This window comes from Myxococcota bacterium (assembly GCA_035498015.1).
Lineage (GTDB): Bacteria > Myxococcota_A > UBA9160 > SZUA-336 > SZUA-336 > VGRW01.
The window spans coordinates 1-43801 of the sequence record DATKAO010000233.1 but is presented as its reverse complement, the minus strand read 5'-3'; the positions used below and the strand labels follow the sequence as shown (position 1 = coordinate 43801).

The window sequence follows — 43801 nt, the reverse complement described above, 5'->3', positions numbered from 1 at the left end:
ACGAGTGGGATCGCAGCCGGCGAAATTCCGACGACGATCGCCCGACCCATCACTGACTGACCGGATGATCAGCGGTCACACGGGCGTTTCGTCGGGCGACGAAACCGACGACCCGAGAAGCGACGGGTCCTGCGACGTTTCGGTCGCAGGACCCGTTGCAACACTCGCTGGATTTTCTCTCCGACCGCGGGGAAGCGATGGACACTCAGCTTCTGCACTCGCTGTCGACTACAAGCTGCTGATGCTCCGCCCCGAACCTTCGGTAGGCTGGCTCAGATCTCCCCGCTCGCTCCGCCACCGACGGGCGGATTCTATTTTTCGTCGAGCAGCGCTGTCAATCTGCTTGCAGCGCGGCCACGAGCTCCACGTGGTGAGTCTGCGGCAGCGCGTCGAGCAGCACGAGCCGCGCGATGCGAAAGCGTTCCCCGATGCGCACGAGATCGCGCGCCAGCGTCGAGGGATCGCACGAGACGTACACCACGCGCCGTGCACTCGAAGCTCCGATCGCCTCCGCGACCGACGCGTGACAGCCGGTGCGCGGCGGGTTGAGCAGCACGAGCTCGGGCCGCGCCGCCGCCAAGTGACTCGGCGCCCAGCGCTCCGCGGCTTCGGCCACGAGCTCGGCCGTGCTGTTGCGCGCGGCGCTGCGCGCGGCTTCGGGCGAGCGCTCGACCGCGACCACGCGCGCGAATTGGCGAGTGAGTCGCCGGGTGTAGAAGCCGGCTCCGCAGTAGAGCTCGACCGCGCGTTCGCCCGAGCCACACAGCTCGAGCACGCACTCGAGCCAGCGCGCCCAGAGCGCGCGGTTGGCCTGGAAGAAGGCGCCAGGCTCGACGTCGAGCTCGGCATCGCCGCCCGCCAGGCCGCGGATCTCGCGCTCGCCCGCGCCGCGCGGGCGCTCGGCGCGCAGCTCGGCGAGGGCCGCCTGGGTGTCGGGGTCGAGCACGGCGCAGGTCTCGACGTCGACCACCTCGTGCGAGGCGCGCGCGCGGAACCCGACCCGGCCCTCCGACCAGGCGACCCGCGCCCGTGCGCGGTAGCCCAGCGCCCGCGGCGCCGGAATGCGCTCGATCACGGGCAGATCGGCGCGCCGGCCGATGCGCAGCAGCGCCTCGCGCGCGATCGCCGCACGCGCGTCGAGCTGCTCCGCCTCGGTCAGGTGCAGCCACGAGCAGCCGCCGCAGCGCGCGTAGTACGGGCAGGGCGGATCGCGTCGCCCCGGGCCGGGCGCCAGCACCGACTCGATCTCGGCACGCGCAAAGCGCGGCGCCACGTGCGTGATGCGCGCGCGCACGCGATCGCCGGGCGCGGAGCGCGGCACGAACACGGCGAGCCCGTCGGCGCGCGCGACGCCGTCGCCGCCAGCGGCCAGGCGCTCGATCGCGAGCTCGAGCTCGGCGCCGACGTCCAGCGTCAAGGCACGGGGCGGATCACTCGGCTGGTCGAGCCGACGCGGAGCTCCACGGCGCCGGGGTCGATGCGGTAGACGAGCACGCCCGCCACGGTGTCGCCCTCGTGCGCCTCGGTCACGTTCTGCTGCTCGAAGCGCAAGCTCACACTCCGACGCTCCTTCACCGGATGCCAGCGAATGCTCTCGACCCGCACCGGCGGGAAGGCGGCCGGCTGGGCTGCCGCGTACGAGTCACTCGTCGGATCGGGCTCGCCGGCGCGAGTCACTTCGCGCGGCGCGGGCTTGGCGGCGGCCTTGGGGGCCGCGGGCTTGGGCGCCGCCTTGGCCTTCGGCTTCGGCGCCGGCTTGGGCGCCGCGGCGGGCGGCGGAGTCGCGGCCGCGACCTGCGCGGGCGGCGCGGCCGGCTCGGGCGCAGGTGGCGGAGGCGGGGCTGCCGCCGCAGCGGCGGCCTCGGCGGCGGCACGCTCCTGCGCGGCCAGGGTCTCGGCCTGCTGGCGCGCGGCGGCGGCGGCGGCCGCTTGCTGCGCGGCCGCCTGCGCCTGGATCTGTGCGAGCCGGGCGCGCTCGGCGTCGGCCTCGGCCTGCCCGCGCGCCTGGGCCACGGCGTTGACCGGTGCCGGCGCGGGCGCAGGCGCGGCCTGCTGCGGAGTCGCCGGCGCGGGAGGAGCCGCGACCGGCGCAGGGGTCGGAGGGGGCGGCGTCGCGGCGGTCGCCTGATCCATGGCCGCGTCGTCGTCGCTCGGAAGGTCGTCGAGACCCGCGTACGGGTCCCCGTTGGCGTCGTCGTCGGCAGTGACTGCCGGAGCCGGCGCAGCGGGCGCGCGCGAGAGCAGCGGCTTGAGCTTCCCGCTCTTGTACAGCCACGCGCCGCCGCCGGCCGCCGCCGCGAGCAGCACGACGGCCAGGCCGAGTGACACCACGCGGCTTCCGCCGCGCCGCCTGCGCCGCGGCTTGGGGATGTCGTCGGTCACCGAGCCGCGCAGGTCGCGCGACTGCGTGGCGCTGCGCTCGCGCTGCAGCTTGCGCAGGGCGTCGAGGATCGTGCTCACGAGTCCTCTCTCGCGGCGTACAGCCGCGGCGTGGTGTAGTCGAGCGCCTGGTACAGCGCGATCATCGTCTCGGGGCCGACCTCACCGGAGGGCGTGAGCGAGGTGGCGGTCTGGAACGCCTTCACGGCCTTCTGCGTGAGCTCGTCGTACTCACCCGTCGCATCGCCCGACTTGAGATAGTGGAGCTCGGTGAGTCGCGCCTGCAGCCAGCGCACCGCCGGTCCCTTCATGCCGGGCGAGAGCGAGGGCAGTGACTCGAAGTTGGTCCACAAGTAGAACACCCGGCCGGTCCACAGCCGCTGCAGCTCGCTGCGGTCGAGCTCGAGCTCGTCGTTCGCCATGCCCAGGTGCGCGCGGCCGGCGTCGTCCATGCCGATCACGGCCACGTAGCGGCGCTCGCCGGCGCGCGGCTCGAGCTCGAGGATCGCGGGCAGGTCGAGCGCGGAGAGCATTTCGGGCGTGCCGTGAGTCGAGAGCACGAGCAGGGGCGCGATCGAGCGCACGGCGTCGGGGAACAGGTTCGGGTCGAGCTCGCCGCCGACCGGCTGCCGGTAGCCCCAGGCGCCGAGCAGCGCTTCGAGCGCGTCGGCCGCGCTCGCGTTGGTCGAGAGACCGTCGATGCGCGACGGCAGGGGCGGCGCCAGCGGCACCGGAGCGAGCGAGACACTGGCGGGCGCGACGGGCGGCGCCGCCGGAGCGGGCGGGGCCGCCGCGCGCGTGCGCGGCAGGAACGCGGTGATCAGGAGCCCGATCGCCAGCCCGGCAGCGACCAGCCCCAGCGCCAGACCGCGCCGCAGCCCGGTCGCGTCGCGCCAGCCCCCGAGCTCGGTGGCCGGCAGCTCGCGCGCCGCCTTGCGCACCAGCTTGGCGTCGATCTCGCGCCGGCCTTCGGTGTAGCCCGCGAGCAGCGCGCGGTCGGCGAGCGCGTTGATCAGCCGCGGAATGCCGCGCGAGGCGCGGGTGAGTGCGCGCAGTCCGCCGGCCGTGAAGAGCCGCGGGTCCGCGAGCCCCGCGACGCGCAGCCGGTGCTCGAGATACTCGATGACTTCGGGCCGTGACAGGGGCTTCAGCGACCAGCGCACGGTGATGCGCTGCCGCAGCTGGCGCAGGTCGGAGCGCGACAGGTTCTCTTCGAGCTCCGGCTGACCGATCAGCACGATCTGCAAGAGCTTCGCGCGGTCGGTCTCCAGGTTCGACAACAACCGCACCTGCTCGAGCACCGCCGGGTCGAGGTTCTGCGCTTCGTCGATCACCAAGAGGACGCGCCGGCCCGCGGCGTTCTTCTCCAGGAGGAAGTGATTCAACGCGTCGAGCAGGTCGGTGCGCGTGCGCGCCGCGGTGGGCAGCCCGAACTCGCGGTTGATGGCCGACAGCAGCTCGACCTCGCTCGGGCTCGGGTTGAAGATGTACGCGATCTCGGCGTCGCTCCCGATCCGGTCGAGCAGCGTGCGGCACAGGGTGGTCTTGCCCGTGCCGACCTGGCCGATGACCTCGATGAAGCCCTCGCCCTCTTCGATCCCGTACAGCAGGTGGGCGAGCGCCTCGCGGTGCGAAGCCGACAGGAACAGGTATCGGGGATCGGGCGCGAGCGAGAACGGCTTCTCGCGCAATCCGTAGAACCCCGTGTACATCAAGGCCCCTCGCTCAGCCGCCCCGTCCGCCGGCTGGTGGGGCAGGGTGATATTCTGCGCCGCGTATGTCCAACACAATCCGTGGCCGGGGTGCCGGTGGGGCCACGGTCGGCGCCGACGCAGGCGCCACGCTCTGCAAGCTGGTGCTGCCCGCTCCGACGGAGCTTCTGACCGTGAAATTCCCCTCGCGCGACATCTCCGCCGTGCGGGCGTGTCTGCGCGAGTGGCGGCCCGAGCGCGTGATCGCGACCGGCGGCGGCGCGGCGCGCCTGGCGCGCGAGCTCGACGGGGTCGAGGTGCGCACGGTGCCCGAATTCAGCGCGTGGGCGCTCGGAGCGCCGCTGCTCGCGGCGCGCACCGGCCTCGCGCTGCCCGAAAAGTATCTCGTGGCGGCCGTCGGCACGGGCACGTCGGTGCTCCTGCTCGAGCGGGGGAAGGCGCGGCGCATCGGCGGCAGCGCGCTGGGCGGCGGCACGCTGATGGGGCTCGCCAAGCTCCTGCTGGGCGTCGACTCGTTCGACCAGGTGTGTGCGCTCGCCGCGCGCGGCGACCGGCGCAAGGTCGATCTCCTGGTGCGCGACATCTACCCCGGCGGCGAGATCGAGCTGCCCGGTGACTTGAACGCGTCGAGCTTCGCCAAGCTCGACTCGCGCGAGCCCAATGACCTGGCTCACGCGCTGATCGGCATGATCGGCGAGAACATCGGCCTGATCTGCGGAAACCTCGCGCGCACGACCGGCGCGACCGCGGTGCTCTACTGCGGCTCGACGCTCCTGCACAACCCCGAGCTGGCGCAGATCCTCACCTGGGTCACTGCGATGCACGGCGCGACGGCGCACTTCCCCGAGCACGGCGCCTTCTGCGGCGCGCTCGGTGCAGTGGCCGCGCTGGACGGCGAGCCCGCGCATCCCGGCTAGGGCGCGTCTTCGCGCCGGCGCTCGACGCGGTGCACGCGGTCGCGCAGCACCTTGAGCTCCTCGCCCGCCTGCTGCAGCCGCTCTTCGAGTGCGAGCCGCGCGCGCACCTCCTGGTCGAGTCTCTGCTCCAGCACGCTGGTCGGGTCGGCGGCGCTGCGCAGCTCGTCGACCGAGATCGCATCTACACCGGGTGGTGTCGGCCGCGGGCGCGGCCGGAACGGCGCTTCGGGCGCCGCCGGGCGCATGCGCCATGCGGCGAAGCCGAGCACGCCGACGGCGGAGAGCACGGCCAGCGTGCCGAGCGCGAGGCCCCACGGGAAGCCGGTGTCGTGCGCCGGCTCGGGCTGCGCCGGCGGCGCGGGCGGCGGCGCAGCCGGTGGAGTCACTTCGGCGGCGGGCGGCGGCTCCGGAGCGGGCGCGGGCTCGGGCTCGGCGGCCAGCTCGGGCGCCGGTGGCGCCGGCTCGGGCGCGGCGGCCTCGGGCGGAGTTTCTGGCGCAGTCGCCTCGGGCGGAGTCTCCGCTCGAGCCTCCGGCTGCGCGGCTTCGGGCGCGGGCTGGCTCGACGCGGCTTCCTTCGGCTCGGGCTCCGGCTCCGCCCCGGGCTCCGGCTCCGGCACCGGCACCGGCGCGTTCTCGGGCGGGCTGAACGACTTCGCGGGCGAGAGCGCAGTGAGTCCGGCCGGCACCTCGAACTTCCCCTCGCCCGGCTCCGCCACGTCGATCACCAGCCGCGTGGGCTTGGCGAGCAGATACGCGCGCAGGCGCCGCTCGCGCGGCTCGAGCTCGAGCTGCGTGCCCACGCGCATGGCGCGCAGCACGATCTTCCCCACCTGCGGCAGCTTGCTCTCGATCACGCGCTCGCGCTGGCCCAGGTCGGCGTCGAGATAGAACTTCTCGGCGCCCGCTTCGGGCCCGCGCTGCCAGGCGATCTCGGCCGAGCCGTCGAGCTCGACCACCACGCGCTGGTAGCCCTCGTGCGCGCCCACGCGCACGTCGCGCACGTGCGGGCGGCTCTGCGCGGGCGCGAACGCCGCGGGCGCGGCGAGCGCGACCGCAGTGACCCACAAAGTCAGCGCACGTCGCATGGTCCCTCTCTCGTAGCCAGGTCATCGCCAGGTCTGGCCAGGGCGCAGCTCCACATCAGGAGTCGGCAAGTGAGCGGTTCAACTATAGTCCAGCGCATGGTGGAGGCAGCCGGTGAGACGGGCGTCGCGGTGATCGGCGCCGGCGTCGTCGGCCTGGCGTGCGCGGCGGCGCTGGCCGCGGCGGGCCGCGACGTGCTCGTGCTCGAGCGCCACGGCGCGATCGCGCGCGAGACCACGTCGCGCAACAGCGGAGTCATCCACGCCGGGCTCTACTACCCGACCGGCTCGCTCAAGGCGGAGCTGTGCGTCGCGGGGCGCGAGGCGCTGTACGCGCGCTGCGCGGCGCGCGACATCGCGCACCGCAACACCGGCAAGCTCGTGGTGGCGAGCGGCGAGCACGAGCTTCCGGCGCTCGAGTCACTGCGCGCGCGGGGCACGGCCAACGGCGTGCCCGGCCTGCGCCTGATCGACGCGCGCGAGCTGCGGACGCTCGAGCCGCGCGTGTCGGCGCGCGCTGCGCTGCTGGTTCCGGTGACCGGCATCGTCGACCCGGAGGAGCTCGCCGCCAGCTACGAGGCGGAGCTCGAGTCGCACGGCGGGCGGGTGCTGCTACACAGCACGGTGTACGCGCTGGAGCGCGACGCGCGCGGCTGGCGCATCGAGCTCGAGTCGCGCGGCGGCGGCCGCGAGACGCTGCGCGCCGGGGCGGTGGTGAACGCGGCGGGCCTGGCCGCCGACCGCATCGCCGAGCTCGCGGGCATCGACCTGGACGCCGCGCGCTACCGCCAGCACCCGTGCAAGGGCGACTACTTCAGCATCGCGCCGGCCGTGGGCAAGCTCGCCGACCGCCTGATCTATCCCGTGCCGCACGGGCCGGGCCTGGGCGTGCACCTGACCGTCGACCTGGGCGGCCGCTTCCGGCTCGGCCCCGACGCCCACTACGTCGACCGGGTCCACTACGACGTCGATGCCGCGAAGTCCGCGGCCTTCGCAGAGATGGCCAGGCGCTTCCTGCCGGAGCTCGACGCCGCCCAGCTCGCGCCCGACTACGCGGGCATGCGCCCCAAGCTCGCCGGCCCCGGCGAGGACTTCCGCGACTTCGTGATCGCCGAGGAGTCGGCGCGCGGGCTGCCGGGGCTGGTGAACCTGGTGGGCATCGAGTCACCCGGCCTCACCTCGGCGGGCGCGATCGCGGCGCGGGTCGCGCGGCTGATATGATCGGAATGTGAGCCTTCGAACTCCCCTGTGCGACATCCTGGGCATCGAGTACCCGATCGTGCTCGCGGGCATGGGCGGCGCCAGCACGCCGAAGCTCGCGGCCGCGGTCTCCAACGCCGGCGGTCTGGGGATCCTGGGCGCCGCGGCCTGCCAGCCCGAAGAGCTGCGGGCCTGGATCGCCGAGACACGCAGCCTGACCGACAAGCCGTTCGGCGTCGACACGCTGCTGCCGGCCTCGGTGCGGCGCGCGAAGACGCTCGAGCCGGGCGCCGGCCCGTCGCCGCTCGAGAAGGTGCCCAAGCTCCAGGCCTTTGCGCGCGAGTTCATGGCCAAGGAGGGACTCACTCTCCCGCACACCGGCGCCGCGCCGAACGCCCCTCCGCGCGAAGGCAACCGCGGCCGCGCGGTGTTCTCGAAGGACTTCTTCGACGCGCAGATGGAGGTGGTGATCCAGGAGCGCGTGCCCGTGTACGCGGCCGGCCTGGGTGACCCCGGACCCTGGCTCGATCGGCTGCACAAGAACGGCACGATCGTGATGGCGGTGGTCGGCGCGGTGAGACACGCGCGCAAGGTCGCCGAGAGTCACGTCGACGTGATCGTGGCGCAGGGTCACGACGCCGGCGGTCACAACTCACCCGTCGGCACGATGGCGCTCATTCCGCAGGTGGTCGACGCGGTCGCGCCGATCCCCGTGCTCGGCGCCGGCGGAATCACCGACGGCCGCGGCGTGGCCGCGGCGATGATGCTCGGCGCGGTCGGTGCCTGGATCGGCTCGGCCTTCCTCGCCACCGACGAGGCGGGCATCCAGGACTTCCAGAAGCAGGCGATCGTGGACAGCGACGAGGAGAACACCGTCGTGTCGCGCTCGGTCACCGGGAAGCCCGCGCGGCTGATCCGCAGCAAGTGGACCCAGGCCTACGCCGACAGCGGCCTCGAGACGCTGCCGATGCCGTTCCAGAGCATGGTCTCCGGCCCGGTGCTCCTGGCGGGCTCGATCGCCCGGCGCGGCGACATCGTGCCCGGCTTCGCCGGCCAGGGCATCGGCATGATCCACAAGGTCCGGCCCGCGCGAGAGGTGCTGCTGGACATCGTGGCCGGCGCGGAACGGGCCTTGGCGGATGCGAAGAGGCTCGTCTAGACTCGGCCCCCCCTATGTACGCCGTGGTCCGCACAGGTGGTAAGCAGGTCCGGGTGTCGCCCGGCGACATCGTCGATCTCGATCTGATCGAGGGCGAGCCGGGCCAGAGCGTCGAGCTCGCCGAGGTGCTGCTCGTCGGGGGCGACGAGATCCGCGTGGGGAATCCCCTGGTCGCGGGCGCGAAGGTGCTGGCGAAGATCGAGGGCGATGCGTCGGGCCCGAAGATCCGCATCTTCAAGTACAAGCGGCGCAAGCGCTATCGCCTGAGCAAGGGCCACCGGCAGCACTACACCCGCGTGCGCATCGAGTCGATCGAGGCGTAGAGGCACGGCATGGCTCACAAAAAGGGACAGGGCAGCACCCGCAACGGCCGCGACAGCAACTCGCAGCGGCGCGGGACCAAGGTCTACGGCGGCGAGACCGTGCGCGCGGGCCAGGTGCTGGTGCGCCAGGTCGGCACCGTGATCCACGCCGGCCGCGGCGTCGGCATGGGCCGCGACTTCACGCTGTTCGCGCTGCGCGACGGCGTCGTGAAGTACTACGACAGCCGCAATCAGAAGCGCGCGTCCATTGTCGACGCCAACGCGTAACTGACCTAGCTCGTTAGAATCCCGGCGGATCATGTCCGCCCCCGACTTCATCGACGAGTGCCGGATCTTCGTGCGCAGCGGCGACGGAGGTCGCGGCTGCTGCTCGTTCCGGCGCGAGAAGTTCGTGCCGCGCGGCGGCCCCGACGGGGGGAACGGCGGCAAAGGTGGCTCGGTCTGGCTGGTCGCGGACCGCCAGCTCGCGACCTTGCTCGACACGCGCCACCGCAAGTTCTTCCGCGCCGGCCGCGGGGCGCACGGCTCGGGCGCACGCAAGGATGGGAAGTGGGGCGACGACGTCGAGCTCCATCTGCCGCTGGGCACCGTGGTGAAGGACGACGCCACGCGCGAGGTGCTGGCCGAGCTGCTCGAGGACGGCCAGCGCTGGCTGGCCGAGGAGGGCGGCCGCGGGGGACGCGGCAACGCCATGTTCGCGACCTCGACCAACCAGGCGCCGCTCACGGTCGAGCCCGGCGAAGAGGGCCAGGAGCGCTGGCTGCGGCTCGAGCTCAAGGTGCTGGCCGACGTGGGGCTGATCGGCTTTCCCAACGCGGGCAAGTCGACCTTGATCTCGCGCGTGTCGGCCGCGCGGCCCAAGGTCGCGAGCTACCCGTTCACCACCCTGCAGCCGCACCTGGGCATGGTGGAAGTGAGTGGCGCGCGCTTCGTGATCGCGGACATCCCCGGTCTGATTCCGGGCGCGCACCGCGGCGCCGGGCTGGGTCACCGCTTCCTGCGCCACGTGGAGCGCACGCGGCTGCTCGTGCATCTGCTCGACCCCGAGCCATCGCTCGCGGGCGGCGACGCGGAGCGCAGCCCCGAGGGCGACTACCTCGCGCTGCGCGCCGAGCTCGCGGCCTACTCCGAGGAGCTGGCCAAGCGCACCGAGATCGTGTGTCTCGCCAAGGCCGACCTCGTGCCCGATGCGGCGGAGCGCGCGCTCTTGGCCGAGCCGCTGACGCGCCGCGGCATCGACGTGCGCTGGATCTCGGCCGCCACCGGCGAGGGCATCGAGTCACTGCTGCAGCTGCTGGGGCGCGAGGTGGGCAAGAAGTGACTCGCGCCGACCTGTCTCGCGCGCGGCGCGTGGTGGTGAAGCTCGGCACGTCGCTGCTCGCGCCGCAGGCCGGGGGCGTGCAGACGCGCCGTTTTTCGTCGGTGGCCCGCCAGGTGGCCGCGGAGATGCGGCGCGGGCACGAGATCGTGGTGGTCTCGTCGGGCGCCGTGGGGCTCGGCACGCGCCGGCTCGGTCTCGCCAAGCGCCCGAGCTCGATCCCGGGCAAGCAGGCCGCCGCGGCGGTGGGTCAGATCGACCTGTGCCGGCGCTTCGAGCGCGCGTTCGCGCGCGAGAAGCTCCTGGTCGGGCAGATCCTGCTCGATCACGCGGGCTTCGTGGACCGCGAGCGCTTCCTGCACGCGCGCAGCACGCTGGCGCAGCTCCTGGCCGACGGCGTGGTGCCGCTGATCAACGAGAACGATTCGGTCGCGACCGAGGAGCTGCGCTTCGGCGACAACGACCAGCTGGCCGCGCAGGTCGTGAACACCTGCGGCGCGGACCTGCTGTTGCTCTTGACCGACATCGACGGTCTGCGCGACGGCGACCCGCGCGCGGGCCGCGCCACGCGCGTGGCCGTGGTCGACGAAGTCACTCCGCGCGTGCTCGCGCTGGCGGGCGGCGAGGGCTCGGCGCTGGCGACCGGCGGCATGCGCTCGAAGCTGCTCGCGGCCCGTTCGGCGGCGCGCTTCGGCGTGCCCACGGTGATCGCCGACGGGCGCAAGCGCGACGTGCTGCGGCGCGTCCTCGCGGGCGACGACGTGGGCACGCTCGTGCGGCCGGCCCAGGACCAGCTCTCGTCGCGCAAGCACTGGATCGCCTTCACCCTGCGGCCGCGCGGCGCGCTGCGGCTCGACGCCGGCGCGGTGCGCGCGCTGCGCGAACGGCGCGCGAGCCTCCTGCCCGCGGGAGTCACCGAAGTGTCGGGGCGCTTCGGCGTGGGCGACCTGGTCGCGTGTCTCGCGCCCAACGGCGACGAGGTCGCGCGCGGCCTGGTCTCGTACGACGCGCGCGAGATCGGGCGAATCCGCGGCCAGAAGACCGCGCAGATCGAGGCCGTGCTGGGCTACTCGAACGGCGACGAGGTGATCCACCGCGACAACCTGATCGTCTTCTGATGCCGAGCGTCGCCCGCTGCGCCGCGATCGTGTTTCTGGTCAGTCTGGCCCTGCTCGACGCCCAGGTGACTGCCACGCGGCTGATCGCGTACCGCTTCTTCTACCACTTCGTGTTCTTCGTGGTGTCGCTGGCGCAGCTCGGCCTGGCCGCGGCCGGCGCGTGGCTGTACGCGTCGCGGCGCACTGACTGGCGGAGCGACGACCTTGTGCGCTGGCTGATCGCGCTCGCGGCGCTGCCGCTGGTGTTTCTCGCCGCCTACGCCTGGCTCGGCCCGGCCCCCAACCTCTCGTTCGGCAAGGTCGACGGGTCGGGGGCCTACGGGTATCTGACGGCGCTCGCGCTGGCCCTGGTGGCGCTGAACTTCTGCGGCGGCATGGCGCTCACGCTCGTGTTCACGCAGCGCCGCAGTGACTTCGGCCGGCTCTACGCCGCCGACCTGGCGGGGGCCGCGTTGGGCTGCGCGGCGTCGGTGAGCGTGATGATGGCGGCCGGGCCGATCCGCGCCTTTCTCGCCGCCGGCCTGGCCGCGCTGGGCGCCGCCGCGCTGGCCGCCGGCTGGCCGCGCGCGCGAGTGAGTGGCGGCGTGTTCGGCGCCGCCGGGGTCGGCGCGGTTCTGCTCGGCGCCGGCATGCTGTTCCCGGCCGTGTTCGACCCCTACGTGAGGCTGCCCGAGAGCGCCAGCCGCATCGCGCGCTTCGAGTGGAACCACCTCGCGCGCACCGACGCCGTGCACGCGGGGCGCTACGTGATCGACGGCGACGCCTCGACCGACGTGCGCGAGGACCTGCTGACCTTCCCGGTGCCCGAGTACACGCTGGTGAAGCGCTCGCCCGACGTGGCGGTGCTGGGCGTCGGCGCCGGCCCGCAGCTGCGCCTGGCGCTGCAGATGGACGCCGCGTCGGTGCTCGCGATCGACATCAACCCCACGATCCTGCGCTGGGACCAGGTCGACGACCGCGACGCCAACCGCCGCATCTTCCTCGACCCGCGAGTCACCGTCGAGCTCGGCGAGGCGCGCCACCTGCTGCGCTCGAGCGACCGCGACTTCGACCTCGTGGTCATGCACGCGATCGACACCTGGACTGCCTCGGCGCAGGGCGCCTACAGCCTGTCGGAGAACTTCCTCTACACGAGCGAGGCCATGCGCGACCTGCTGGGCAAGCTGCGCCCGGGCGGCGTGGTGTCGATCCGCCGCTGGCTGTTCTGGCCGCCGCGCGAGACCCTGCGCCTGTTCACCACCGTGCTCGATGCGCTGCAGCGCTCCGGGGCCGCGCATCCCGAGTCACAGGTCGTGGTGCTGTCTCCCGAGCCGAACTTCCGCAGCTCGGACCTGCACGTGTGGGGCTTCCTATTGTTCTCGAACCAGCCGATCGAGGGCGAGCGCCTGGCGCGGCTCGACGCCTACGTGGCGCGGCAGGGCTGGGCCTACCTGTACCGGCCGGGCTCGGCGCTGGACACGCCGTTCTCGGAGTACGCGCGCAGCGCCGATCGGCGCGCGTTTCTGGCCTCTTACCCGTACATCGTGACTCCCTCGAGTGACTCGAACCCGTTCTTCTTCCAGTTCGCCCTGCCCTGGTCCGCGTGGTCGCTGCAGCCCTCGGTGTCGAGAGCGGTGTACGCGCAGAGCTCGCAGCTCCTGCTCCTGTGTCTCGCGCTGGCGGCCGTGCTCACGCTCGCACTGCTCGGCACGCCGCTCTGGCTGCGCCGCGGCGACGTGCGCGGCGACCGCGCGCTCGCGCCCGCGCTGGTGTATTTCGCAGCGCTGGGCGTGGGCTTCATGGGCTTCGAGCTGCCGGCGATCCAGATCATGACCTTGTTCCTGGGTCACCCCACGTACGCGCTCTCGGTCGTGCTCGCGGGCCTGCTCGCCGGGGCCGGCATCGGCAGCACCTGGATGGGCCGCGCGCCGCTTCGCGCCGGCGCCGTGGCCGTGTTCGCCGTGATCGGCCTGGCGCTCGGCTGCGCGCTCGGCCTCTTGCCCGCGGTCCACGCGCTGATCCAGCTGCCCGCGGCCGCGCGCATGGCGCTCACCGCGGCGAGCGTGGTCGCGCTGGGCGTCCCGCTGGGCATGCCGCTGGCCGGCGGGATCCGCCTGCTCGACCCGGACCGGCCCGAGCTCGTGGCCTGGGCGTGGGCCGCGAACGGCGCCGCCGCGGTCGTGGGCTCGTGTCTGCTCATGATCGTGATGGTCTACGGCGGCAGCAGCGCGGCCTTCGCGATCGCGGCGGGCGCGTACTCACTGGCCGCGGCGGCGCGTCGCTGGCTCGCGCAGTAACTTCCGCGCCGGGAATGCGCGGTCTCACTCTGCTGCTCGGCCTCTTGTGCTGCGGCTGCGGCCTCGGGACCTGGTTCGAGGGCCCGAAGTTCGCGGACGAGCCCGTGCCACCCGACAAGGCGCGGATCGTCATCTACCGGCCCGAGTGGCACTGGATCGCGATCGACCTGCGCATCGGGGTCGACGGCACGATGCTCGCCGACCTGAACGGCGCGACCTACGTGTCGGTGCTGGTCACTCCGCGCCAGCTGCTGCGCAGCTTCAAGCTCACCGCCAAGTTCGAGTCGCTGTGGAAGGTCATCCTCGGCGGCTCCGAGGGCTTCACCCGTCGCGTCGAGGCGCGCCCGGGCGAGACGATCTACTGCGAGTATACCTCGGACGCCAGCAACAGCCTGGTGGAGCAGCGCTGGTTCTACTGCAGCACCGACCCCAAGGAGCACGAGGCGCGGGCGCAATGCCGGCGCACGGGCCCGCAGGGGCTCTGGGACCCCTGAGCTTCGCTCGAAGCGAAGGAATGCCGCTAAGATAGGTAGCCGATGAGCCAGGCCGAGCTGGTCGCCGAGCTGGTGCGCCGCGCGCGGGCCGCTTCCGAGCGGCTGGGCGAGCTGCGCACCGACGTGAAGGACGCCGCCCTGCACGCCGCGGCCGACGCCCTGGAGAGCGCCTGCGCCGAGATCCTGGCCCAGAACCAGAAGGACCTCGACGCCGGGCGGCAGAAGGGCCTGGCGGCGCCCCTGCTCGAGCGGCTCACGCTGAGCCCCGAGCGCGTCTCCGCCATGGCCGCGGGCCTGCGCGAGGTGGCCGCGCTGCCCGATCCGGTGGGCGAGATCACGCGCATGTGGAACCGGCCGAGCGGCCTGCAGGTCGGGCGAATGCGCATTCCGCTGGGCGTGATCCTGGTGATCTACGAGTCGCGGCCCAACGTGACCGCCGACGTCGCGGGCCTGTGTCTCAAGAGCGGCAACGGCGCGATCCTGCGCGGCGGATCGGAAGCGATCCACTCCAATCGCGCGATCGCCGCCGTGGTGCGCAGCGCGATCGCGCGGGCGGGCGTGCCCGAAGACGCGCTCCTGCTCGTGCCCGACACCGAGCGCGCGCTGGTCGACGCGCTGCTGCAGCGCGACGACGCGATCGACCTCGTGATCCCGCGCGGCGGCGAGGCGCTGATCCGTCGCGTCTCGGAGCAGTCACGCATTCCCGTGATCAAACACTACAAAGGCGTGTGCCACGTCTACCTCGACGAGTTCGCCGAGCCCAAGATGGCGAGCGACATCGCGCTGAACTCGAAGCTGCAGCGCGTGTCGGTGTGCAATGCGGCCGAGACCCTGCTCGTGCACGCGGCGCTGGCCGAAACCGTGCTGCCCGACGTGCTGGGCGCGCTGGCCGCGCACGGCGTCGAGCTGCGCGCCTGTGAGCGCACGCGCGCGCACTTCAAGGGCGCGCTGCCCGCGCGCGAGGAGGACTGGTCGACCGAGTGGCTGGGCAAGACCATGTCGGTGCGCACGGTCGACTCACTCGACCAGGCGATCGACCACATCCGCCGCTACGGCTCGAACCACACCGACACGATCGTGACCCAGGACGTGGGTCGCGCGCGCGAGTTCATCCGCCGCGTGAACTCGAGCTCGGTGTTCGCCAACGCGAGCACGCGCTTCTCCGACGGCTTCCAGCTCGGGCTGGGCGCCGAGGTCGGAGTCTCGACCACCAAGATGCACTGGTACGGGCCGATGGGCCTCGAGGGTCTCACGACCCAGAAGTTCATCGCGTTCGGAGAGGGAACGATTCTCGAGTGAAGCTGGGCGTACTCGGCGGCACGTTCAATCCGATCCACCTCGCACACCTGCGGCTGTGCGAAGAGCTGCGCGAGTCACTCGAGCTCGAACGCGTGCTGCTGGTCCCGGCCGGCGAGCCCGCGCTGAAGCACCAGGGCGTGGCGCCCGCCGTGCACCGGCTCGAGATGGCGCGGCGCGCGACCGCCTCGAACCCGCGGCTCGAGGTCGACGACCTCGAGGTGCGCCGCAAGGGTCCGAGCTACACCGTCGAGACGCTGCAGGCGCTGCGCGCCAAACACTCCGCGGCCGAGCTGTGGTTCCTGGTGGGCGCCGACACGCTGCCCGAGCTCGCCTCCTGGCGCGAGCCGGCTCGGCTGTTCACGCTGGCCAACTTCGCCGTGGCGACGCGCCCGGGCTATGCTGCGCCGCTGCGCGAGCTCCTCCCCCGCGCACTGGCCGCGCCGTTCCGCGACGGACCGCGCGGCCTGGTGCACCCGGCCGGAACCGAGCTCCGGGCCGTGCCGTTCACGCCGCTCGAGATCTCGGCCAGCGAGATCCGGCGGCGCGCCGCGCGCGGGGAGTCGATCCGCTACCTCGTCAGCGACGAGGTGCGTGAGTACATCGCGAAACACCACCTGTACGACCACGGAGAAAGTGAGGTCGATTGACGGCGAAGGAAATGGCCCTGGCCCTGGCGACCGCGATCCACGACAAGAAAGGTGAGGAGGTGCGCGTGCTCGATCTGCACGGAGTCTGCAGCTTTGCGGACTACTTCGTACTCGCCACGGGCGGGTCGGATCGGCACGTGCGCGCGCTCGCCGACGCCGCGGTCGACGCCGCGACGCGCGGGGGCGCGAAGGCGCTCGGCGTCGAGGGCAAGTCCGTCGGGCGCTGGGTGCTGGTCGACCTGGGCGAGATCGTCGTCCACGTCTTCAGCGAGGACGCGCGCGAGTATTTCGGTCTCGAGAGACTCTGGGGCGACGCCGAGGAGCTCGCCGTGGTGGCCGCTTCGTGAAAGTGACTGGTCCGGTGGTGCTCGTCGTGCTCGACGGGTACGGGATCGGCGACGGCGGGCCGGGTGACGCCACCCGGCTCGCCCGCGCGCCGTTCTTCGCGGAGCTCGCCGCGCGCTACCCGCACGCCCGGGTCGAGACCTCGGGCGCGGCGGTCGGCCTGCCCGACGGGCAGATGGGCAACTCCGAGGTCGGACACACCACGCTCGGCGCCGGCCGCGTGATCGACATGGACATCGTGCGCATCAAGAAGTCGATCGACGCGGGCGAGCTGGCCGCGAACCCCGCGATGCAGGAGCTGCTCGCCGCCGCCCAGCGCGCCGGTGGCGCGCTGCACTTGCTGGGCCTGGTCTCCGACGGCGGCGTGCACAGCTCGCTCGACCACCTGTACGGGATCCTGCGCCTGTGCGACGAGCGCGGGATCCGCCCGATCGTGCATGCCTTCACCGACGGGCGAGACACTGCGCCGCGCTGCGCCCGGAGCTTCGTCGCGCCGCTCGAGGCGCGCGTGAAGGCACAGGGCGGCTGCATCGCGACCGTGATCGGCCGCTACTTCGCCATGGACCGCGACAAGCGCTGGGACCGCGTGGCGCGAGCCTACCGCGCGATCGTCTCGCGCGAAGGCCTCGATGCGCCCAGCGCCGTGGCCGCAGTGGAGCGCGCGCTCGCGCGCAACGAGGGCGACGAGTTCATCCAGCCCACCGTCGTGGCGGGCGGACCCGCGCTGCGCGACGGCGATGCGGTGCTGTTCTTCAACTTCCGCGCCGACCGCGCGCGCGAGCTCACCAACGCGCTGACGCGCGTGCAGCCCGACCAGCTCGGCGCCGAGGTCGCGACACTACCGCGTGTACGGCCGGGGGCCTTCGCGACGCTCACCGCATACGACGAGACCTTCGGCTTGCCGGTGCTGTTCGGCCCGGTCGACGTGCGGCACGGCTTCGGGGAGCTGGTCGCGGAGACGGGCGCGGCGCAGCTGCGCATCGCCGAGACCGAGAAGTACGCGCACGTGACCTACTTCTTCAACGGCGGGCGCGAGGAGCCGCTCGCCCACGAGGACCGGATCCTGATCCCCTCGCCGCGCGACGTGCCGACCTACGACCTGAAGCCCGAGATGAGCGCGGTGGCCGTGACCGACGCCCTGCTCGAGGCGCTGGCCAAGCGGCCCTATGCGTTCGTGCTGGTGAACTACGCGAACCCCGACATGGTCGGCCACACCGGAGTGATTCCCGCCGGCGTGAAGGCGGTCGAAGTGGTCGACGCGTGTCTCGCGCGCCTGTGCCGCGAGGTGCTGGCGCGCCGGGGGGCGCTCCTGATCACCGCCGACCACGGCAACATCGAGCAGCTGATCGACCCCAAGACCGGCGAGCCGCACACCGCACACACCACCAATCCCGTGCCGCTGTACTGGGTCACCCCCGACCCCGCGGGCAAGCGCCTGCGCGACGGCGGACTCTCCGACCTCGCCCCGAGTCTCTGCACGCTCATGGGCCTACCCGTGCCGCGCGAGATGACGGGCCACAGTCTGCTCGTCGGCGCCGACTGACTCGCTTGCGCGGCCTGCTGCGCGCGCTCCACGAGCTGCTCGTGCCGAGCGTCTGCCCGTCGTGCGACGCGCCGCGCGCACACGGTGAGACCGTCTTGTGCGGCTTCTGCGCGCGCGGCGTGCGCGCGTTGCCGCGGCTGCGCGCCGTGCACACGGCGATCGCCTACGAGGGCACGGGGCTCGAGCTCGTCCGCCGCATGAAGTTCGAGCACCGCCGTGACGCGGGCCTCGTGCTGGGCGCGTGGCTGGCGGCACGCGTGCGCGGGCTCGGCTTCGACGCGATCGTGCCGCTCCCGCGCCACGCGGCGCGCGTGCGCGCCGAAGGCTGCGACCCGGTCCACGCGCTGGCCGTGCGGCTGGCGCGCGACCTGGGCTCGCGCGTGTGCGACGGCGCGCTGTGGCGCGCGCGACTCACGGCGCCGCAGACGGGTCTCTCGCAGCCCGCGCGGCGGCGCAACGTGGCGGGGAGCTTCGCGGCGCGGCCGGGGGCGCTCGCGGGCCTGCGCGTGCTCTTGCTCGACGACGTGGCCACGACCGGCGCCACGCTGGCCGAGGCCGCACGCACCCTGCGGCGCGAGAGCGGCGCCCGCCGCATCCACCTGGCCGCGGTCGCCGGAACGCCGGCCGCTGTGCTATGAACGGCCCCTATGGCGGACTCCATCAAGCTCAAGCAAGCGCTGTCGCTCAAGCACCAGGCCAACCTCGGCGAGGACGTCGAGGAGATCGAGCTCTCGGCGGGCGACGAGCTGGCGGTGCTCCAGGAGTGGGACACCGCCTACCTGGCCAAGACCTCGGACGGCAAGCTCTTCAACGTGAAGAAGGAGCTGGCCGAACCCGCGTGACCAGCTCCGCGAGCGTCTTCACCAGGCGCTCCGGGTTCACGGGCTTCTTGAAGATCACGCCTTCCAGCCCCTCGAGGCGGCTGCGCTTGATCACGTGGTCCTGGTCGTAATAGAAGGCCGTCATCAGCACGACCGGCGTGCCCGGGGCCTCGCGGCGCGCGGCCTGGAACAGCTCGTAGCCGTCCATCTCCGGCATCACCACGTCCGACAGCACCAGGTCGAAGGGCTCGCGCCGCATGCGCTCGATCGCCTCGCGCCCGTTGCCGACCTCGGCCACCGCTGCGCCCTCGGCGCGCAGGATCTCCGCGATCGACTCGCGCACCGCCCCGTCGTCGTCGACCACGAGGATGCGCCGGCCCTCGAGCGAGAGCTTGCGCGGCGGCTGCGCCGACAGGTCGATCATGCGGGCGCGCCCGAGATACTGCTTGCTCGAGTAGCCGCCCTGCTCCGCCATGTCGTGCAGGCGCTGCAGGTGTGACTCGATGCGGCGGATCTCGGCGCGGATCTTCGCGGTGCGCTCGAGCTGCGCCGTCTCGCCGCGCTCGCCGAAGGGCCGCTCGAGCAGCGAGATCTGACTCTCGATCACCGTGAGCGGGTTGTTGATCTCGTGCGAGAGGCCGATCGCCACCTCGCCCAGCACCGCGAGCTGGTCGCGCCGCTTCAGCTCCGAGATGTCCTTGGCGAAGCCGATCGTGCCGACTTCCTTCTCGTGCTCGTCGTAGAGGATGACGCCCGAGATCGCGACATCGAGCTCGTGGCCGTCCTTGGCCACGAACGTGGTCGGGAAGTTCACGACCCGGCCGGGGCCCCCGTGCTCGGGCCCGCGCATGGCCGTCATGACCCGGCGCGCCTCGTCGAGCGACGGATAGAGCGTGGCCACGTAGCGCCCGATGATCTCGAGCCGCGAGTAGCCCAGGTTCTCGCGCGCGCCGTCGTTGTAGTACTGGACGGTTCCGTCTTCGTCGGTGGCCACGACGATGTCGGGAGACGCCTCGATCAGTCGCTCGAGCATCTCCTTGTCCAACGGCATGGCGCGGAGTCTACCTCCGTCCGACGCAGCGCGTCAGGTACGAGGGGTTCCATCCACCTCCAGACGGAGCTTCCCCAGAGCTGCGCGTTCGCTGCGCTTCCAGAGCGCGATCGCGAGCTGGTTCTCGTCGTCGGGCGAGAGCACGCCCCACGGCAGAGAGAAGCGGCGCTGCGGGCCGCGCTCGGGCCAGTAGCGGCCGAGCAGGAAGCCGTTCAGATAGAGGTTCGCCTTGCCGCGGCCCGGGTCGAAGGCGAGCGCGAGCGCGGTGTGCTTGGGGTCGATGCCCTCGAGCCGGAAGCGCGTCTCGTACAGCGCCACGCCTTCGGGCGCGCCCGCCCAGCCGTGCGGCAGCACGACCTCTTCGCCGTGCGCGCGCTCCACGCCGGCGAAGTCGACCACTGGAGTGAGTCCGCGCTCGCCGCGCACCAGGCCCCCGCGGGCACGCCAGCGCACGCGCGTGGCGCCCGTGTCGACCGAGACGATGCCGCGCGGGTTCGCGCCGTCGTCGGCGAACGCCTTGTTGTGACCCAGGCTCTCGACCAGCACCACGATCACGTTCTCGCCCGCCGGGTCGACCGGCGCGCCGCCGAGCGGAATGCGCCGCACGCGCGCGCCGTCGGCGCCCACGCCCAGCGAGTTCTTGAGCTGGTCGCCCGACGCCACGCGCCGGCCGTTGATCCACACCGCAAAGCAGTGGCGCGCGTCGAGCAGGAGCCGGTCGAGGGCGCCGAAGAAGCGGCCGCGGTACCAGGCGAAGCCCCAGTGCAGGCCGAGTGAGTCGAGGTCGATCTCGCCCGTCTCGACCGCGCGCTGCGGGAGCGCGGTCCAGGACGCGTCGTCGTAGCCGGGCGCGAGCTGCGGGCTCGCGTCGCAGAACTGCCACGACTCGAGCCGCGGCAGCATGGGCGGGATCGGCAGGGGCCGCGGCTTCGCCGGCGGCAGCTCGGGGCTCACCGCCACGAGCGCGTTCGTGCGCAGGTCGTAGACGCGGATCTGCGTCTCCCAGGGCGCGAGCTCGCTGCGCTCGGGCTCGGGCGCGGAGACACTCGCCGGCGCCTTCGTCGGATTGCGCAGGAACACGTAGCGCCGGCGCTCTCCGATCCGCGTCGCGACGTGCTGCTGGGATGGCGGGTGACTCGGGTCGAGATCGGTCCGGGCGAGGTCCGCCTCGTGCGTGGCGATGAAGTCGTTCAAGCGGCGCACGGCCTCGTAGCGCGCGTCGGTGGCGCCCGACTCGCCGATCGGCGCACCGTAGTCGTAGCTCGAGTACACGTCGGGGCTCGCGAGATAGCCCCAAGTGACTCCGCCCGCGAACACGTAGTAGTTCCAGAGGGTCGCGCGCGCCGCGAGCGCGGCCTTGGTGGCGCCGTCGATGCCGTCGGGGCCGAGCCGCTCGCGCACCCGGGCGTAGCCCGCGCTGCCCCAGCCGTCGTACCAGCCGGCCTGGAGCTCGGGGTAGAAGACGGGCTCGTTGCGGCGGCCGAGTGAGTCGAGCGCGGCCTCGTCGCCCGCGAATGCGTCGAAGGTGTGCGGGTCGTCGCGCCAGTCGCGCTCGAAGCTCGTGATCGGGTAGCGGTCGAGCGCGACCAGGTCGACGTCGAGCTGCCGGCCGCGCCGTGGATGCACGTCGTTGTGGAAGATCGGCACGGTCACGCCGAGCGCGCGCGCCTCGTGGTGGAGCTCGCGCATGTACGCGTTGTGCTGCCCGCCGTCGGAGCGCCCCGACTCGAAGAACAGCCGCCGCACCCAGCGCGCGCCCGCGACGCGCGTGAGCGTGCGCGCGCCGAACAGGCGGATGGCGAGGTCGGCGAGCGGCGACGAGAGCGCGCCCACGGGCGAGGGCACGCAGAACTCGTTCTCGATCTGGAACAGGAGCAGGTTCGCGCGGCCCGCGATGCGCGGCACGATCGCGCGGAACCAGCCGCGCGCCTGCTCGACGTAGGCGCGCGAGTAGACGAAGCCCTCCCGCGTGCGGCAGCGCGGCACGAGCGTCCGGTCCCGGAGCAGCCACGCCGGCAGGCCGCCGAAGTCGATCTCGGCGCACACGTACGGGCCGGGCCGCGCGATGAGATACAGACCAGCGCGCTCGATCAGGTCGTGCAGGTGGTCCACGTCGCGCAGGCCCGCGAAATCGAGCTCGCCGGGCCGCTCCTCGTGGTAGCTCCACGGGTAGTACACGTCGACCGCGTTCAGCCCGGCGTCCCTGAACTGCGCGATCCGGTCGCGCCACAGCGCCCGCGCGGGCAGGCGGAAGTAGTGCAGCGAGCCTGCGCGCACGATCACGCGCCGCCCGTCGACGCTCACGCTGTGGCGGTCGAGGGCGACGCGCAACCAGCTACTCGTTCGCCGCCAGCCAGCGCTCCGCGTCGAGGGCCGCCATGCAGCCGGTGCCCGCGGCGGTGACCGCCTGGCGATAGACGGGGTCCATCGCGTCGCCGCAGGCGAACACGCCCTCCACGTTGGTGCGCGTGCTGCCGGGCCGGGTCACGAGATAGCCCTGCGGGTTCAGGTCGAGCACGCCTCGGAAGAGGTCGGTGTTGGGCTTGTGACCGATCGCGACGAACAGCGCGCCGACCTGGAGCGTGCTGGTCTTGCCGTCGCGCACGTCGCGCAGCCGCACCGCCGTGAGCGCCTTCTCGTCGCCCAGCACCTCGGCGACCTCGGAGTGCCACACGAAGCGGATCTTGTCGTTGCGCTGCGCGCGGTCGGCCATGATCTTGCTCGCGCGCAGTGAGTCGCGGCGGTGGATCACGATCACCTCGGTCGCGAAGCGGGTCAGGAAGAGCGCCTCCTCCATGGCCGTGTCGCCGCCGCCCACCACCGCGATCGGCTTGCCGCGATAGAGCGCGCCGTCGCAGGTCGCGCAGGCCGACACGCCGCGGTTCACGTACTTCTCCTCCGACGGCAGGCCGATCCACTTCGCGCGCGCGCCGGTCGCCACCACCACCGCGTCGGCCTGGTAGCTCTGTGACTCGGTCTCGAGCGCGAACGGGCGCTTGCCGAAGTCGATCGCCGTGGCGTCCTCGAACAGCACCTTGGCGCCGAAGCGCTCGGCCTGCTTCTGGAACAGCTCGACCAGCTCGGGGCCGGACACTCCCTCGGGGAAGCCCGGGTAGTTCTCGACCTCGGTCGTGATCATGAGCTGCCCGCCGAAAGCGGCGCCCGCGATCACCACCGGCTCGAGCTCCGCGCGCGCGGCATAGATCGCGGCGGTGTAGCCCGCCGGGCCGCTGCCGATGATCGCCAGTCGAACGCGCGTGACGGGCTTCATGCGTCGAAGCGGATGTTGCGCACTTCGTACTCGCGGCGGCCCTTGGGCACGACCACCTGCACCTGGTCTTCGACCCGCTTGCCGATCAGCGCGCGCGCGACGGGGCTGGTGACCGACAGCAGCCCGCGCGAGACGTCGGCCTCGTCCTCGCCCACGATCCGGTAGGTGACCTCGTCGCCGGTGTCGAGGTCCTCGAGCACGACCGTCGTGCCGAAGCGGACCACGTCGGGCGCCGAGCCCCCCGTGTCGACGATCTCCGCGCGCGCCAGGCGGTCCTCGATCTGGCGGATGCGCGCCTCGATCATGCCCTGCTTCTCCTTGGCGGCCTCGTACTCCGCGTTCTCGGAGATGTCGCCGTGCTCGCGCGCGCGGCCGATCGCCTGGGAGATGGCGGGTCTCTCCACCGCCTTCAGGCGGCGCAGCTCCTCGGAGAGCTGCTCGTGACCCGCTCGGGTCATGTGAACTTTCTGACTCAGCGCGCGTCCTCCGCTGACGAGCCCTTCGCCAAGGTAGAGGTGCCCGAAATCGGCTGTCAACGCGCAGCGCGCGTTTCCGCGCTCCGCCTGGCGCTGCTAGACTGCGGCACCTCGTCGAGGAGATTCCACTGTGCCGACGCGCGTTTTTGGACTTCGAGCCGGGCTGGCGGTGGCGCTCTTGTGCGCGCTCGGGGCGGCCGGCTGCGGCGGCAAGAAGCAGGCGGCGCCGATCCCGAACGTGCCCGCCTTCCGCTTCGCCGGGGTGGATCTCGAGTTCGCGCTCGAGCGCATCGTGGGCGAGTCGGGCTGGGTGCTGTGCCTCGACCTGGCGGTGCCCAAGGACAAGACCCCCGACCTCTCGCTGATCCGGGTCGACATGGACCTGCCGGCGGGCACGCTCGACGAGACCCTGCGCCGGTTGCGCGACGCGTTCGGTCTGTACAGCTACTCGCTCGAGGACGGCGTCGTGTACGTGCGCAGCAACGAGCTCACGAAGGACAAGACCGCGCTCGACCAGCCGTTCATGAACGGCGGCAAGTTCCACGGTGAGCTGGCGGAGCTCATCCGCTTCATCATGGTCGAGCACCCGACCGCCTTCATCAATCTGCAACAGATCGCCGGTGGCTTCGCCGGGCCGCCGACCGAGTTCGAGATTCCCAAGGGCGCCTCGGTGAAGGACACGCTGGTCCTGTACTCGCGCGCCGCGAAAGCGGGCTGGCAGATCCGACGCTCCGCCGATTGGACGCGCGACGCGGCCGGCAAGCCCGCGATCATGGGCACCACGATCGAGCCGCGCCCGGCGCGCAAGACCAGCTCGCGCGTGCCGCTCGCGCACAACGTGCTCTCGGCCGTCTCCGCGCTGGCCGACGCGGCGCAGCGCATGAGCCTGCCCTTCGTGGTCTACGACCGCTCGGTGCTGCAGGACACGCGCGGCGCGCTGAACTTCGTGATCAACAAAGACCCGCAGTTTCCGGTCGAGAAGACGCTCTCGGCGCTGGGCAACTCGGGGTTCGGTCCCACCGAGTGGCACTTCCACTACGTGGAAGAGGACGGCGTGTGGGTGCTGCGCACGAGTCACTTCCTGTACTTCCTGCGTGGCCGTGATTTCCTGAGCGCGCCCCTCCTCGCGGGCGAGTTCGAGGGCTCGCTGCCGGAGCTGGCACGCTTCATCAACACGCATCAGAAGTCGCCCAACGGCGAGGTGCTGATGGGCGGCGAGATCGTAGACGGCCTGGCCAAGGGCAAGATCCGCGTCGAGCCGGGCGAGACCGTGCACCAGGCGCTGGTGGCGTTCGCCAAGGCCTCGGGCGTCTCGCCCTACGTGGTCGTGCTCGACATGCAGAACCCGTTCTCGGGCGCGATGCTCGACCGGCCCGGCGTGTGGCGCGGCGCGTACCTGCAGGACCTGCAGGAGTGGCACACCCAGCCCGGCGACGAGCGCGTGCTCGGCTTCCACGACTGAGCGCGCGCGCGAGTCACCCGAGTGACTCGCGGCGAACGGCTCAGGTCAGCCGCTCTTCCAGCACGCGGATGATGTAGCCGATGATCAACAGGTTCGGGAAGCGGCGTCGCATGTCTTCCATGTCGAGCCCCTTCTTCTCGCAGTCGTCCGCGAAGCGATCCGCGTAGGACGCGAAGAATTCGAGCATGTCCATGCTCACGTTCTTCGCGAGCATGGTGTTGATTTCTTTCACGTCGAAGTCATCGAACATCTCGGTGAACTCGATCGCGATCTCACGCCCGGTCATGGACGACCCCTCGTTTTCCGACGCTGCATGGCTCGAGGGCGCACCCCTCGCCGACGAACGCAGCCGATCTTGCCAGCGCCGCGAGTCTCGAGTCAACGCAAAGACTCGCGGTTGCGCACGCGGCTTCGCAGCAAGTCACCCGCTAGAGCGGCGGACTCTCTGGGCATTCGCTCTGCGCTTGCGTGCGCAGGTCAAATTTCGAGCCGGTGCTCGTCGTCGGGAATGTCGGCCGCTCGGAACAGCGTGTCGCGCACCATGACCGGCGCTCCGGCGCGCAGCGCCACGGCGATGGCGTCGCTGGGCCGCGCGTCGACGCGCAGGCTGCGGCCGCGCAGCTCGAGCTCGATCACCGCGTAGTAGGTGCCTTCGTGCAGCTCGGTCACGACCGTGCGCTTCACGTGGCCGTGGATCTGCTCGAGCACGCTCATGAGCAGGTCGTGCGAGTTGGGGCGCGGGCTCGGCTGGTGCTCGATCGCGCGCGCGATCGACTCGGCCTCGGACTCACCGACCCAGATGCCCAGGCTGCGCCCGCGCTCGCCTTTTTCGACCAGCTCGACCACCGGGCTCGAGGTCTCGGGATCCACGTGCACGCCGGCGACCTGGACGCTGGCCAGGTGCTCGTCCTCGGGGTCGTGGCGGCAGGCCCAGGAGCCCGCGAGCAGGCAGGTCAGAAGGGCAGTCGCGAGAGCGCGTCGGATCGGCACGGTGAGGTCCCTTCGCATGGCTCCCCCCGCAAGGCTCGAATCTACCATGCGGGGAACGGTAATCTCCGGGGATGGGCGAATCGCTCGGCCTCTCGGCGCTGGTCCTCGGCGCGATCACCCGCGACGTCGAGCCGGGCGGCGCTTCGTCGGCCGGCGGGGTGGTCCACTACGCGGGTCTGGCCTTCGCCGCCCTGGGCGCGAATGCGCGCATCGTGACGCGCTGCCGCCCCCAGGACGCGCCCGAGCTGCTCGGCGCCCTGCGCGCCGCCCGGGTCGAGACGCGCGCGCTGCCCAGCCGCGAGACCACGACCTACGCCAACGACTACAGCGGGAGCGAGGACCTGCACGAGCTGCTCGCGACCTCGGACCCGATCGCGCCCGCTGACTTGCCGCCGGACTGGCGCGCCGCCGACGCGATCCACCTGGGACCGCTGCACCGGCGCGACATCCTGCCGGAGACACTCTCGGTCTTGCGCGGCCACGTCGGCATCGACCTGCAGGGCCTGGCGCGCGAGCGCTCGCCGGCCGGCACGCGCCTGGCCCCCAACGCGGAGCTCAAGGACTATCTCGCGCACGTGTCCGTGGCGAAGGCCGCAGAGGAGGAGATCGCGGTGCTGCTCGAGGGCATGACGCTGCGCGCGTTCCAGCGCGAGTACGCGCTGCCCGAGCTGCTGGTCACGCGCGGGGCGCGCGGCGCGCTGCTCGTGACCCACGACGGGGTCGACGAGATCGCCGCGGTACCGGCGCCGCGCCGCTTCCCGACCGGCGCCGGCGACGTGTTCCTGGCGGCGTACCTGTTCGCGCGCGCCGCAGGGCGCAGCCCGCGCGCCGCGGGCCGGGTCGCCGCGCGCGCGAGCTCGGCGCAGATCGAGCACGGATACGTGCCGCCGGACTTCGCGCTCGACGGAGTCGGGCGGTGAGTCGCCTCGGGCTCGCGCTGGCGCTCGCGCTGTCACTTTGCGCGGGCTGCATCGTGAGCATGGGCTCGAGCAGCACGCCCACACACCCCGAAGAGCGCATCCCCGTGCCCGACAAGTTCAAGGCCGACCACGCGCCCGCGCTGGTGGAGTGCGAGGTCGAGGGCTGCAAGCGCGCGCCCGAGCTCGACCCGAACCTCTACTACTGCGCGAAGGACGGGCACTGGTTCCGCTATGCGCTGAACCGCTGGTATCTCGCGTTCGCCTGGGACGGCAACTGGTTCCCGACCACGAAGGGCGACCTGCCGCCGAGCCTGGTGGCGATCACGCCCGCGCCAGAAGAGGTCAAGAAGTCGCGCGAGGCGCGGCTCAAGGAGCTGGACCAGAAGCTCCAGAAGATCGACCAGGAGCAGTCGCGCGACGAGAAGCTGAAGGAGCTAGACCGCAAGCTCGAGGAGATCGACAAGCAGCAGGCGACGCAGGGCGGGCACTGACTCGACCAGCGCCTGCGGGCCGGCCTCGACCAGCTCCGCGCGCGTGCCGTAGCCCCAGCCGACCGCGATCGCGCCGATGCCGTTGGCGCGCGCGCCGGCGACGTCGTGGCGCCGATCGCCGACGTGCAGCGCCCGCGCGCGCGCCACGTCCGGGAGCGCCGCCAGCGCGTCGGCGATGACCTCCGACTTCTCGACCCGCCGGCCGTCGAGGAAGCTGCCCACCACGCACTCGAAGTGGCTGGCCAGGCCGAAGTGAGTCAGGATGCGCTCGGCGAACACCGTGGGCTTCGAGGTCGCGAGCGCGAGCCGCAGGCCCGCGGCGCGCAGCTCGGCCAGGAGCTCCGGGATCGCCGGGTAGAGCGCGTTCTCGTACAGGCCGCGCTCCGCGAAATACTCGCGGTAGTCCTCGACCGCCTGGCGCGCGTCGGCTTCGCTCATGGCGAAGTGAGTCCGGAAGGAGTGCTCGAGCGGCGGGCCGATGAACGCCTCCAGCGCGTCGGCGTGCGGCACCGGCCGGCCGCGCTTGCGCAGCGCGTGCTGGATCGAGCGGGTGATGCCCGCCTTGGGGTCGGTGAGCGTGCCGTCGAGATCGAACAGGACGGCGCGCGTCACCGCTCGCCGTCGCGCACCCAGCGCAGGCCGGGCAGCCCGTCGATGCTCTCGGCGTTGCGCGTGCGCTGGTACTGCTCGAGCCCTTCGGCGCCCTTCTTGGCGGCCCAGGCGCCCAGCGCCGTGCGCTCGCCCTGGTATTCGTAGAGCGGCACGCCGTAGCCGCACGACTCACTGGTGCGCTCGACCTCGACCCGGATCACCGAGCGCACCCCGGACTGGGCGGGGAAGAGGGCGCAGAGTGACTCGAAGCGCGGGTCGCCGGGCTCGACGGGCTCGGCGCGGCCGTGCAGGCGCACGATCTTCGGTGGCCCCGCGAACGCGCAGAACATCACCACGATGCGCCCGTTGTCGCGCAGGTGGGCGATGGTCTCGACGCCGCTGCCCACGAAGTCGAGATACGCCACGGTGCGCAGGTCGAGCACGCGCAGCGTGTCGAGGCCCTTGGGCGAGAGATTCACCCGCCCCTCCGAGCCCGAGGGCGCGGTCGCCACGAAGAACACGTGCTGCGCTGCGATGAAGCGGCGCATGTCGTCGGTGATGGTCTCGTACGCGTCCGCCATCAGCGCGCGGCCTCCGTGATCTCGATCATCTTCTCGAGCGCGCGCCGCGCTTCGGCCGCCACGCGTGACTGGCCGCCCGCGTCGAGTCTCTCGCGCGCGCCGGTCACCTCGTCGACCACGTCGCCCGGCAGCACGCGGTTCAGGTCGGGCGCCTTGCCCTTGGCGAGCAGGTCGAGCAGGGCCACCAGGTGCGGCGGGTCGTTGCGCGACATGGTGGCGCAGCCGCAGCCGGCCGCGGCGTCGCCCGGCACGTCGGCCAGGTGGACGACCTCGATCCCACGCGGCGCCGCCTGCTCGCGCAGGTTTCTCACGAAGTGACCCTCGGTGCCGATCGCAAAGCGCGTAGCGCGCGGGGCGTCGAGCACGAGCTTCCAGAGCTGACTCGTCGAGCCGTGCGCGTCGGCCGCCGCCACCACCTCGCGCGGGGACTCCGGGTGCACGGCCACGCGGTAGCCACGCGCCTTCCAGTACGCCACGTGACTCGGCTTGAAGATGGTGTGCACGCCACAGAACGAGCCCCAGAGCACGAGCTCGGCCGAGTCGAGCTTGCGCAGCTCGGCCTCCGACAAGTCACCGCCCTCGTGCCCGCCCGGGATGAGCTGGATCTTCTCGGGCGGAAGCCCGATCTCGGCAGCGACGTTCCGGCCCAGGTGCTGGTCGGGCACGAAGAAGATCTTCTTCTTCTGCGCGAGCGCCCAGCGCATGATCGCGCCCGCGTTCGAGCTGGTGCAGACCGCCCCGCCCGTGCGCCCCGCGAGCGCCTTCACGCGCCCCGACGTGTTCATGTAGGCGATGACCAGGAGTGAGTCGCCCCAGCGCCGCTCGAGCTTCGCGAACGCGGGCGCGATCATGAACTCCTTGGCCATCATCTCCATGGTGCAGCCGGACTTCGGGTTCGTGATCCAGACCTGTTGCTCGCGCGAGGCGAGCAGCGCGATCGCCTCGGCCATGAAGTGCACCGCCGACTCGACGAAGATGCGCTTGTCGGGGTGCAGCACCGCCTCGCGCGCGAGCTGGTAGGAGTCGGCGATCAGTCCACCGTAGCGCTCCACGAGCTTCACCACCTCGCCGCCCATGTAGTAGTGCGCGAGCAGCACGAGCTCGGGGCCGAGCTGCTTCTGCGCCGGCAGGATGTAGCGGTCCATCCAGGGCAGCACGGTGCCGGGCAGCCGGTCCGGCAGCGCGAGATACTCCTCGGCGTAGGGCTTGAACTCGGGCTGGTACCAGTCGAGCGGGAGATCGGTCTGGCAGATCGGGATGTCCGGCTCGAGCACGATGCCGCGGGGGGACGACATGGCGGGAACCTAGCACCCGCCGCGCCCTGATTCAGATGGGCCCAGGGCGAGTGAGGTGGTCCACGTCGAACACCGCCCGCTCGCCCGGCGGCGCCGAGCGCACCGGGCAGGCCGGCATGGCGCAGCCCGCGCAGTGGACGGGCCGGCAGGGATCGATGTGCACCACCAGATCCTCGTCGCCTTCGATCGAATGCCCGAGCACCTGCTCCAGCCCGTCCTCGACCCGATGCGCCTCGTCCATGGTGAAGTAGCGCGGCACCACCAGGTGCAGGTCGACGTGACGGCGCGTGCCGCCCGCGCGCGAGCGCAGCTGGTGGATGTCACACCACTCCGGCCGCCGCGCGCCCTCGAGCACCTTGGCGAGTCTCTCGAGCTGCCCGAAGTCCGCCTCGTCGAGCAGACCCGTGAGTGACCCGCGCACCACGCGCGCGCCCGCCCAGGCCAGGTTCGCCGCCACGACCAGCGCCACGACCGGGTCGATCAGAGCCACGCCGCTGACCTGCACGGCGACCAGCGCGGCGATGCTCGCCGCCGTCGTGACCGTGTCCGAGAGCACGTGCACGCCGTCGGCCCGCAGCGCCTCGGAGCGCTCGCGCCGCGCGACCCACAGCAGATACGCCCCCAGCACCAGGTTCGCGACTCCGGCCGCCGCCGAGATCGCCATGCCGAGCCCCAGGTGCCCGAGCTCCGTCCCCACGACCAGCCGCCGCACCGCCTCGACCGCGATGAAGAGCGCCGCCCCCGCCACGAGCGCCCCCTCGACCGCCGCCGACAGCGGCTCGGCCTTGCCGTGGCCGTAGGGGTGGTCGGCGTCCGGCGGCCGGCGCGAGACCGCCACGCTGAAGGTCATGACCGACGCGGCGATCACGTTCACGCTCGACTCCGCCGCATCGGCCAGGAGCGCCATGGAGCCCGTGTAGAGATAGGCCGCCAGCTTCGCGGCCAGGATCACCACGCTCGCCACGAGCGAGATCAGCCCCGCCTGCACGGCCGGGCTGCGCTGGCCCCGATTCGCACCCAGGTGGCTCACGCCGAGACCTTAGCGCTATGCTGCGGCGCCTCGTCGGGGCGTAGCGCAGCTTGGTAGCGCGCTTGGTTCGGGACCAAGAGGTCGGCGGTTCAAATCCGCCCGCCCCGACCATGAGACTCTTGTTCCCCTTTTCGTAACGGACAGCACGGCAGCCCGCTTCCAGATACTTCGGGAAGCGCCGGTAGCGCTTGATTCTCTCGCCTGTGGAGGCGCATTCTCCCGCAAGGGCTCACGAGTCTCTGGGAGAGCCGCCATGCCATCTCGGATCGGTCTGTTGCCGGCAGCCGTGATCCTGCTCGTCGCGGTCTGCCCGTCCCTTGCGCAGGCGGCTCCCGCCACGGCGACCTGCCAGGGTCTCCAGGAAACCGGAACCGAGTTCGCCACCTGCTCGGCACATGACCCGGTCGACGACGGTCACGGCAACGAGGTGGTCGGCACCGGAGAGGCGACGGCCGATCTCGTGACCGGAGTGCTGAAGTCTCACAGCATCGCGCAGGCCTACTCGTCCGGAACGATCGATGTGAACGCGGGCGCTAGCGCGATCGCCAACATCTCCGACACGATCACCGTCGGAGGCGGCTACAGCGGGATCGTCGAGCTCCGCATGGACGTCTCCGGCGCGTTCCTGCTCAATGATCCCGTTGGATTCCAGTCCTTCCCCCAGCTGGCCGCGTTCCTGACTACCTACACCCAGACCCAGGAGAACACCGCGTCCGTCTTCGTCGAGGAGTACAGCGGCGGCGGCGGTCTCTTCCTCGACAATCCCCGGATCGTGGGCGCCGCGACCTATTCGGCCGACATCGACGACCTCGAGAACGTGCACGTCGTGCTCACGTCGAGCTTCCTCGTCACCCCGTCGACACCCACTTTCAGCTTCGACGCGCGGCTCGGGACCTCGAGCGCGATCAGCCACAACAACCAGGGCGATCACACGCACGTCTCCGAGGTGAACTTCGGTGACACTGCGCACCTCTCGCTGCTGCTGCCCGAAGGCGTGCCCTGGACGTCTGGATCCGGTGTGTTCCTCGCGCCGGAGCCCGTCGAGGGGGCGCTGTTGGCCGTCGGCTTGCTCTGCTTGAGCGCGGCGAGACGAAAGCTGACCTAGCGCAACGGCCGGCGCGGCAGGAGCACGGGCAGGCCGAGTTCGAGAAGAACTGAGTCCGATCCGCGGGCCGTGACGCAAGCTCACTTGCGCTTGGGCTTGCGGGATACGTATGGGACAATCCCCGCGTGGCTCGCCGGTGGCTCACGCTCGCGGTGTCTGCGGTGTTGGTATCGAGTATCGGTGCCTCGGCGCGGGCTGCGTCGCTGACGATCCAGTTCTCGGGGATGGTGACCGACTACAGCCCGTCCGTTCAGCTCGACGACTCCGTGTTCGTCGGTGCCAGCGTGCACGGCTCGATCGTGCTCGACACGAGCGCGCCGGTGGAGCAAATCACCGACCTCGGAGACGGGGCGACCGTGACCTCCTATCTGCTCGCGTCTCCTCCGGCAGGGTTCGTACTCGACGTCGGCAACTTCCACTTCACGGCCCAGCAGGACTTCTCGGCCGAGGTGTGGGACGAAGTGACTTCGGGGTCCCAGGACAACGTGTATTTCGATGCTCTGAGCTCCGGCATGGACCTCTCCTTCACGGGTGACCCGGGGACGCTGCACTCGTCGCATCTCACGGCGGTGCCGTTCGAGCTGTCCCATTGGTCGATCGTACAAGCCGGCGTCTTGTTCGAGCACGGCACGGGTCTTCTAGCCACGATCGACGCGATCGAGGTCACTCCCGAGCCTGGCGCGCTGGCCTGGCTTCCCTTCTGTCTCGCAGCCGTGTTGCTCGGTCACTCGCGCAGCGGGCCCAGGTTCATCACCACGCGCTCCGAGACGAGCTTTCCCGCCGCGTCGAAGCGGTAGAACGACACGAAGGGCAGCTCGACCTCGCGGCCGGTGGGCGGGAAGCCGCCGAACTCCGCGGCGTGCTTGCCGGTGAGTCGCCCCTCGATCACGACTTCGGCGTCGGTGAAGTGCTCGGCGTCGATCTCGGCGCGCAGGCCGGCGAAGGCTCCGGGCGCGGCGGTCATGCCGATGTAGCTGTGACCCGCGCGGATGCTGACCGGGTCGGGAAACACCTGGCGGTTGTAGAGCATGACTGCCTCGGGCGCGAAGGTGCCGAGGATGCCATCGGCGTCGTGCGCGTTCTCGGCGGCGAAGTGTGCGCGCACCAGGTCACTGCGTCGTTGGCGTTCGGTCGGGTCGATCGGCATGAGTCACTCCTCTCCTGGCGGCTTCGATCGCCCCCCGGGCGATGTCGCGCAGCAGTCCCGAATCCATTCCGGCGCGCCCGAGCACGCGGATCGAGACGGTCGCTGCGAACAGAAGGGCGACGAGCGGCTCGAGCTCGAGCGCCGCGCCGGCGTCGGCCGCCGCCTCGCGCAGCCGCGCGCGCAGGAGCGCGGGCATCGACTCGAGCGCGCGCGCGAGCTCGGCTCGGGTCTTCCCCGAGAGCGCGTGCGCTTCGGGGACCGCGTTCAGGATCACGCAGCCGCGGCGCTCCGGGTCCTCGACCGTGAGGCGCACGACCGTCTCGAGCACGTGCTCGAGCGCTCCGAGCCCGCGCCGCTCCGTGGCGAGCGCGGCCGCCAAGTCCGCGACATAGCGGCGCACGGCGGCCCGGAACATGTCCTCCTTGCTGCCGTAGGCCGCGTACAGGCTGCCGCGCAGGAGACCCGTGGCGTCGGCGATCTCCTCGATCGAGGCGCGCGCGTACCCGCGCGCCCAGAACACCCCCAGGAGGGCGGCGTCGACCGCGGCGGGATCGAACTGTCGGGGGCGGACCATGTGCGGGAGCTTATCGTGTTATTGAACGTATAGTCAATAACTGGCCCTGAGGCGGATCGCCCCGTGATCCCATTCCCCAGCCGCAGCATATGGATGCACGCCCCCGGTGCGCGCCCGGCTCGCTTGACCCGGCTCGGCGACCCAAGTAAACAGCCGGAGCATTCCCCACGCGGCGAGAGCATTGGGGCACGTCGCGGCTCGAGGTTTTGGGGATACCTCGGAGAGGGTTCGATGGGGCAGCGCAAGGCAGTTCTCTTGTTCGCGGCGCTCTCGCTCGCACTCGCTGGCAACGCTTCCGCGCAGGACCTGGCACGCGGCAAGGAGTTGTTCTCGATGTGCAGTCACTGCCACGGCGCGCAGGCGCAGGGCGACGCGGCGGCGCTCGCGCCGTCGATCGCCGGCCTCGACGCCTGGTACATCGAGACGCAGATCGGGAAGTTCCGCGACAACGAGCGCGCGGCTCACTTCGACGACATCGCCGGCATGCGGATGCGCGGCATGGCGAAGTGGCTGAAGACGCCGGAAGACATCAAGTCGGTCGCGGCCTACATCGCCACGCTGCCCAAGGTGAAGGATTTCACGCTCACGGGCGGTGACCCGGCCAAGGGCGCCGCGCTCTACGCGCCGTGCAGCGGCTGTCACGGGCTGAACGGCGAGGGCATGCAGGCCGTCGGCGCGCCGCCGCTCGCGCACACCAGTGACTGGTACCTGCACACGCAGCTCAAGAACTACCAGGCGGGGGTCCGCGGCAGCGACCCGCGCGACATCGGCGGCTCGGCGATGCGGCCGATGGCCATGATCCTGAGCGACGAGCAGTCGCTCAAGGACCTGCTGGCGCACGTCGCCACGTTGAAGGGCGTCGCTCCCGGCGCCGGTTCGGAGTAAGTCGATGGCCGATGACAAGCACGAAGAGACTGCCGAAGGGCTCGCCCGCGAGATCTTCCTGATCTCGATGGCGGGCATCGCGGCCTGGATCGCCGCGTCGTTCTTCTTCGTGATCATGGCGGGGTGAGTCGAGATGTTCAGCAAGAACCTGATCGAGTACTTCGTCCCACAAGTCTCGAGCTACGCACACGACATCGACTACATCTTCGACGTCGTGTTCTGGATCGTGATCGCCTTCTGGTTCGTGCTGGCCGAGGGCGTGTTCCTGTGGCTGATCCTGAGCTGGCGCAAGAAGCCCGGCGTGAAGGCGCAGTACATCACGGGCGAGCTGAAGCACGAGAAGCGTTGGATCACCTGGCCGCACTACGTGATCATGGTTTGCGACGTCTTCATCGTCGCGATCGCGATCAACGTCTGGTACAAGGTCAAGCAGGACGTTCCGCCCGCGGACCAGACCGTGCGCATCGTGGCGCAGCAGTGGGCCTGGAGCTTCGTGGACCCCGGCCCCGACGGTAAGCTCGACACCGCCGACGACATCAAGACCGTCGACGAGCTGCACCTGGTCGTGAACAAGACCTACGAGTACAAGCTCGAGGCGCGCGACGTGCTGCACAGTCTGTCGATCCCCGTGTTCCGGCTGAAGCAGGACGCGATCCCCGGGCGCATCGTGACCGGCTGGTTCAGGCCGATGAAGACGGGCACGTACGAGATCCAGTGCGCGGAGATCTGCGGCTTCGGCCACGGGCTCATGCCCGCGCGCGTGATCATCGAGACACCCGAACAACACACGGCGTGGCTGTCGGGGTACGGCACGACCACCGCGTCGGCCGCGGGAGAGTAGGGCCATGGTCACTCAGCAGGCAGAGCACCACGACGAGCACGCGCACCATCCTGAGCAGTCGTTCGTCTCGAAGTATCTGCTCTCGACCGACCACAAGATCATCTGCTTCCAGTACATGTTCACCGGCATGGCGATGGGCATGATCGGCGCCTTCTTCGCCTACGTGTTCCGCATGCAGATGGCCTTCCCCGGCACGCACGTGCCGGGCTGGGGGCTCGTGACTCCCGCCGACTACAACATGCTGATCACGAACCACGGCGCGATCATGATCTTCTGGGTCGCGATGCCGGTGCTGATCGCGGCCTTCGGGAACTACCTCATCCCGCTCATGATCGGCGCGGACGACATGGTGTTCCCGCGCATCAACCGGCTCTCGTACCAGATCTTCCTGTTGTCCTCGATCGTGCTGGTGGTGTCGTTCTTCGTGCCGGGCGGTGGCTTCGCCGGCGCCTGGACCATGTATCCGCCGCTCTCGGCCAAGGCGCAGTACTCACTCACCGGCGACGGCTCGACGGTGTTCGTGCTGGCGGTGGCACTCGAGTTCGTGGCGTTCCTCCTGGGCGGCATCAACTTCGTGACCACCGCGATGAACTCACGCGCCCCGGGGATGAAGTTCCACGACATCCCGATCGTGGTGTGGATGATCGTGATCGCGAGCATCCTGTTCATGGCGTCGGTCGGTCCGCTGATCGCCGGCGCGATCATGCTCCTGTTCGATCAGCGCCTCGGCACCGCGTTCTTCGACCCCAACCGCGGCGGCGACCCGATCCTCTGGCAGCACCTGTTCTGGTTCTTCGGTCACCCCGAGGTGTACGTGGTGCTGCTGCCGGCGGTGGGAATCACGGCCGAGATCATCACCACCATGTCGCGCAAGAAGCTGTTCGCGTACAAGACCGTGCTGCACACGGCCATCTTCACGGGCGTGCTGTCGTTCACGGTCTGGGCGCACCACCAGTTCGTCGCGGGCATCGACCCGCGCATGGCGAACATCTTCACGGTCACGACGCTGATCATCTCGATCCCGATCGCCGAGATGATGTTCGTCTACATCGCCACGCTGTACGGCGGCTCGATCACGCTCAACACCCCCATGCTCTGGGCGCTGGGCTTCATCGGCTCGTTCTTGATCGGCGGAGTCACCGGCATCTTCCTGGGCTCGAGCGGCGCCGACATCTACCTGCACGACACCTACTTCGTGCTCGCGCACTTCCACTACACGTTCTTCCCGATCGCGATCATCGGGACGTACGCCGGACTGACTTTCTGGTTCCCGAAGATGTTCGGGAAGATGATGAACGACACGCTGGGCCGGCTGCACTTCTGGCTCACCTTCGTGCCGTTCAACTGCATCTTCATCCCGCTGTTCTTCACGGGCCTGATGGGCGATCACCGGCGCATCTTCGACTACACGAACTTCACGGAGCTCTCGACGCCGACGCTGCAGCATCTGCGCTCGTTCGCGACGATCTCGCTTCTGGTCATGCTCTCGGCGCAGCTGATCTTCATCTACAACTTCGTGACCAGCCTCCTGTGGGGTCCGAAGGCCGAGCAGAACCCGTGGCGCTCGAACACGCTCGAGTGGACCGCCGCCTCGCCGCCGCCGCACGGCAACTGGCCCACGCTGCCCACCGTGTACCGCGGCCCGTACGAGTACAGTCACCCCGACCGCGCCGAAGACTACTGGCCGCAGAACGCGCCGAGCTGACGAGGAGAAGCCACGCATGTCCGCAACCGCAGCAGGCCGACCGATCGCCACGACGCGCAGCGCCGCCGGGATGCCGACCGGCCGGCTGGCCGTGTGGTGGGTGATCGCGTCGGAGATCGTGATCTTCGGCGGGCTCCTCGGCAGCTACATCATGTTCCGCCTGTCGCACGACGCATTCGCGCAGCAGGCCGCGCACACGAACACGCTGGTCGGCACGATCAACACCTTCGTGCTGCTCACGTCGAGCCTCGCCGCCGTGCTCGGTCACAAGTACGCCGAGGAGGGCAACGGCCCGAAGGCGGCGCGCCAGCTGTACCTGACGGCACTGGGCGGGCTGATCTTCGCGGGGATCAAGTTCCTGTACGAGTGGCCCACCGAGATCCACCACGGCTTCACGATCTCGTCGAGCCCGTTCTGGGCGTTCTACTACACGGCGTGCGGCATTCACGCGGCGCACGTGATCGCGGGCGTAACCATCATGCTGTTCATCGCGCCGGCGGCGCGCAAGGGCCAGGAGCTGCAGCGCGTGGAGCTGATCGGGATCTACTGGCACTTCGTCGACGTGGTCTGGATCTTCCTCTTCCCGCTGCTCTACATCGCGAAGTGAGACAGGAAAGCCAATGACTTCACCCGCACACGACTCACACGATCACGGGCACGGCACCGGCGAGCACACGCACCACCCCAACTACTGGCAGATCTGGGCGATCCTGTGCGTGCTCCTGTGCATCAGCGTGGCGGGCCCGTTCCTGGGCATCAAGATCGTCACGCTGATCACGGCCTTCGGGATCGCACTGGTGAAGGCCTATCTCGTCGCGAAGAACTTCATGCACATCAACCTCGCGGCGAAGTATGTGACTTACTTCATCGTGACCGCGCTCGTGTTCATGTTCCTGTTCTTCGCCGGCACCGCGCCCGACGTGATGAAGCCGCAGGGCCGGAACTGGACCAAGCCCGCCTGGCTCGACGGCTCGATCCACGCCACCATGATGGGTGCCGAGCACGGTGAGGAGCACGGCGAACCGGCCGAGCCCGCCGCCGAGCACGAGGAGCACTGAGGAGGTCTTCTGCTGGCCGCGCAAACCCCCCGGCGCGTGATCGAGCTCCGACCCAGGGGCCGCGCGGAGCTCGTCCCGAGCGCGGTTCTGGCCATGCTGATCTTCGTGTTCACCGAGGTGATGCTGTTCTCGGGCTTCATCTCGGCCTTCACGATCATGCGCGGCTCGGCCGTGCTGTGGCCGCCGCCCGGGCAGCCGCGCCTGCCGATCGAGCAGACCGCGTTCAACACCTCCCTGCTGGTCGCGAGCGGCGTGGTGCTGTACTTCGTTCGCCGGCGCTACACGGTGGAGCTCGGGAAGCTGCGCTACGGGCTCGCCGCGGCGATCGTCCTGGGCGGCAGCTTCGTGCTGCTGCAGGGCCGCGAGTGGGCCCAGATGCTCCGCCAGGGGCTGACGCTGCGCTCGAGCAACCTGGGCAGCTTCTTCTACCTGATCGTCGGCGCGCACGCGCTGCACGCGGTCGTGGCGCTCGGGATCCTGATCTACGCCTGGGTGCGGCTGGGGCGGCGCTCGGTGCCGCGCAACACTCTGGCTGCGGCCGAGATCTTCTGGTACTTCGTGGTCGGGATCTGGCCGATCCTCTACTGGCGGGTCTACCTGTCGTGAAGCTTCTGCTGGCCGCCGTGCTCGTGCTCGCTGCCTCGTCGCTGCCCGCGACGGCGCTGGCGTGTGACTCGTGCATCGCCGCCTCGAGCTCGGCCGTGCAGTGGGCGTTCATCACCGCCTCGATCTTCCTCAGCGTGACGCCGCTGGTCGTCGTGGGCGGGTTCGTGTGGTGGCTCGTGCGCCGCGCGCGTCGCATGGCCGCGGAGGAAGCGACCGGCGTGATCCACCTGCCGACCAGCCCCGCGCGGGCCAGCCGCCAGCCGTAGCGATCGGGCCGTGCGCGCGCTCGCCCTCCTCGCCGCACTGGGGCTCGTGGTGTGCGCGGCTGCCGGCTGCCGGCGCAACGTGTACGTGGGTCACGGCACCGTCGAGTCGGTCGACCGCGAGCAGCATCAGGCCGTGATCGCGCACGAGGCGATTCCCGGCCTGATGGATGCGATGACCATGAGCTTCGACGTGCCCGACCCCGCGGTGCTCGAGCGCCTGGCGCCGGGCCGGCGCATCGAGTTCGACCTCGAGGTGAGTGAGCGCAGCTTCCGCATCGTGGGCGCGCGCGCCGAGGGTGCGTCCGGAGCGGTGCGCGCGCCGAGTGTCTCGTCGATGGTGAACGAGCGCGACCCCGCGCCCGCGTTCTCGCTGATCGACCAGGCCGGCCAGCCCGTGACCCTGGCCTCGCTGCGGGGCACGACGCTGCTGCTCGACTTCGTGTACACGCACTGCATGGGCCCGTGTCCGATCCTCACCGCCAAGCACGTCGAGCTGCAGCGCGCGCTCCCGCCCGAGACCCGCGCGCACACGCGCTTCGTGTCGATCACGCTCGATCCCGCGAACGACACACCCGCGGCGCTCACGCGCTACGCGCAGGACCGGGGCGCGGATCTCTCGGACTGGTCGTTCCTCACCGGGCCGGAGGCCGACGTGGCCGACGTGGTGCGCCGCTTCGGAGTGGGCACGCTGCGCACGCCCGACGGCGCGATCGACCACGTGGTCGCGACCTTCGTGGTGGACCGCGACGGCCGGATCGCGAAGCGCTTCCTCGGGCTCGAGCACTCCGTCGACGAGCTGCGCGCGGCGCTGGTCGAGGTGGCGGGCGCATCGTGAGCTCGTTCCAGCCCGGCCGCGGTCCCACGGTGCTCACGCTGTGCGCGGTGGCCGCGTTCTGCGCGCTCGGCTTCTGGCAGATCAGCCGCCTGCACTGGCGCGAGCGCGACCTGGCCGAGAAGGCGGCGCGCACCCTGCTCGAGCCGGTGCCGCTCGCCGAGGCCAGCCGCGACCCGCGGGCGAGCGCGTTCCGCCGCGTGATCGCACGCGGCCGCTTCGAGCTTGCCGACTCGATGATCGTGCCCGCCGAGCGCGGGCAGGAGCTGGGCGGCCGCGTGCTCACGCCGCTGCGCGAAGAGGGCGCGGCCGACGACACCCCGCGCGTGCTCGTCGACCGCGGCTGGATCCCGGAGGCGTCGTTCCAGCAGTTCCTGCCGCCCGACCCCGGCAGTCCGCAGGCGCTGGGCGAGCCCGTCGAGGTGCACGGCCTGGCGCTCGAGCTCGCCACGCGCGACGCACAGCCCGGCCCGCGCACCGACCGCAAGACCTACCAGGCGCGCTTCAACCCGGACCGCCCGGGGGTGATCGCCAAGATCGCCGCGCAGATCCCGTACCCGCTGGCGCCGGTCATGGTGCAATCCGCGGAGCCCGAGCCCGGTGGCCTGCCGATCGGCGAGGCCGCCAAGCCCGCGAGCCCGGTCGACCACCGCGCCTATGCCATCACCTGGTTCGCGGTCGCGGCGCTGTGTCTGGCGGCCTACGTCGAGTACGGGTTCAGGCGCGCGCGCGAGCAGGCCGAAGCCGCCTCGCGCGCGCGCGCACGTTCCGCCGCTCAGTGACTCGGCGCGAAGTCCGTGAAGCCCGTGACCGACGCCAGGCGTCCGTCCGCAGACACCACGCAGAAGTCCGTGCCGCCGAAATGCAGCGGCGCGTCGGCGGTGCCGCCGGCCTCCCAGCGGAAGCGCAGCACGTCGTGGTGTGACTCGACCTCGCTGGCCAGCCGGAAGCGGTAGGCGTCCGGGAACTGGCCGTGGACGGCGGCGATCATGGCGGACAAGCCCTCGTGGCCCTGGCCGCTGCGGTGCGAGTCCAGGTAGCTCGCGGCCTCGGTGTAGGTCTTCGCGATCAGGTCGGCGCGGCGCCGCGCGTCGCGCTCGTTCCAGGCGGCGAGATAGCGTTCGACGAGAGAGGTGGGGTTGCTCATGACTCGTTCTCCTTCCGGCGGCGACCGACGGGTCGCCAGCTCGGGCAGACGAATACGACGAGCGCAGCAGCGCGTCGATTACGCGCCAGGTAATCGCAGGGAGTGACTCAGCGCGGTGAGTCGGGGCTCGCCGGCGGCGGCGCCGTGCCGCTGCGCGGTCCCCCGCCCGCGGGATCGAGCTTGACCTTCATCTTCGGCCAGGACGAGGCCTTCTTCGTGGGCTCGCGGCGCATGAGCGTGCGGCACATGCCCTGCTCCAGCTGGCCGGTCGCGGCGATCGCGCCGGGCAGCGAGAGCGTGCGGCCGATCGGCAGCTTGGGCGCGCCCAGCACCAGCGCCTGGCGCACCTCCCACGGCTCGAGGTCGGGGCGCGTGCCGGTCACGAGCACCGCCGAGCCCGCGGCCAGACCCACCGCGGCCGCGGAGCCAGTCACTACCGCGACGCGCTTGTCGGGAATGGTCGAGCCGTCGTTCCACGGGTTCGAGACCGCGCCTTCGATCGAGATCTTCTCGCCGCGCGGCTCGGGCAGCACGAGGTCGGCCTCGGTCCCCGGGCTCGCCGCCGTCTCGGCCACCACGGTTCCGCGCAGCGGCCGCAAGAGGACGCTCGGCAGCTCCTGTCCGGTCCACGGGTCGTAGACCACGCCGGTGTCTCCGCCGTGCGTGCGCAGCCAGGACTCGCGCCAGTGCGCGGGGTAGGCGCCGACCGAGCCCGGCTCGTCGCCGGGGCCGCACACCGCCACCGCGCAGTTGTCCTCGGCGTAGAGCAAGGCGTCGTGCAGGATCCAGTTCGCCTGCGCGCCCGGCCAGGCGCAGGTGAGCACGCGCGCGCGTTCGCCCACGGCGTACACCACGCCGGCCGCGCGCGACCAGACCGAGATCGGGCGCAGCGGGCGCACGGTCGAGTCACCGTTGCGCATGCGCGGGTCGTCGCCGGTCTTCAGCGTGAGCGAGGTGCGCAGGTTCTCCTGCACGTCGACCGCGACGATCTGCGCGCGCGGGGCGACACCGATGCGTGTACCCGTGGCGCCGGAGCCCGCGGCGATCGATGCCACGGTCGTGCCGTGGCCCCAGTCGTGGCGCGTGCGATCGTCGGCGCCGGCCCAGTCCGAAACGTTGCCGGCGATGCCCAGCGCGAGCCGGGTCTCTGCGCCGCGCGAGATCGCCATGTGCGCGAGGTTCGCGCCGAAGCGGTCGCCGGGCACGCCGTTGCCGTCGAGGTCCTCGCCGCCGCGCTCGTTGGGCTTGTCGAGCAGGTTGGGCCGCAGCGCGGCGTGGTCGATGTCGACGCCGGTGTCGATCACCGCGATGCGCACGCCCTCGCCCTGCTCCTCGTTCCAGACCTGCGGCGCGCCGATCGCCGAGAGGTCGGGCGTGGCCTGGGTCGGCATGACGCGCTTCGCCGCACCCAGCCGCACCTGCTTCTGGTACGCGTCGGCGTCGGGGTCGACCACGCGAGTCACCGCCGCGAACGGCGTCGGGAAGCTCGGCGTGGCCGCCACGCGCAGGAAGGTCGCGTCCTCGGGCAGGTAGCTCTCGGGCCACACGGCCGGATCGGTGCGGATCCAGCTCACCGCCTGGTAGAAGTTCACGCCGGTCGGCAAGTCGATCACCACCCACAGCCCCAGCCCGACCGCATCGCGCGTGCCGGTCTGGTCGAAGGGGAACGCGGGCATGACCTGCGCGCCGAGCGCCGCGAGCTTCGCGTCGAAGCCGCGCAGCCCGAGTGACTTGCGCGCCGTGCCATCTTTGAACGGCTCGTCGAGCTCACGCAGCTTGAACAGCACCACGCCGCCCGCGTACGGGTCGGCCACGGGCAGGGTCTGGGAGTCGGTGAAGGTGACCTGGGCGTGCGCCACGGCCTCACCCGACTTGCACACCACTTCGACCGGCGCCGGCACCGCCGGCGCGGGCACGACCAGCGCGTCGCCCTCGCCGTAGAGTGTCTCGCCGTCGGCGGTGGTGCACGCGACCGGCGTCGTGAGCGTGGTGGCCACGTGCAGGCGTCCCTTGTCGCCCATGCGCACCGCGCTGTTCAGCGGGTCGATGCGCAGCTTGTCGGCGTCGGCCGTGGCGGCGACGGGCTTCCACAAGGGCGCCAGCTCCGCCTTCTGGCCCAGACCGGTGGCACACGACGCCAGACACACCCCGAGCGCGAGAATTCCCCTTCTCATCCCGAGATTTTCGGGCAGACCCGCACCTTGCTTAAGCGCGAATCAAGTCTTAGCCGTGAACGGCCGCGGGCGGCCGCGGCCTACGGCCTTCGCTCGGCTGCGCCTCGCTGCGCGCTCCGCTTGCCGGAACGCAGGCGAACTCTTGCGCCAGAGACACGATCACGAGCCGACGCAAGCGAAGCCCGCAGCGAGGCGCAGCCGAGCGGAGGGCGGCAGGCGGGCTTCGCCCGCCGCTACCCGCCTCTAATCGACGAACGCTCGGAGCACTCGCGCTCGCGACGGATGGCGCAGCTTGCGCAGCGCCTTCGCCTCGATCTGGCGGATGCGTTCGCGGGTGACCGCGAAGTCCTGGCCGACCTCCTCCAGCGTGTGGTTGGAGCGCTCGCCGATGCCGAAGCGCATCTTGAGCACCTTCTCCTCGCGCGGAGTCAGCGTCGACAGCACCTTGCGCGTGTGCGCCGCGAGGTTGCGCTGGATCACCTCGTCGGTGATCGACGGGCGCTTCTTGTCCTCGAGGAAGTCGCCCAGATGTGAGTCCTCGTCCTCGCCGATCGGCGTCTCGAGCGAGATGGGCTCCTTCGCGATCTTGAGCACCATCTGCACCTTCTCGAGCGGCATCTCCATCTCTTCGGCGATCTCTTCCGGCATGGGCTCGCGGCCGAGCTTCTGC

Annotated in this window: 49 protein-coding genes and 1 tRNA gene; 31 read left to right on the top strand and 19 right to left on the bottom strand. The window is 71.2% G+C overall.

Going from position 1 to position 43801, the window contains the following annotated elements; translation table 11 throughout:
• Nucleotides 1-334: 334 nt before the first annotated feature.
• Genes VMR86_20865 through VMR86_20855 form a run of 3 tightly spaced genes read right to left on the bottom strand, consistent with a single transcriptional unit; the run spans nt 335 to nt 4091 of the window.
• Nucleotides 335-1417 (bottom strand): TRAM domain-containing protein, encoded by a 1083-nt coding sequence (locus VMR86_20865; GenBank protein ID HTO09515.1) that lies wholly within the window; start codon nt 1415-1417, stop codon nt 335-337.
• The gene (locus tag VMR86_20860; protein HTO09514.1) at nt 1414-2460 is read right to left on the bottom strand and encodes a hypothetical protein; all 1047 of its coding nucleotides are present in this window, start codon (nt 2458-2460) and stop codon (nt 1414-1416) included. The genes VMR86_20865 and VMR86_20860 overlap by 4 nt, the downstream gene beginning before the upstream one ends.
• The gene (locus tag VMR86_20855; protein HTO09513.1) at nt 2457-4091 is read right to left on the bottom strand and encodes an AAA family ATPase; all 1635 of its coding nucleotides are present in this window, start codon (nt 4089-4091) and stop codon (nt 2457-2459) included. Before VMR86_20855 ends, VMR86_20860 begins: the two co-directional genes overlap by 4 nt.
• A gap of 173 nt (nt 4092-4264) precedes the next feature.
• On the opposite strand from VMR86_20855, the gene VMR86_20850 reads away from it, so the two are divergent.
• Nucleotides 4265-5008, top strand: coding sequence for a hypothetical protein (locus VMR86_20850; protein ID HTO09512.1), 744 nt, complete (start codon nt 4265-4267; stop codon nt 5006-5008).
• Here the strand turns inward: VMR86_20850 and VMR86_20845 are convergent.
• Entirely contained in the window at nt 5005-6093 is a 1089-nt protein-coding gene (locus VMR86_20845; protein ID HTO09511.1) for a hypothetical protein, read from the bottom strand. The two genes, VMR86_20850 and VMR86_20845, sit on opposite strands and share 4 nt — an antisense overlap.
• Nucleotides 6094-6189: 96 nt before the next feature.
• Between VMR86_20845 and VMR86_20840 the strand changes: the two genes are divergently transcribed.
• Genes VMR86_20840 through VMR86_20775 form a run of 14 tightly spaced genes read left to right on the top strand, consistent with a single transcriptional unit; the run spans nt 6190 to nt 18654 of the window.
• Complete coding sequence (locus VMR86_20840; protein HTO09510.1) at nt 6190-7311, top strand: NAD(P)/FAD-dependent oxidoreductase; 1122 nt, start codon at nt 6190-6192, stop codon at nt 7309-7311.
• 7 nt (nt 7312-7318) lie between these two features.
• Nucleotides 7319-8449 carry a nitronate monooxygenase gene (locus VMR86_20835; protein HTO09509.1) on the top strand — a complete coding sequence of 377 codons (1131 nt, stop codon included), beginning with the start codon at nt 7319-7321 and terminating at the stop codon, nt 8447-8449.
• Nucleotides 8450-8463: 14 nt separating this feature from the next.
• On the top strand, nt 8464-8772 hold the full coding sequence (gene rplU / locus VMR86_20830; protein ID HTO09508.1) for a 50S ribosomal protein L21: 309 nt from the start codon (nt 8464-8466) through the stop codon (nt 8770-8772).
• Between the two features lie 9 nt (nt 8773-8781).
• Nucleotides 8782-9039 carry a 50S ribosomal protein L27 gene (gene rpmA / locus VMR86_20825; GenBank protein HTO09507.1) on the top strand — a complete coding sequence of 86 codons (258 nt, stop codon included), beginning with the start codon at nt 8782-8784 and terminating at the stop codon, nt 9037-9039.
• A 31-nt stretch (nt 9040-9070) separates the two neighbouring features.
• Entirely contained in the window at nt 9071-10093 is a 1023-nt protein-coding gene (gene obgE / locus VMR86_20820) for a GTPase ObgE (GenBank protein ID HTO09506.1), read from the top strand.
• Nucleotides 10090-11208 carry a glutamate 5-kinase gene (gene proB, locus VMR86_20815; protein HTO09505.1) on the top strand — a complete coding sequence of 373 codons (1119 nt, stop codon included), beginning with the start codon at nt 10090-10092 and terminating at the stop codon, nt 11206-11208. Before obgE ends, proB begins: the two co-directional genes overlap by 4 nt.
• Complete coding sequence (locus VMR86_20810; protein HTO09504.1) at nt 11208-13484, top strand: hypothetical protein; 2277 nt, start codon at nt 11208-11210, stop codon at nt 13482-13484. Before proB ends, VMR86_20810 begins: the two co-directional genes overlap by 1 nt.
• A 14-nt stretch (nt 13485-13498) precedes the next feature.
• Nucleotides 13499-13978, top strand: coding sequence for a hypothetical protein (locus tag VMR86_20805; protein ID HTO09503.1), 480 nt, complete (start codon nt 13499-13501; stop codon nt 13976-13978).
• 42 nt (nt 13979-14020) lie between these two features.
• Nucleotides 14021-15277, top strand: a complete 1257-nt coding sequence (locus VMR86_20800; protein HTO09502.1) for a glutamate-5-semialdehyde dehydrogenase — start codon at nt 14021-14023, stop codon at nt 15275-15277.
• Nucleotides 15274-15924: a nicotinate-nucleotide adenylyltransferase gene (nadD, locus tag VMR86_20795; GenBank protein ID HTO09501.1), complete on the top strand. Its 651-nt coding sequence runs from the start codon at nt 15274-15276 to the stop codon at nt 15922-15924. The genes VMR86_20800 and nadD overlap by 4 nt, the downstream gene beginning before the upstream one ends.
• Before the next feature lie 11 nt (nt 15925-15935).
• A complete protein-coding gene (gene rsfS, locus VMR86_20790; GenBank protein ID HTO09500.1) occupies nt 15936-16271 on the top strand; it encodes a ribosome silencing factor in 336 nt (111 codons plus the stop codon).
• Nucleotides 16272-16273: 2 nt separating this feature from the next.
• Complete coding sequence (gene gpmI, locus VMR86_20785) at nt 16274-17812, top strand: 2,3-bisphosphoglycerate-independent phosphoglycerate mutase (GenBank protein ID HTO09499.1); 1539 nt, start codon at nt 16274-16276, stop codon at nt 17810-17812.
• A gap of 5 nt (nt 17813-17817) precedes the next feature.
• Nucleotides 17818-18450 carry a phosphoribosyltransferase family protein gene (locus VMR86_20780; GenBank protein ID HTO09498.1) on the top strand — a complete coding sequence of 211 codons (633 nt, stop codon included), beginning with the start codon at nt 17818-17820 and terminating at the stop codon, nt 18448-18450.
• A gap of 9 nt (nt 18451-18459) precedes the next feature.
• Nucleotides 18460-18654 (top strand): hypothetical protein, encoded by a 195-nt coding sequence (locus VMR86_20775; GenBank protein ID HTO09497.1) that lies wholly within the window; start codon nt 18460-18462, stop codon nt 18652-18654.
• Here the strand turns inward: VMR86_20775 and VMR86_20770 are convergent.
• From VMR86_20770 to greA, 4 genes are read right to left on the bottom strand one after another with little or no spacing between them, the layout of a single operon-like run.
• Nucleotides 18620-19684 (bottom strand): response regulator, encoded by a 1065-nt coding sequence (locus tag VMR86_20770; protein ID HTO09496.1) that lies wholly within the window; start codon nt 19682-19684, stop codon nt 18620-18622. The genes VMR86_20775 and VMR86_20770 overlap by 35 nt on opposite strands.
• A 33-nt stretch (nt 19685-19717) precedes the next feature.
• Nucleotides 19718-22015 (bottom strand): beta-galactosidase, encoded by a 2298-nt coding sequence (locus VMR86_20765; GenBank protein HTO09495.1) that lies wholly within the window; start codon nt 22013-22015, stop codon nt 19718-19720.
• A gap of 4 nt (nt 22016-22019) precedes the next feature.
• Nucleotides 22020-22955 carry a thioredoxin-disulfide reductase gene (gene trxB / locus VMR86_20760; protein HTO09494.1) on the bottom strand — a complete coding sequence of 312 codons (936 nt, stop codon included), beginning with the start codon at nt 22953-22955 and terminating at the stop codon, nt 22020-22022.
• The gene (gene greA, locus VMR86_20755) at nt 22952-23431 is read right to left on the bottom strand and encodes a transcription elongation factor GreA (GenBank protein ID HTO09493.1); all 480 of its coding nucleotides are present in this window, start codon (nt 23429-23431) and stop codon (nt 22952-22954) included. The genes trxB and greA overlap by 4 nt, the downstream gene beginning before the upstream one ends.
• A gap of 130 nt (nt 23432-23561) precedes the next feature.
• On the opposite strand from greA, the gene VMR86_20750 reads away from it, so the two are divergent.
• Nucleotides 23562-24893, top strand: a complete 1332-nt coding sequence (locus tag VMR86_20750) for a hypothetical protein (GenBank protein ID HTO09492.1) — start codon at nt 23562-23564, stop codon at nt 24891-24893.
• Nucleotides 24894-24933: 40 nt separating this feature from the next.
• Here VMR86_20750 and VMR86_20745 read toward each other — a convergent pair whose 3' ends face one another.
• Nucleotides 24934-25179, bottom strand: a complete 246-nt coding sequence (locus VMR86_20745) for a hypothetical protein (GenBank protein HTO09491.1) — start codon at nt 25177-25179, stop codon at nt 24934-24936.
• Between the two features lie 191 nt (nt 25180-25370).
• Nucleotides 25371-25883 (bottom strand): bifunctional nuclease family protein, encoded by a 513-nt coding sequence (locus VMR86_20740; GenBank protein ID HTO09490.1) that lies wholly within the window; start codon nt 25881-25883, stop codon nt 25371-25373.
• A 71-nt stretch (nt 25884-25954) separates the two neighbouring features.
• Here VMR86_20740 and VMR86_20735 point away from each other — a divergent pair, with 71 nt between their 5' ends.
• Nucleotides 25955-26803: a PfkB family carbohydrate kinase gene (locus VMR86_20735; GenBank protein ID HTO09489.1), complete on the top strand. Its 849-nt coding sequence runs from the start codon at nt 25955-25957 to the stop codon at nt 26801-26803.
• A complete protein-coding gene (locus VMR86_20730; protein HTO09488.1) occupies nt 26800-27294 on the top strand; it encodes a hypothetical protein in 495 nt (164 codons plus the stop codon). Before VMR86_20735 ends, VMR86_20730 begins: the two co-directional genes overlap by 4 nt.
• Here VMR86_20730 and VMR86_20725 read toward each other — a convergent pair.
• From VMR86_20725 to VMR86_20710, 4 genes are read right to left on the bottom strand one after another with little or no spacing between them, the layout of a single operon-like run.
• Complete coding sequence (locus tag VMR86_20725; protein HTO09487.1) at nt 27238-27906, bottom strand: HAD family hydrolase; 669 nt, start codon at nt 27904-27906, stop codon at nt 27238-27240. The genes VMR86_20730 and VMR86_20725 overlap by 57 nt on opposite strands.
• Nucleotides 27903-28466, bottom strand: a complete 564-nt coding sequence (locus tag VMR86_20720) for a pyridoxamine 5'-phosphate oxidase family protein (protein HTO09486.1) — start codon at nt 28464-28466, stop codon at nt 27903-27905. Before VMR86_20720 ends, VMR86_20725 begins: the two co-directional genes overlap by 4 nt.
• On the bottom strand, nt 28466-29761 hold the full coding sequence (gene nadA / locus VMR86_20715; protein HTO09485.1) for a quinolinate synthase NadA: 1296 nt from the start codon (nt 29759-29761) through the stop codon (nt 28466-28468). The genes VMR86_20720 and nadA overlap by 1 nt, the downstream gene beginning before the upstream one ends.
• 31 nt (nt 29762-29792) lie before the next feature.
• On the bottom strand, nt 29793-30791 hold the full coding sequence (locus VMR86_20710; GenBank protein HTO09484.1) for a cation diffusion facilitator family transporter: 999 nt from the start codon (nt 30789-30791) through the stop codon (nt 29793-29795).
• 34 nt (nt 30792-30825) lie between these two features.
• On the opposite strand from VMR86_20710, the gene VMR86_20705 reads away from it, so the two are divergent.
• The 3 genes from VMR86_20705 (at nt 30826) to VMR86_20695 (ending at nt 32693) form a co-directional block, all read left to right on the top strand.
• Nucleotides 30826-30902: transfer RNA gene (locus VMR86_20705), tRNA-Pro, on the top strand.
• Between the two features lie 175 nt (nt 30903-31077).
• Nucleotides 31078-31896: a hypothetical protein gene (locus VMR86_20700; protein ID HTO09483.1), complete on the top strand. Its 819-nt coding sequence runs from the start codon at nt 31078-31080 to the stop codon at nt 31894-31896.
• A gap of 125 nt (nt 31897-32021) precedes the next feature.
• The gene (locus VMR86_20695) at nt 32022-32693 is read left to right on the top strand and encodes a hypothetical protein (protein HTO09482.1); all 672 of its coding nucleotides are present in this window, start codon (nt 32022-32024) and stop codon (nt 32691-32693) included.
• Here the strand turns inward: VMR86_20695 and VMR86_20690 are convergent.
• Both VMR86_20690 and VMR86_20685 read right to left on the bottom strand, forming a co-directional pair.
• The gene (locus VMR86_20690) at nt 32621-33043 is read right to left on the bottom strand and encodes a nuclear transport factor 2 family protein (GenBank protein ID HTO09481.1); all 423 of its coding nucleotides are present in this window, start codon (nt 33041-33043) and stop codon (nt 32621-32623) included. The two genes, VMR86_20695 and VMR86_20690, sit on opposite strands and share 73 nt — an antisense overlap.
• On the bottom strand, nt 33006-33617 hold the full coding sequence (locus VMR86_20685; protein HTO09480.1) for a helix-turn-helix domain-containing protein: 612 nt from the start codon (nt 33615-33617) through the stop codon (nt 33006-33008). Before VMR86_20685 ends, VMR86_20690 begins: the two co-directional genes overlap by 38 nt.
• A gap of 231 nt (nt 33618-33848) precedes the next feature.
• Here VMR86_20685 and VMR86_20680 point away from each other — a divergent pair, with 231 nt between their 5' ends.
• The 10 genes from VMR86_20680 to VMR86_20635 are packed head-to-tail and all read left to right on the top strand — an operon-like array spanning nt 33849 to nt 40592.
• A complete protein-coding gene (locus VMR86_20680; GenBank protein ID HTO09479.1) occupies nt 33849-34502 on the top strand; it encodes a c-type cytochrome in 654 nt (217 codons plus the stop codon).
• A 4-nt stretch (nt 34503-34506) separates the two neighbouring features.
• Nucleotides 34507-34629, top strand: a complete 123-nt coding sequence (locus tag VMR86_20675) for a hypothetical protein (protein HTO09478.1) — start codon at nt 34507-34509, stop codon at nt 34627-34629.
• Nucleotides 34630-34635: 6 nt separating this feature from the next.
• Complete coding sequence (locus VMR86_20670) at nt 34636-35343, top strand: cytochrome C oxidase subunit II (GenBank protein HTO09477.1); 708 nt, start codon at nt 34636-34638, stop codon at nt 35341-35343.
• Between the two features lie 4 nt (nt 35344-35347).
• On the top strand, nt 35348-37048 hold the full coding sequence (locus VMR86_20665) for a cbb3-type cytochrome c oxidase subunit I (GenBank protein ID HTO09476.1): 1701 nt from the start codon (nt 35348-35350) through the stop codon (nt 37046-37048).
• 16 nt (nt 37049-37064) lie between these two features.
• Complete coding sequence (locus VMR86_20660) at nt 37065-37655, top strand: cytochrome c oxidase subunit 3 (GenBank protein ID HTO09475.1); 591 nt, start codon at nt 37065-37067, stop codon at nt 37653-37655.
• A 13-nt stretch (nt 37656-37668) separates the two neighbouring features.
• The gene (locus tag VMR86_20655) at nt 37669-38106 is read left to right on the top strand and encodes a cytochrome C oxidase subunit IV family protein (protein ID HTO09474.1); all 438 of its coding nucleotides are present in this window, start codon (nt 37669-37671) and stop codon (nt 38104-38106) included.
• Nucleotides 38107-38142: 36 nt separating this feature from the next.
• Nucleotides 38143-38712, top strand: a complete 570-nt coding sequence (locus VMR86_20650) for a cytochrome c oxidase subunit 3 (GenBank protein ID HTO09473.1) — start codon at nt 38143-38145, stop codon at nt 38710-38712.
• Entirely contained in the window at nt 38709-38978 is a 270-nt protein-coding gene (locus tag VMR86_20645) for a hypothetical protein (protein ID HTO09472.1), read from the top strand. The genes VMR86_20650 and VMR86_20645 overlap by 4 nt, the downstream gene beginning before the upstream one ends.
• Before the next feature lie 10 nt (nt 38979-38988).
• Nucleotides 38989-39813 carry an SCO family protein gene (locus tag VMR86_20640; GenBank protein HTO09471.1) on the top strand — a complete coding sequence of 275 codons (825 nt, stop codon included), beginning with the start codon at nt 38989-38991 and terminating at the stop codon, nt 39811-39813.
• Entirely contained in the window at nt 39810-40592 is a 783-nt protein-coding gene (locus VMR86_20635; protein ID HTO09470.1) for an SURF1 family protein, read from the top strand. Before VMR86_20640 ends, VMR86_20635 begins: the two co-directional genes overlap by 4 nt.
• On the opposite strand, the gene VMR86_20630 is transcribed toward VMR86_20635, so the two are convergent.
• The 3 genes from VMR86_20630 to VMR86_20620 form a co-directional block, all read right to left on the bottom strand.
• Nucleotides 40586-40957, bottom strand: a complete 372-nt coding sequence (locus VMR86_20630) for a nuclear transport factor 2 family protein (protein ID HTO09469.1) — start codon at nt 40955-40957, stop codon at nt 40586-40588. The genes VMR86_20635 and VMR86_20630 overlap by 7 nt on opposite strands.
• A 107-nt stretch (nt 40958-41064) precedes the next feature.
• Nucleotides 41065-43131, bottom strand: coding sequence for a S8 family serine peptidase (locus VMR86_20625; protein ID HTO09468.1), 2067 nt, complete (start codon nt 43129-43131; stop codon nt 41065-41067).
• A 243-nt stretch (nt 43132-43374) separates the two neighbouring features.
• Nucleotides 43375-43801 (bottom strand): sigma-70 domain-containing protein (locus VMR86_20620; GenBank protein ID HTO09467.1); only part of this gene is annotated, 427 nt, incomplete at its 5' end.

Bases quoted from the DNA above. Each gene is read 5' to 3' on its own strand.
- VMR86_20855 (HTO09513.1), bottom strand. From the start codon at position 4,091: ATGTACACGGGGTTCTACGGATTGCGCGAGAAGCCGTTCTCGCTCGCG.
- VMR86_20845 (HTO09511.1), bottom strand. From the start codon at position 6,093: ATGCGACGTGCGCTGACTTTGTGGGTCACTGCGGTCGCGCTCGCCGCG.
- VMR86_20840 (HTO09510.1), top strand. From the start codon at position 6,190: ATGGTGGAGGCAGCCGGTGAGACGGGCGTCGCGGTGATCGGCGCCGGC.
- rplU (HTO09508.1), top strand. From the start codon at position 8,464: ATGTACGCCGTGGTCCGCACAGGTGGTAAGCAGGTCCGGGTGTCGCCC.
- rpmA (HTO09507.1), top strand. From the start codon at position 8,782: ATGGCTCACAAAAAGGGACAGGGCAGCACCCGCAACGGCCGCGACAGC.
- obgE (HTO09506.1), top strand. From the start codon at position 9,071: ATGTCCGCCCCCGACTTCATCGACGAGTGCCGGATCTTCGTGCGCAGC.
- VMR86_20810 (HTO09504.1), top strand. From the start codon at position 11,208: ATGCCGAGCGTCGCCCGCTGCGCCGCGATCGTGTTTCTGGTCAGTCTG.
- VMR86_20805 (HTO09503.1), top strand. From the start codon at position 13,499: ATGCGCGGTCTCACTCTGCTGCTCGGCCTCTTGTGCTGCGGCTGCGGC.
- VMR86_20800 (HTO09502.1), top strand. From the start codon at position 14,021: ATGAGCCAGGCCGAGCTGGTCGCCGAGCTGGTGCGCCGCGCGCGGGCC.
- rsfS (HTO09500.1), top strand. From the start codon at position 15,936: ATGGCCCTGGCCCTGGCGACCGCGATCCACGACAAGAAAGGTGAGGAG.
- VMR86_20775 (HTO09497.1), top strand. From the start codon at position 18,460: ATGGCGGACTCCATCAAGCTCAAGCAAGCGCTGTCGCTCAAGCACCAG.
- VMR86_20770 (HTO09496.1), bottom strand. From the start codon at position 19,684: ATGCCGTTGGACAAGGAGATGCTCGAGCGACTGATCGAGGCGTCTCCC.
- trxB (HTO09494.1), bottom strand. From the start codon at position 22,955: ATGAAGCCCGTCACGCGCGTTCGACTGGCGATCATCGGCAGCGGCCCG.
- VMR86_20745 (HTO09491.1), bottom strand. From the start codon at position 25,179: ATGACCGGGCGTGAGATCGCGATCGAGTTCACCGAGATGTTCGATGAC.
- VMR86_20735 (HTO09489.1), top strand. From the start codon at position 25,955: ATGGGCGAATCGCTCGGCCTCTCGGCGCTGGTCCTCGGCGCGATCACC.
- VMR86_20720 (HTO09486.1), bottom strand. From the start codon at position 28,466: ATGGCGGACGCGTACGAGACCATCACCGACGACATGCGCCGCTTCATC.
- nadA (HTO09485.1), bottom strand. From the start codon at position 29,761: ATGTCGTCCCCCCGCGGCATCGTGCTCGAGCCGGACATCCCGATCTGC.
- VMR86_20690 (HTO09481.1), bottom strand. From the start codon at position 33,043: ATGCCGATCGACCCGACCGAACGCCAACGACGCAGTGACCTGGTGCGC.
- VMR86_20685 (HTO09480.1), bottom strand. From the start codon at position 33,617: ATGGTCCGCCCCCGACAGTTCGATCCCGCCGCGGTCGACGCCGCCCTC.
- VMR86_20680 (HTO09479.1), top strand. From the start codon at position 33,849: ATGGGGCAGCGCAAGGCAGTTCTCTTGTTCGCGGCGCTCTCGCTCGCA.
- VMR86_20675 (HTO09478.1), top strand. From the start codon at position 34,507: ATGGCCGATGACAAGCACGAAGAGACTGCCGAAGGGCTCGCCCGCGAG.
- VMR86_20670 (HTO09477.1), top strand. From the start codon at position 34,636: ATGTTCAGCAAGAACCTGATCGAGTACTTCGTCCCACAAGTCTCGAGC.
- VMR86_20665 (HTO09476.1), top strand. From the start codon at position 35,348: ATGGTCACTCAGCAGGCAGAGCACCACGACGAGCACGCGCACCATCCT.
- VMR86_20660 (HTO09475.1), top strand. From the start codon at position 37,065: ATGTCCGCAACCGCAGCAGGCCGACCGATCGCCACGACGCGCAGCGCC.
- VMR86_20655 (HTO09474.1), top strand. From the start codon at position 37,669: ATGACTTCACCCGCACACGACTCACACGATCACGGGCACGGCACCGGC.
- VMR86_20630 (HTO09469.1), bottom strand. From the start codon at position 40,957: ATGAGCAACCCCACCTCTCTCGTCGAACGCTATCTCGCCGCCTGGAAC.
- VMR86_20625 (HTO09468.1), bottom strand. From the start codon at position 43,131: ATGAGAAGGGGAATTCTCGCGCTCGGGGTGTGTCTGGCGTCGTGTGCC.